The 57,138-nt window shown below is 57.9% G+C and carries 52 protein-coding genes (2 of these 52 running past the window's edge); 27 read left to right on the top strand and 25 right to left on the bottom strand.

What is annotated here, in order from left to right; genetic code table 11:
* A protein-coding gene (locus tag SCD_RS09620; RefSeq protein ID WP_009204949.1) for a bifunctional acetate--CoA ligase family protein/GNAT family N-acetyltransferase crosses the window boundary here: on the bottom strand, positions 1-1,585 show its 5' portion. The gene continues 1,094 nt to the left of window position 1, outside the view; the window shows 1,585 of its 2,679 coding nt (coding positions 1-1,585); its start codon is at positions 1,583-1,585; the stop codon falls past the left edge of the window.
* 119 nt (positions 1,586-1,704) lie between these two features.
* Between SCD_RS09620 and SCD_RS09615 the strand changes: the two genes are divergently transcribed.
* Positions 1,705-2,628 carry a histone deacetylase family protein gene (locus SCD_RS09615; protein ID WP_009204948.1) on the top strand — a complete coding sequence of 308 codons (924 nt, stop codon included), beginning with the start codon at positions 1,705-1,707 and terminating at the stop codon, positions 2,626-2,628.
* A gap of 311 nt (positions 2,629-2,939) precedes the next feature.
* Here SCD_RS09615 and SCD_RS09610 read toward each other — a convergent pair whose 3' ends face one another.
* The 6 genes from SCD_RS09610 to SCD_RS09585 all read right to left on the bottom strand — a co-directional run bounded on the left by SCD_RS09610 (position 2,940) and on the right by SCD_RS09585 (position 6,949).
* The gene (locus SCD_RS09610; RefSeq protein ID WP_009204947.1) at positions 2,940-3,692 is read right to left on the bottom strand and encodes a GAF domain-containing protein; all 753 of its coding nucleotides are present in this window, start codon (positions 3,690-3,692) and stop codon (positions 2,940-2,942) included.
* A gap of 136 nt (positions 3,693-3,828) precedes the next feature.
* A complete protein-coding gene (locus SCD_RS09605; RefSeq protein WP_009204946.1) occupies positions 3,829-4,221 on the bottom strand; it encodes a YchJ family protein in 393 nt (130 codons plus the stop codon).
* Positions 4,218-5,072 (bottom strand): ribosome small subunit-dependent GTPase A, encoded by an 855-nt coding sequence (gene rsgA / locus SCD_RS09600; RefSeq protein ID WP_009204945.1) that lies wholly within the window; start codon positions 5,070-5,072, stop codon positions 4,218-4,220. Before rsgA ends, SCD_RS09605 begins: the two co-directional genes overlap by 4 nt.
* 7 nt (positions 5,073-5,079) lie before the next feature.
* On the bottom strand, positions 5,080-5,367 hold the full coding sequence (locus SCD_RS09595) for a 4a-hydroxytetrahydrobiopterin dehydratase (RefSeq protein WP_009204944.1): 288 nt from the start codon (positions 5,365-5,367) through the stop codon (positions 5,080-5,082).
* 4 nt (positions 5,368-5,371) lie between these two features.
* Positions 5,372-5,680, bottom strand: a complete 309-nt coding sequence (locus SCD_RS09590; RefSeq protein WP_009204943.1) for a c-type cytochrome — start codon at positions 5,678-5,680, stop codon at positions 5,372-5,374.
* Between the two features lie 21 nt (positions 5,681-5,701).
* A complete protein-coding gene (locus SCD_RS09585) occupies positions 5,702-6,949 on the bottom strand; it encodes a M48 family metallopeptidase (protein WP_009204942.1) in 1,248 nt (415 codons plus the stop codon).
* Positions 6,950-7,006: 57 nt separating this feature from the next.
* Between SCD_RS09585 and orn the strand changes: the two genes are divergently transcribed.
* Together orn and glgP are read left to right on the top strand one after the other, a co-directional pair.
* Positions 7,007-7,555, top strand: a complete 549-nt coding sequence (gene orn / locus SCD_RS09580) for an oligoribonuclease (RefSeq protein WP_009204941.1) — start codon at positions 7,007-7,009, stop codon at positions 7,553-7,555.
* A 179-nt stretch (positions 7,556-7,734) separates the two neighbouring features.
* A complete protein-coding gene (glgP, locus tag SCD_RS09575) occupies positions 7,735-10,293 on the top strand; it encodes an alpha-glucan family phosphorylase (protein WP_009204940.1) in 2,559 nt (852 codons plus the stop codon).
* Here the strand turns inward: glgP and glgA are convergent.
* From glgA to SCD_RS09560, 3 genes are all read right to left on the bottom strand, one after another.
* Complete coding sequence (glgA, locus tag SCD_RS16150) at positions 10,178-11,821, bottom strand: glycogen synthase GlgA (RefSeq protein ID WP_009204939.1); 1,644 nt, start codon at positions 11,819-11,821, stop codon at positions 10,178-10,180. The genes glgP and glgA overlap by 116 nt on opposite strands.
* A 120-nt stretch (positions 11,822-11,941) precedes the next feature.
* Complete coding sequence (locus tag SCD_RS09565) at positions 11,942-13,348, bottom strand: porin (RefSeq protein WP_009204938.1); 1,407 nt, start codon at positions 13,346-13,348, stop codon at positions 11,942-11,944.
* A gap of 58 nt (positions 13,349-13,406) precedes the next feature.
* Entirely contained in the window at positions 13,407-13,862 is a 456-nt protein-coding gene (locus tag SCD_RS09560) for a DsrE family protein (protein WP_009204937.1), read from the bottom strand.
* Positions 13,863-14,049: 187 nt separating this feature from the next.
* Here SCD_RS09560 and SCD_RS09555 point away from each other — a divergent pair, with 187 nt between their 5' ends.
* From SCD_RS09555 to pgl, 3 genes are all read left to right on the top strand, one after another.
* The gene (locus SCD_RS09555; protein WP_009204936.1) at positions 14,050-14,610 is read left to right on the top strand and encodes an RNA polymerase sigma factor; all 561 of its coding nucleotides are present in this window, start codon (positions 14,050-14,052) and stop codon (positions 14,608-14,610) included.
* Positions 14,607-15,341 carry a hypothetical protein gene (locus SCD_RS15740; protein ID WP_009204935.1) on the top strand — a complete coding sequence of 245 codons (735 nt, stop codon included), beginning with the start codon at positions 14,607-14,609 and terminating at the stop codon, positions 15,339-15,341. The genes SCD_RS09555 and SCD_RS15740 overlap by 4 nt, the downstream gene beginning before the upstream one ends.
* Before the next feature lie 214 nt (positions 15,342-15,555).
* Positions 15,556-16,254 (top strand): 6-phosphogluconolactonase, encoded by a 699-nt coding sequence (gene pgl / locus SCD_RS09545; RefSeq protein WP_009204934.1) that lies wholly within the window; start codon positions 15,556-15,558, stop codon positions 16,252-16,254.
* A 47-nt stretch (positions 16,255-16,301) separates the two neighbouring features.
* On the opposite strand, the gene SCD_RS09540 is transcribed toward pgl, so the two are convergent.
* The 3 genes from SCD_RS09540 to glgB are packed head-to-tail and all read right to left on the bottom strand — an operon-like array spanning position 16,302 to position 20,994.
* Positions 16,302-17,147 carry an HDOD domain-containing protein gene (locus tag SCD_RS09540; RefSeq protein ID WP_009204933.1) on the bottom strand — a complete coding sequence of 282 codons (846 nt, stop codon included), beginning with the start codon at positions 17,145-17,147 and terminating at the stop codon, positions 16,302-16,304.
* On the bottom strand, positions 17,148-18,791 hold the full coding sequence (pgi, locus tag SCD_RS09535; RefSeq protein WP_009204932.1) for a glucose-6-phosphate isomerase: 1,644 nt from the start codon (positions 18,789-18,791) through the stop codon (positions 17,148-17,150).
* A 34-nt stretch (positions 18,792-18,825) separates the two neighbouring features.
* Positions 18,826-20,994, bottom strand: a complete 2,169-nt coding sequence (glgB, locus tag SCD_RS09530; RefSeq protein ID WP_009204931.1) for a 1,4-alpha-glucan branching protein GlgB — start codon at positions 20,992-20,994, stop codon at positions 18,826-18,828.
* Positions 20,995-21,156: 162 nt separating this feature from the next.
* Here glgB and glgC point away from each other — a divergent pair, with 162 nt between their 5' ends.
* From glgC to SCD_RS09510, 4 genes are all read left to right on the top strand, one after another.
* On the top strand, positions 21,157-22,434 hold the full coding sequence (gene glgC, locus SCD_RS09525) for a glucose-1-phosphate adenylyltransferase (protein ID WP_009204930.1): 1,278 nt from the start codon (positions 21,157-21,159) through the stop codon (positions 22,432-22,434).
* 105 nt (positions 22,435-22,539) lie between these two features.
* The gene (locus SCD_RS09520) at positions 22,540-24,306 is read left to right on the top strand and encodes a glycoside hydrolase family 57 protein (protein WP_009204929.1); all 1,767 of its coding nucleotides are present in this window, start codon (positions 22,540-22,542) and stop codon (positions 24,304-24,306) included.
* 103 nt (positions 24,307-24,409) lie between these two features.
* The gene (locus SCD_RS09515; RefSeq protein WP_009204928.1) at positions 24,410-26,416 is read left to right on the top strand and encodes an alpha-amylase/4-alpha-glucanotransferase domain-containing protein; all 2,007 of its coding nucleotides are present in this window, start codon (positions 24,410-24,412) and stop codon (positions 26,414-26,416) included.
* A 45-nt stretch (positions 26,417-26,461) separates the two neighbouring features.
* Complete coding sequence (locus tag SCD_RS09510; protein WP_009204927.1) at positions 26,462-26,953, top strand: FKBP-type peptidyl-prolyl cis-trans isomerase; 492 nt, start codon at positions 26,462-26,464, stop codon at positions 26,951-26,953.
* Between the two features lie 32 nt (positions 26,954-26,985).
* Here SCD_RS09510 and SCD_RS16145 read toward each other — a convergent pair whose 3' ends face one another.
* The 5 genes from SCD_RS16145 to SCD_RS09490 all read right to left on the bottom strand — a co-directional run bounded on the left by SCD_RS16145 (position 26,986) and on the right by SCD_RS09490 (position 29,213).
* On the bottom strand, positions 26,986-27,240 hold the full coding sequence (locus SCD_RS16145) for a DUF3135 domain-containing protein (protein ID WP_009204926.1): 255 nt from the start codon (positions 27,238-27,240) through the stop codon (positions 26,986-26,988).
* The gene (locus SCD_RS17120; RefSeq protein ID WP_408645532.1) at positions 27,176-27,313 is read right to left on the bottom strand and encodes a DUF3135 domain-containing protein; all 138 of its coding nucleotides are present in this window, start codon (positions 27,311-27,313) and stop codon (positions 27,176-27,178) included. Before SCD_RS17120 ends, SCD_RS16145 begins: the two co-directional genes overlap by 65 nt.
* A gap of 287 nt (positions 27,314-27,600) precedes the next feature.
* Positions 27,601-28,101, bottom strand: a complete 501-nt coding sequence (locus SCD_RS09500) for a copper chaperone PCu(A)C (protein WP_009204924.1) — start codon at positions 28,099-28,101, stop codon at positions 27,601-27,603.
* A 25-nt stretch (positions 28,102-28,126) separates the two neighbouring features.
* The gene (locus tag SCD_RS09495; protein ID WP_009204923.1) at positions 28,127-28,735 is read right to left on the bottom strand and encodes an SCO family protein; all 609 of its coding nucleotides are present in this window, start codon (positions 28,733-28,735) and stop codon (positions 28,127-28,129) included.
* Positions 28,736-28,739: 4 nt separating this feature from the next.
* Positions 28,740-29,213: a hypothetical protein gene (locus SCD_RS09490; protein WP_023506932.1), complete on the bottom strand. Its 474-nt coding sequence runs from the start codon at positions 29,211-29,213 to the stop codon at positions 28,740-28,742.
* Between the two features lie 198 nt (positions 29,214-29,411).
* On the opposite strand from SCD_RS09490, the gene SCD_RS09485 reads away from it, so the two are divergent.
* From SCD_RS09485 to SCD_RS15735, 9 genes are all read left to right on the top strand, one after another.
* Positions 29,412-29,798, top strand: coding sequence for a hypothetical protein (locus SCD_RS09485; protein ID WP_009204921.1), 387 nt, complete (start codon positions 29,412-29,414; stop codon positions 29,796-29,798).
* Between the two features lie 92 nt (positions 29,799-29,890).
* Positions 29,891-31,009, top strand: a complete 1,119-nt coding sequence (locus SCD_RS09480) for an efflux RND transporter periplasmic adaptor subunit (RefSeq protein WP_009204920.1) — start codon at positions 29,891-29,893, stop codon at positions 31,007-31,009.
* Entirely contained in the window at positions 31,009-34,086 is a 3,078-nt protein-coding gene (locus tag SCD_RS09475; protein ID WP_009204919.1) for an efflux RND transporter permease subunit, read from the top strand. Before SCD_RS09480 ends, SCD_RS09475 begins: the two co-directional genes overlap by 1 nt.
* Complete coding sequence (locus SCD_RS09470; protein WP_009204918.1) at positions 34,083-34,394, top strand: DUF3240 family protein; 312 nt, start codon at positions 34,083-34,085, stop codon at positions 34,392-34,394. Before SCD_RS09475 ends, SCD_RS09470 begins: the two co-directional genes overlap by 4 nt.
* The gene (locus SCD_RS09465) at positions 34,391-35,659 is read left to right on the top strand and encodes a TolC family protein (protein WP_009204917.1); all 1,269 of its coding nucleotides are present in this window, start codon (positions 34,391-34,393) and stop codon (positions 35,657-35,659) included. Before SCD_RS09470 ends, SCD_RS09465 begins: the two co-directional genes overlap by 4 nt.
* A 90-nt stretch (positions 35,660-35,749) precedes the next feature.
* Positions 35,750-36,394 (top strand): cobalamin B12-binding domain-containing protein, encoded by a 645-nt coding sequence (locus SCD_RS09460; RefSeq protein ID WP_009204916.1) that lies wholly within the window; start codon positions 35,750-35,752, stop codon positions 36,392-36,394.
* Positions 36,391-37,401, top strand: coding sequence for a uroporphyrinogen decarboxylase family protein (locus SCD_RS09455; RefSeq protein ID WP_009204915.1), 1,011 nt, complete (start codon positions 36,391-36,393; stop codon positions 37,399-37,401). Before SCD_RS09460 ends, SCD_RS09455 begins: the two co-directional genes overlap by 4 nt.
* A 3-nt stretch (positions 37,402-37,404) precedes the next feature.
* Positions 37,405-39,009, top strand: coding sequence for an ASKHA domain-containing protein (locus SCD_RS09450; protein WP_009204914.1), 1,605 nt, complete (start codon positions 37,405-37,407; stop codon positions 39,007-39,009).
* Positions 39,009-40,448, top strand: coding sequence for an HD-GYP domain-containing protein (locus SCD_RS15735; RefSeq protein ID WP_009204913.1), 1,440 nt, complete (start codon positions 39,009-39,011; stop codon positions 40,446-40,448). The genes SCD_RS09450 and SCD_RS15735 overlap by 1 nt, the downstream gene beginning before the upstream one ends.
* On the opposite strand, the gene murI is transcribed toward SCD_RS15735, so the two are convergent.
* Entirely contained in the window at positions 40,449-41,258 is an 810-nt protein-coding gene (gene murI / locus SCD_RS09440; protein ID WP_009204912.1) for a glutamate racemase, read from the bottom strand. It lies immediately after the preceding gene.
* A 129-nt stretch (positions 41,259-41,387) separates the two neighbouring features.
* Here murI and SCD_RS09435 point away from each other — a divergent pair, with 129 nt between their 5' ends.
* Positions 41,388-42,188 carry a c-type cytochrome gene (locus SCD_RS09435; RefSeq protein ID WP_161626931.1) on the top strand — a complete coding sequence of 267 codons (801 nt, stop codon included), beginning with the start codon at positions 41,388-41,390 and terminating at the stop codon, positions 42,186-42,188.
* Here the strand turns inward: SCD_RS09435 and queG are convergent.
* Positions 42,172-43,260, bottom strand: coding sequence for a tRNA epoxyqueuosine(34) reductase QueG (gene queG / locus SCD_RS09430; RefSeq protein ID WP_009204910.1), 1,089 nt, complete (start codon positions 43,258-43,260; stop codon positions 42,172-42,174). The two genes, SCD_RS09435 and queG, sit on opposite strands and share 17 nt — an antisense overlap.
* On the opposite strand from queG, the gene tsaE reads away from it, so the two are divergent.
* Together tsaE and SCD_RS09420 are read left to right on the top strand one after the other, a co-directional pair.
* Positions 43,228-43,740, top strand: coding sequence for a tRNA (adenosine(37)-N6)-threonylcarbamoyltransferase complex ATPase subunit type 1 TsaE (tsaE, locus tag SCD_RS09425; protein WP_009204909.1), 513 nt, complete (start codon positions 43,228-43,230; stop codon positions 43,738-43,740). The genes queG and tsaE overlap by 33 nt on opposite strands.
* Positions 43,719-45,041 (top strand): N-acetylmuramoyl-L-alanine amidase, encoded by a 1,323-nt coding sequence (locus SCD_RS09420; RefSeq protein ID WP_009204908.1) that lies wholly within the window; start codon positions 43,719-43,721, stop codon positions 45,039-45,041. The genes tsaE and SCD_RS09420 overlap by 22 nt, the downstream gene beginning before the upstream one ends.
* A 40-nt stretch (positions 45,042-45,081) precedes the next feature.
* On the opposite strand, the gene SCD_RS09415 is transcribed toward SCD_RS09420, so the two are convergent.
* Positions 45,082-45,375: a TusE/DsrC/DsvC family sulfur relay protein gene (locus SCD_RS09415; protein ID WP_009204907.1), complete on the bottom strand. Its 294-nt coding sequence runs from the start codon at positions 45,373-45,375 to the stop codon at positions 45,082-45,084.
* Positions 45,376-45,715: 340 nt separating this feature from the next.
* Here SCD_RS09415 and SCD_RS09410 point away from each other — a divergent pair, with 340 nt between their 5' ends.
* Positions 45,716-46,909 (top strand): glycosyltransferase, encoded by a 1,194-nt coding sequence (locus SCD_RS09410; protein WP_009204906.1) that lies wholly within the window; start codon positions 45,716-45,718, stop codon positions 46,907-46,909.
* 1 nt (position 46,910) lies between these two features.
* Here the strand turns inward: SCD_RS09410 and SCD_RS09405 are convergent, their stop codons facing one another.
* Positions 46,911-47,699: a UDP-2,3-diacylglucosamine diphosphatase gene (locus SCD_RS09405; RefSeq protein WP_009204905.1), complete on the bottom strand. Its 789-nt coding sequence runs from the start codon at positions 47,697-47,699 to the stop codon at positions 46,911-46,913.
* A 218-nt stretch (positions 47,700-47,917) separates the two neighbouring features.
* Between SCD_RS09405 and mutL the strand changes: the two genes are divergently transcribed.
* Complete coding sequence (gene mutL / locus SCD_RS09400) at positions 47,918-49,672, top strand: DNA mismatch repair endonuclease MutL (protein ID WP_009204904.1); 1,755 nt, start codon at positions 47,918-47,920, stop codon at positions 49,670-49,672.
* A gap of 126 nt (positions 49,673-49,798) precedes the next feature.
* Positions 49,799-50,701, top strand: coding sequence for a tRNA (adenosine(37)-N6)-dimethylallyltransferase MiaA (gene miaA / locus SCD_RS09395; RefSeq protein WP_009204903.1), 903 nt, complete (start codon positions 49,799-49,801; stop codon positions 50,699-50,701).
* Between the two features lie 69 nt (positions 50,702-50,770).
* Here the strand turns inward: miaA and SCD_RS15730 are convergent, their stop codons facing one another.
* From SCD_RS15730 to xseA, 3 genes are all read right to left on the bottom strand, one after another.
* On the bottom strand, positions 50,771-53,356 hold the full coding sequence (locus SCD_RS15730; RefSeq protein ID WP_009204902.1) for a diguanylate cyclase domain-containing protein: 2,586 nt from the start codon (positions 53,354-53,356) through the stop codon (positions 50,771-50,773).
* A 181-nt stretch (positions 53,357-53,537) separates the two neighbouring features.
* Positions 53,538-54,509 (bottom strand): hypothetical protein, encoded by a 972-nt coding sequence (locus tag SCD_RS09385; RefSeq protein ID WP_009204901.1) that lies wholly within the window; start codon positions 54,507-54,509, stop codon positions 53,538-53,540.
* Positions 54,506-55,855 (bottom strand): exodeoxyribonuclease VII large subunit, encoded by a 1,350-nt coding sequence (xseA, locus tag SCD_RS09380; RefSeq protein ID WP_009204900.1) that lies wholly within the window; start codon positions 55,853-55,855, stop codon positions 54,506-54,508. The genes SCD_RS09385 and xseA overlap by 4 nt, the downstream gene beginning before the upstream one ends.
* A gap of 347 nt (positions 55,856-56,202) precedes the next feature.
* Between xseA and SCD_RS09375 the strand changes: the two genes are divergently transcribed.
* Together SCD_RS09375 and SCD_RS09370 are read left to right on the top strand one after the other, a co-directional pair.
* Positions 56,203-56,835, top strand: a complete 633-nt coding sequence (locus tag SCD_RS09375) for a MotA/TolQ/ExbB proton channel family protein (protein ID WP_009204899.1) — start codon at positions 56,203-56,205, stop codon at positions 56,833-56,835.
* A gap of 10 nt (positions 56,836-56,845) precedes the next feature.
* Positions 56,846-57,138, top strand: the 5' portion of a protein-coding gene (locus tag SCD_RS09370) for an ExbD/TolR family protein (RefSeq protein ID WP_009204898.1). 130 nt of this gene lie beyond the right edge of the window; only the first 293 of its 423 coding nucleotides appear in the window; its start codon is at positions 56,846-56,848; its stop codon lies off the right edge, out of view.

Below are 57,138 nucleotides of genomic sequence, written 5' to 3'. Positions count from 1 at the left end.
CCGGGAAGCCGAGTTGCTGGGCCAGGAGCAGTGCCTCGCCGGGAGAGCGGGCGATGACGGTGCTCGCCACCGGGATGCGGAATGCGGCCAGCAAGGCCTTGGATTCCATTTCAGAGAGCACCTTGCGCCGTTCGGACAGCACGGTTTCAATCAGCATGCGTGCGCCTTCCACGTCCGGTTCGTCGCGGTGCGATAGCGGGCCGGGAGTCTGAGCCAGAAGGCGCTGGTTGCGGTAGAAGGCGGTGATGTAGGAGAAGGCCTCGACTGCAGATTCCGGCGTGCTGAAGGTGGGGATGCGTGCCTGGGCAAATGCGGCCCTTCCGGCCTTGATCTGGATGTCGCCCATCCAGCAGGTCAGCATGGGTTTCTTGAAGCGGCTGGCGATTTCGATCAACGTGTTGGCCACTGCCAGCGGGTTAGTCATCGCCTGGGGGGTGAGGATAACCAGCACGCCATCTACGTCTGAATCTTCCATGCAGATGGTGACTGCGTCGCGATAGCGTTCCGGCGTAGCGTCGCCGATGATGTCCACCGGATTGTTGTGCGACCAGGTGGCGGGCAGCACTTTATTCAGCGCTTCGATAGTCTGATCGGACAAGCTGGCAACAGTGACACCCAGGTCGACCGCATGGTCGATCGCCATCACGCCCGGCCCGCCGCCGTTGGTGACGATGGCCAGCCGGTTACCGCTGGAGCGGTGGGGAGAGGCAAGTGCCTTGGCGGCGGAAAACAGTTCGCCGATCGACATTACGCGCACTACGCCGGCGCGGCGCACGGCGGCGTCGAACACGTCGTCGGAGCCGACCAGTGCGCCGGTGTGCGACATTACCGCCTTCGAGCCGGCGGCATGGCGGCCAACCTTGACCACGAACACCGGCTTGGAGCGGGCGGCGGCGCGCAGGGCGCTCATGAAGCCGCGCGCCTTGTGGATGCCCTCGATGTAGATCAGGATGCTTTCGGTTTGCGGGTCTGATGCCAGATAGTCGAGAATTTCACCGAAATCCACGTCGGCCGAGGTGCCCATCGAAACCACGCTGGAGAATCCGATGTCGTTGGCTGGCGCCCAGTCCAGAATGGCGGTACAGAGCGCGCCCGATTGCGATACCAGCGCGAGCTTGCCGGGCTTGACGTTGCCCTTGAAGAAAGTGGCATTGAGACCGATGCCGGTGCGCATGATCCCCAGGCAGTTGGGGCCGATAATGCGCACGCCGTAAGTTCTGGCGTTGGCCAGCATGGTGCGTTCGATTTCGGCGCCACGGGCGCCGATTTCGCTGAAACCGGCGGACAGCACCACCGCAGCGCGCACGCCGTGCTTGCCGCAGGCTTCGATGACGTCGGGTACGGTAGCCGCATTGGTGCAGATCACCGCCAGTTCAACCGGTTTGCCGATGTCCTCGATCGAAGCGTAGGCTTTTTTCCCCTGTACCTTTTTGTGGTTCGGGTTGATCGGGTAAAGCGACCCCTTGAAGCCGCTTTCCAGCATGTTTTTGAATACGATGGCTCCCACCGAGTCGGCGCGGTCGCTGGCGCCGATGATCGCGACCGATTTGGGGGAGAAAAGGGTACTGAGGTAATGTTGTCCCATGGGCTTGCACTCGCTGTTGTTTAGGTTAAATATATAATTAAGGGAGATGATTGAGCGAATTCGGCGTGTTCAGTTTCTTTCTTCTATTTTAGTTGACGGCACGATTTTAGGTGTGACAATTGCATACTGCTTATATTACTCATCCGGATTGCCTCAAGCACGACATGGGGGCGGATCATCCGGAATGTCCGGCGCGACTTCGCGCCATCGAAGACCAGTTGATTGCTTCCGGGTTGCTGACCTTCCTTCAGCACCATGATGCGCCGCTGGCCACGTTCGAGCAACTGGCGCGGGTGCACAAGCCGCAATACATCGAAGCCGTGCAAGCCGCAGCGCCCCAGCATGGGCTGGTTTACCTCGATCCGGACACGGCGATGAACCCGTTCACGCTGAATGCGGCTCTGCGCGCTGCCGGCGCAGTAGTACTGGCGACTGATCTGGTGCTGGAGCGCAAGGTTGAGAATGCCTTTTGTGCCATCCGTCCGCCTGGCCACCATGCCGAATCGGGCCGCGCCATGGGCTTCTGCCTGTTTAATAATGTCGCCGTCGGCGTCGCCCACGCCATTGAGCACTATGGCCTGAAGCGCGTTGCCATTGCTGATTTTGACGTCCATCACGGCAACGGCACCGAGGAAATCTTCCACGATGATCCCCGCGTCATGCTGTGCTCAACTTTCCAGTCCCCTTTTTATCCCTACTGCGGTGCCGACAGCGGCAACGACCACATCATCAACGTGCCGCTGCCGGCAGGAACGGATGGTGCTGCGTTCCGTCAGGCGGTGAGCGAGCGCTGGCTGCCAGCACTGGAGCGCTTTCAGCCCGAAATGCTGTTCATCTCCGCCGGCTTCGACGCCCACTGGGAGGATGACATGGCGATGTTCAAACTGAAGGAAGCCGATTACGCCTGGGTGACGCAGCAGGTCAAAGATGTTGCAGAAAAGCATGCCCAAGGTCGGATTGTATCTGCGCTGGAGGGGGGGTATGAACTTCATGCCTTGGGCCGTAGCGTGGCGGCGCATATCAAGGTGCTGAGTGGACTGTAATCCCCTCCTGCTCAGGGCGTTGCCGCATGTTGGCCTTGGGCGGATTGCTCAATCAGCAATGGGCTTTCATGTGGGCTGCCGCCAGGTTCAATTGTCCAGATAATCCACCAGTTGTCTACTTGTCTGGCGCAGGATTCAGATAAGGAACGACGGAAACGTACCCTTTTTTATTTGCTCTGCATACGATTCAGATAATCTATCAATGCGAGGATGCGTCCGCGTATGAAAGAGTCCGGGCACATTTTGCTGCCCGGCAGGTAGGGGTATGCAGGAAAGTCAGGAAAGGCGAAGAATTTCAGGATTCACCGGCATCACGGTTTTTTTAGTCGCTTGCTGTGCTTGTGCAGGCTTTGAGTCAGCTCCGAGATGATTTCCGCGGCGGCTTTGATGATCTGGTTTGAGCCGAAACCGGCTTTGGTCATTTCGCGATAGAACGATTTGGCGACAATCTTCGCCATCTGATCCGGATTCTGAGAGGCGGTGAACAGGGCGTTGCCGAAGGTTTTATCTGCTCCGGCAGCAAGGGTGATCTGGGTGAACCGGGAATTCAGGATATTTTGCAGCTGGATGACCTGGATTGATCGGCCAATGAACAAGGCCACGATGTCGAGCAGATTGAGATCATTCAGGTTGAACGGGCGCGGATGCTTCGGGCTGTTGACGTTGACCACGCCGATGATCTTGCCGTTGATCAGGATCGGGGAGGAAATCATGCTCTTGCGCGGGTCGTGAAGCTGGCGAGCCACCTGCGCGAATTCCGATTGCGTGATGTCCTCGATCAGGAGCGACTTGCCGGTGGCGACGACATGCCCGGAAATGCCTTCTCCCTGTTTGACGGGGCTTTGGTAGGCGCTGGCTGGCAACTTTCCAAAGTTGGCGCAGACGCGCAGGCGCAACTCTTCGAATTCATCATCGTTCAACAGCATGATGGAGCAGTTTTCCGCGTTGAGGATCTTGGCCGCCATTGCCGCGAGCTGATAGAGATTCTCGTCCAGGGTGCCCTCGGATTCGAGGAAATTGGACAGGTCGAGCAGCTTGGCTAGCGGAGTCTCTTCATTGCCCATGGCCGTTTTCCGGTTGGTTAAATAGGATCAGACCCGACTAACTCCCTTGTCTGATCAAACGCATTAGCAACTTACAGTTTAGCATTGCAGCATACACACCGAAATGTAATATTCGGATCGAATAATCCGTGCTGCCTCAGCTTTCCTTGATATCCCCATCCAGGTAATACCACTGCCCCTCTTCGCGCACGAAGCGGCTGGTTTCGTGCAGCCGGTGGGCGCGGCCGCCGATCTTGTAGCGGGCAATAAATTCGACTTCGGCGTGGCTGCCGTCGGTTTCCTGGTAACGTTTGACTTGCAGGCCGAGCCATTTGGGCCGGGGTTCGGTGTTGAGGTCCAGCGCGGCTGGGCGGGTGCTGGGGTGCCAGGTGGCGAGCAGATAGGGTTCCTGCGCCAGGGTGTAGGCTGTGTAGCGCGAGCGCATCAGCGCTTCGGCAGTGGGGGCGGGGGTGTCGTCGCCGGTATAGCGTCCGCAGCAATCTTCGTAACTGTAAGGCCGGCCGCACGGGCAAGGCAGAGGCGTGCTCACCTGACCAGTTTGTGGAAAGTACCCAGCCGTCGTCGGTCGATTTCGCCAGCCATCGTGGCTTCCAGTACGGCGCAGCCCGGCTCCACCAGGTGGCGGCAATTGCTGAAGCGGCAATGGCCGAGGTAGGGACGGAATTCGACGAAGGCATGGGCGATGTCCATCTCGTTGACGTGACTCAGGCCGAATTCCTGCAGGCCGGGCGAGTCGATGATATGGCTGTCGTCATCAAGGTGGTAGAGGCGTGCATGGGTGGTGGTGTGCTTGCCGGAATTCAGTGCCTGGGAAATCTCGCGTGTGTGCGCCTGCGCCGCCGGCAGCAGGGCGTTGATGATGCTCGATTTGCCCATGCCGGATTGCCCCACCAGTACGCTGGTTTCGCCCTGTAAATAGGGGCGCAGCGGGCTGATGTCCTGTCTGGCCGAGAGTGTGACGAGGGGGTAGCCGAGGTCGCAGTACAGCTTGAGCTTTTTGAGCGCGGCCTGGGTTGCCTGCTCCAGGTCACACTTGTTGAGCACGATGACGATCTTGAGCGAAGCCGCCTCGGCCGCGATCAGGCAGCGGCTGACCAGATCCTCGTAGAAGGCCGGCTCTGCTGCCACCACGACGATGATCTGGGTGACATTGGCGGCAATGGTTTTTTCCTTGAACTCATCGGAGCGGAACAGCAGTGAAGAGCGCGGGTCGATCGATTTGATCACACCCTGGGAGGTGCCGGTCATCTCGATCTGGAGCCGGTCGCCGCAGGCGATGCCGCCTTTTTTCCCGCGGGTGACGCAGGAAACGATGCCCTCTGCCGTTTCGACATCGAAGTGCCTGCCGAAGGCGGCAACAACCTGGCCGTGCTGCAACATACCCACTCTAGAGGCTTAGCAGGGCGTCTATCTTCGCCGCGCAGATGAAGTCGTTTTCGGACAGACCGTTGACGTCATGGGTGTGATATCGAACCCGGCACTGGTTGTAGCCCACTTCAAGGTCGGGGTGGTGGTCCTCTCGATGGGAAACCCAGGCGGCGGCATTGACGAAGGCCATGGTCTGGTAATAGTCATCGAAGCGGTAGGTTTTGCTGATTTTACCGTCGGCATATTCCCAGCCGTCTGCCAGCGTGCCCAGTTGCTGCGCGATTTGCTCTGAGCTTAACGGATTCATGGGGTTACTTGAAATGGTAGTAGGCGTTGTTGAGGTAGGCTGCAGCGTGGTTTTCTTCATCAGGAAACCAGTTCGCGCCGACATTGGCATTACAGTTGCGGATGCGAGCCTGGAGTTGCTGCGGATTCTTTACCTTGCGTTCGAGACGCGAGTAAATGGCCGAACCGTCGCCACCGGTCATGGAAACGTGGCAGCTGGTGCAGGACTTGTCGTGCAGGGTTTTACCGATCTTGGCATCGCCCTTGGGAAAGGGATCGGCAAGCGCAGGGGCGCTGACGAGCAGCAGGCTAAGGAGCAGTGTAATAAATTTCATGTGGACCTCCGTGGGTGGATGTTACTGAATACTAGCATGAGCCTGAAGCTGTGCAATGCGGATCGCTGCCGGTGGATGCGAATCGTAGAACGCCGAGTGCAACGGGTCGGGGGTTAGGGTCGAGGCGTTGTCGTTGTAGAGTTTGACCAGCGCCCGCACCAGATCGTCGGCACTGGCATTTTTTGCAGCATAGCGGTCGGCCTCGAATTCGTGCTTGCGCGAATAAAAACTCATCAGCGGCTGCAGCAGAAAAGTGAACACCGGCATCGCCAGCAGGAACAGCAGCAGTGCCGTGGCCGTGCCTGGCGTGGTGACGCCGAGGCCGTGGTAAAACCATTCCTTGTCCATCAGCCAGCCGAGAAGCCACAGTCCAGCCAGGCTCATGGCGGCCATCAGGACGATGCGCTTGATGATGTGACGGTGCTTGAAGTGGCCGAGTTCGTGGGCCAGTACGGCGACGATTTCGTCGTGGCCGAGGCGTGTCAGCAGGGTGTCGAAAAACACGATCCTCCGGGATTTGCCGAAGCCGCTGAAATAGGCGTTGCCATGGGTGCTGCGCCTGGAGCCGTCCATTACGTAGAAGCCCTGTGCGTGGAAGCCGCATTTCTGCAGCAAATGTTCGACTTGCTCTTTCAGTGTCGAATCTGCAAGCGGTGTGAACTTGTTGAACAGCGGAGCGATGAAGGTGGGATAAACCGCCAGCACCAGCAGATTGAATCCCATCCACGCGCTCCAAACATAGAACCACCAGTATTCACCCATCTGACCCATCAGCCAGAGTACGCCGAGCAACAGGGGAATGCCGAGCGCCGCGCCGAGCAGCATCTGCTTGGCGAGGTCGGTGAAAAACAGTGCCGGCGTCATCTTGTTGAAACCGAAACGTGCGTCAATACCGAAGGCGCTGTAGAACCCCAGCGGAATTTCAACTAGAGTTAAAATAGCGAATACGCTCAGAATCAGCGCCGTGCCCTGCCACAGCCCCGATCCGAGCAGGCCGTGCCACAGGCCGTACAGCAACTCGATCCCGCCGCCCAGGGTAAAGGCCAGCAGCAGGGCGGATTCCAGCACGAGGTGCAGATTGTCCATGCGGGTTTTGGCTATGCTGTAATCAGCGGCTTTCTGGTGCGATTCCAGGTTGATGCGGTCGGCGAAATCCTGCGGCACGCTGGCACGGTGTGCCTGGATATGACGGATGTGGCGTTGTGCGAGCCAGTAGCGCAAGAGTACGGAGATTGTCAGTGCAGCGAGGAAGATCAGGGTAAATGTCATGGAGTCACGTGTGGTTTCGGGCTAAAATACATCACTTTAGGTTACTAGGTTTCCATTATGGCACAAGACAGCAATCGCCTCATCTGGATCGACATGGAGATGTCCGGGTTGGTTCCCGAACGGGATCGCATCATCGAAATCGCGCTGGTGATCACCGACTCCAATCTGGAGACCATCGCCGAAGCGCCGGTACTGGTCGTGCACCAGTCCGATGAAGTGCTGAATGGCATGGACGCCTGGAATACGGCGACTCATGGCAAATCCGGCCTGATCGACAAGGTCAAAGCATCGAAACTGGATGATGCCGCCGTCGAAGCCCAACTGATCGAGTTCCTGAAGGAGTACGTACCGGGGAAAAAATCGCCGATGTGCGGCAATTCGATCTGCCAGGATCGCCGTTTCATGGCGAACTACATGCCCAAGCTCGAGGATTATTTCCACTATCGCAACCTCGACGTGAGCACCCTGAAGGAACTGGCCAAGCGCTGGAGGCCGCAGGTTTACGGCGGTTTCAAGAAGGAGAACAACCATACCGCGCTGGCCGATGTGTATGAATCCATCGGCGAGATGAGGTATTACCGGGAGAATTTCCTTCGGCTGGAATAGGTTGTAAAAAGCTATTGAACCTCAGAGGACGCGGAGGATGCAGAGGAAAAACAAAAACAAGAGCTTATATCAGGCCTGCCTTTGTGAGCGCGCAATAGCGCGTAGCTTTTGAATTTCTCCGCGCCCTCTGCGTCCTCCGCGGTGAATCGTCTTTTTTAGCAAAGATTTAAGGAATCAGCATGAAGCAGGGCAACACTTTCGTTATCGAAGTCAACCCGAAGATTCCGCGCAAGCTGTTGCGTCTGGAGGAGCTTGCCAACAACCTCTGGTACGGCTGGGACAAGCCGACCCGGACATTGTTTGCGCGCCTGCATCCCGGCTTGTGGGATGCGGTCGGACACAACCCCAAGGTGTTTCTGCGCCGGGTGGATGAAAAGCGCCTGGTGGAAGCGGCGGAGGATCAGGTTTTTCTGGCCACCGTCAATCGCGTGCTGTCGGCTTACGATACTTACCACAACGAACCGCTACGTCGCGGTGGTAATCACGAACAATTCAAGGAAGGCGATCTGATCGCCTATTTTTGCGCCGAATTCGGCTTTCACGAAAGTTTTCCGATCTATTCCGGCGGTCTCGGCATCCTCGCTGGCGATCACTGCAAGTCGGCGAGTGATCTGCGCCTGCCCTTCGTTGCGGTTGGACTGCTTTACCGCCAAGGCTATTTTTCCCAGATTATCGATGGCGAAGGCAATCAGATCGCCACTTATAGCGATTCGGATTTCGAAGACCTGCCGATCCTTCCCGCTCTGGGGGAGGATGGCAAAGAGATGCACGTTTACGTCGACCTGCCGGGACGGATTGTGAAGGCCAACGTATGGCAGGTGCGGGTCGGCCACATCATGCTGTACCTGCTCGATACCGACCTGGAGGAAAATACGCCCGAGGATCGCAATATCACCCACCAGCTTTACGGCGGCGACAGCAACATGCGCATCATGCAGGAAATCGTCCTTGGCGTCGGTGGTGTGCGCGCTCTCAGAGCGCTGGGGCTGAAGCCCACGGTGTGGCACATCAACGAAGGCTATGCCGCCTTCCTGGTGCTGGAACGCGCTCGCTACCTGGTTGCCGAAGGGCTGGATTTCGCCAGCGCGCTGGAAGCGGGTGCCGGCAATACCGTGTTTACCACCCACACGCCGGTGCCGGCGGGGCATGATCATTTCGCCGAGAACACGGTCTGCGACTATTTCCAGCACATGTGCCATGAGCTGAAAATCAGCCGCGAAGTGTTTCTTGCTCTGGGCCGCACGCCGGATGGGCCGGATTTCAATATGACCGCCCTGGCGCTACGCGGCTCGCGCTTTCACAACGGCGTCAGCCGCATTCACGGCGAAGTATCCTCGCGTATCTGCGCCAGCCAGTGGCCGCAGTTGGTGCCCGAAGAAAACCCGATGAGCTACGTCACCAACGGCGTGCACATGCCGACTTTCCTGGCGCAGGAATGGATCGACCTGTTCGACAACCAGTTCGGCTACCAGTGGCGCCATAATCTTACCGAGCAGGGCTACTGGGAGCGTATCGACGAGATTCCCGACCACCTGTTCTGGAGCGTGCGTCAGTCGCTCAAGTCGCAAATGCTCGAACTGGTGCGCTTTCGCATCAGCCAGCAGCATTTTCGCAACAACGGCTCCGAAGCCCACCTCGACAGGCTGCTGAAGCACATTGATCCTCTCAATCCGAACGTTCTCACTATCGGTTTCGCCCGACGCTTTGCCACCTACAAGCGCGCCGCGCTGCTGTTCGAAGATCCGACCTGGCTGAGTCAGATTATTTCCGAGGCAGACCGTCCGGTACTGTTTATTTTTGCCGGCAAGGCCCACCCTGCCGACCGCCCGGGCCAGGATCTGATCCGGCATATTCAGGGGATGTCCCACATGCCGGAATTCGAGGGCAAAGTGCTGCTGGTGGAAGGCTACGATATGGGCCTGGCGCGCAGGCTGGTTGCGGGTGTGGACGTGTGGCTCAACAACCCGGTGTACCCGCTCGAAGCGAGCGGCACTTCCGGTATCAAGGCGGGCATCAATGGCGCGATCAATTTCTCGGTTCTGGACGGCTGGTGGGGCGAGGGCTACGACGGCACCAACGGCTGGGCGATCAAACCGGCACCGACCTACATGGACGATTACCGCCGCAACAAGGAAGACAGCCAGACCTTTTACGAGATTTTGCAGGACCGTATCGTGCCCCAGTACTACGATCGCGGCAAGATGGGCTACTCGGCGGAATGGATCAGGCGTTCCAAGCGTTCGATCGGCACCCTGCTGCCGCGCTTCAATTCAAACCGGATGGTGGGCGAATACGTGTCCCACTTTTACCTTCAGGCCAGCCGCCAAGGCGAGCTGTACGCCCGCGATGGCTACGTAAATGCAAAGAATGTTTCAGCCTGGAAAATGAAGATCCTCGCCGCCTGGGAGGGTGTCGAGATTCGCCGCCTGTATACGCCGAAGAAGCGCATTCAATTTGGGGACAAAGTGCGTTTCGAAGTTGCCCTGAAACTGAACGGCCTGGCGCCGGAGGATGTGAGGGTCGAGTTGATGATGCGTCGCCCTAATCGCAATGAGATGAAGGATTACCTGCACTTCAGCTTCTCGTTCCAGGGACTCGTCGAGGCGACCGGGGAGCATCTGTTTACCCTCGATCTGGCCCCGGACCGGTGTGGTCATCTGGATTACAAAATCCGCGTTTACCCCTGGCAGGAGCTCCTGACTCATCCGTTGGAGATGGGGCTGATGGTTTGGCTTTGAAGCACAGTGCTGAGTGCCGAGTAGAAAGTCCTGAGTGCGTGGTTATCGCTGCGCGATAATTTGTAGACTCAGGACTCAGGACTGCTTTATAAAGCGCCAGGTAATCCTCGGCGCTTTTTTTCCAGCTGAAATCCCGCGTCATGGCGTTGTGCTGGATGGCGTGCCATGCTTGCTTGTCGTGGTAGGTGGTGAGTGCACGTCTGATGCTGGCCAGAAATGCCTCGGCGGTCATCGGTTCGAACACGAAGCCGGTGACGCCATCCTCCACCGTGTCGGCCAGACCGCCGGTGGCATGCACGATTGGTGGCGTGCCATAGCGCTGGCTGTACATCTGGTTGAGGCCGCAGGGTTCGAAGCGAGAGGGCATCAGGAACAGATCTGCGCCGGCTTCGACCAGATGCGACAATCCCTCGTCAAAGCCGATCGTCACCCCCACCCTGTCCGGATGTGCGTGGTCGAGGTTACGGAAGCCGTTTTCCAGCACGGTTTCGCCGGTTCCAAGCAGGACAATCTGCACGTTTTCTCGCAGCAGTTGCGGCGCAATTTCCAGCAGCAGATCCCCGCCTTTCTGCTGGGTGATACGGCTGATCATGCCGAGCAGCGGGATGTCCGGGTCGCGCTTCAACCCCATTTTTTCCTGCAGGGCGAGCTTGTTGGCGGTCTTGCCAGCCATGTTCCCAGCGTCGTATCCCTGCACCAGATGCGGGTCAGCGGCTGGATTCCAGTCGCTGGTGTCGATGCCGTTGACGATTCCGGTCAGTTTGTTGCTGCGGCGAGTGAGCAGACCCTGCATGCCGAAGCCGAGTGCTTCCTGCTGGATTTCCTGCGCGTAGGTGGGGCTGACCGTGGAAATGTGGTCGGCATAGTAGAGGCCGGCCTTGAGAAAGGAGAAATTGCCATAGTATTCCACTCCCTCGATGCTGAAGCATGCCGGCGGTAGACCGACCTCGGTCACGACGTGTGGCGGGAAGATGCCCTGGAAGGCGAGGTTGTGTATGGTCATGACTGTCGCCGCTTTCTTTCCATGCATGAAGCGCAGAAACGCGGGTACCAGTGCACTTTGCCAGTCGTTGCAGTGAACGATGTTGGGACGGAATGAGAGGGGCGTGGCATCGCTGCCAAGAATGGCGCCGATCCGTGAAAGCAGGGCAAAACGCTGAGCATTGTCCGGCCAGTCTACGCCGGCAGGGTTCTGGTAAGGGCCGCCGTCGCGCTGGTAGAGTACCGGGCAATCGATGATCAGCAGCGGCACTCCGTTGCCAGGCAGTGAGGCCGATAGTAAGTGTACTTCGTCAGCTTCGGGCAGATCGTGGAAGGTGTGAAGCAGGCGCTTGTTCTTGGCGCCGGCCAGCACTTTCGGGTAACCCGGCACCAGCACTCGCACTTCCGTGCTGAGCTCGCGCAATGCCGCGGGCAATGCGCCGCTGACATCAGCCAGCCCACCGGTCTTGATCAGGGGGTGGATTTCAGATGTGACGAAAAGAACTTTAAGGGACTTTTTTGATTTTTTTGCGCTTGGGGCCGGCATGAGCATCACCTTGAATTTTGTTCAAATTGTATCATGCCGGCAATTCGCAATGGAGAAGGGGCCGCGATCCGGCCAGAAAGACCGGGCTCGCGGCCCCGTGCAGAGGTGCTACGGGTATTGTCAGAAAATCCAGGTCATCTGTGCGCTGAGCCGGTTGCCGACTGAACCGCCAATAATTCCAGCAGCGGTACCCTGGATTTTTTGCCCGTTGGTCAATTGCGCCTCAGGGTGAACGACCTTGATGTCGCGGATTTCATAATTCAGCACAAAGCGTACCTTGGGACTGTAGAAATACTGGCCGCCCAGGGTCCAGGTGGTGGCTTTGCGTTCGTCGTAGGCCGAATTCGTCATTTTGCTGAGTTCGTCATAGCGCAGGTCCACTTCCCATTTTGGCGCAAACTTCCAGCCCGTCTCCAGATAATAGCCGTCGGCCTTGTTGCTGGAGTCAAGCGCCACATAATCAACCGGTTCATAGGCAGGGGCGCCGATGTCGTTGAATTGCGGTGTGGGGGCGACATAGATCATGCCTTTGGCGCGTATGTATTCGCCGCTGACCCGTACGCCGTTGCGCAGGTATTTGGCGCCGATGCCTTCGCGGATGCGGGTGTAGTCGGTGCCGCCAAAGGCGCGCTTGCCGTCCTGATGCCAGGCGTAAGCCGTGACGTCTTCGCGTTTCGGGCCGGCCCCCTGGAACACGTAGGAGGCCTGTACGCGCGCCGTCACATCGTGGTTGCCGCTGTTGAGGTCGTCGCCGAAACTAATGCCATTGGCCTGGCTGGCCATCACCGCATAGGTATATTCCCATCTGCCCCGGTTGAACCAGTCGTACACTTCGACACCGACGTCGCGATAGCCGCCAAATGCACCATTGAGTTTTGACATCGCCATCGGCGCGCCCACCACTGCAGCATGGGTGCGCGATGCATTTGCGTAGGATTCCACGAAACGTTCATTGAGTAACTGGTCGGTGACGGTGGTGAAGTTGATGTAATCCATGATCTGGACGCCTTGCATGGCTTCCTCGCCGAGCGGGAGGCGGCCCAGGCCGACACGAATGCGCGCGCCGGGGATGTAATTCAAGGTTACCGTGGCGTCAGTAAGTACGGCTTGCCTTTCACGGGTCAGGGCGTTATTGCCGAGTTCGGCGAGGACGAAATAATTGATTTTCTCGTCCGTTCCAGGAATCACGCCGCGCACCCCGGGGCGTGCGCGAAACATTTGCAACTGGTCGCTGTGGGATAGATCAGGTCCCACCAGATTGAACAGGGCAGTTTGTCCATTGTAAGCCCGAAGCCCCGCCGGAACTGCAACATTGGCGCCGTTTACCGGGGATACGACCGTCGCGGGAATACCGCTGACTGTCCCGCCTTCGTTATGCGTATAGGTGGGCTGGATGAAGCCCCAGAAAGTATAGGGCGCAGCGCCCGGCTGCTCGTTGTTCTGCAGCTGGAACCAGTTGGTGGCGAATGAGGCGGGTGCATGCGCGAAAGCGGCGACCATTGCGGTCACCAGTAGGGTTTTTTTCATTGTCCTCTCCTGAAGGGTATTTGAATTTTAATTTGGTCGGTCTACGCGCTTTGCCGTTTTAGGGGCGAATGTAGGCGTAGCCTTCTTTCTGTTTTTTCATCAGTTCGATCACGCCAGCCGGTACATAGCTAAGGGATGAGAGCATGTCGTCCTTGGTGAGGTTCTGTGCCTTCATGGTGTTCTCGCAGGCGACGATCTTGACGCCGCTTCCGACGGCTTCATCGATACGGTTTGCGACCGCGGAATCGAATTTGAGCATGCCGATTCCGGGGCCATAGACCACGATTTCGATGTCGGCGTTTTGCGCACCAAGTTCTTGCTGTACGTTCTTGGCGTTGTTGAGTGCAAGGTTCCATATTTTCGGGTCGCCTGCGCTGACCTGGAATACCACTTTTTGCTTATCCGCGGTAGCTTGCGGGGCGGGAGCATCGACGGCCTGGGCGGCGCTAGAAGCAAAGGACAGTGCCAGCGCGGAAGCGGCGACCATGTGCTGGAATTGACGTAAAATTTTCATTTGGTGTTGTCTCCTGTTTGTAATGTGAGTTGTAGCGGTGTACTGCTACTACAATTGAAGACGGCTGGGACAAGGCATTTATTCCGAATTTTTTTAAAAATTAAATAATTCGCCGGTGATGGAATATTTTAGTTGGCTGCCACGTCGTATACTTTATGATCAATTTTCAGGCCGATCTTCCGATACGATGAAAATCCTTTCCCTGTTCAGTCGCTCTCATACCTTCCACGACCAATTGGAGCAAAGCCGAGTGCGTCTATACCGGGTTGCATACTCCTGGAGTCATGACGCGGCGCTGGCAGACGACCTGGTACAGGAAACCCTGTCCAAGGCGCTGAAAAATTACGGTCAGTTGCGCGATCCGAAAATGCTGAATAGTTGGCTGTTCAGTATTTTGACCAACTGCTGGCGCGATCATTTCCGGCAACACCGGGAGATGGAGGATATTGATGAAATTGAGGATTACCGCTGTGTGCACGAAACCACACCTGAAGATGAGCATGCGCAGACCCAGATTGTGGGGCGAGTGCGCGGGGCGGTAGCACGGCTCGCGATGGGCCAGCGCCAGGTTCTGACGCTGGTGGATCTGGAAGAATTTTCCTATGCCGAGGTTGCCACCATCCTGGAAATTCCGGTTGGCACCGTGATGAGCCGTTTGTGTCGAGCGCGGCGGGCGTTGAAGGAGATGTTGCAGGAGCTTGCCCCAGTGCAGTCTGCGCAGATCAGCCGAATCAGGAGAATAAAATGAAGCAGAATGATCAAGGCGTTTCAGATGAATTCCTCAATGCGTTTGTGGATGATCAACTCGACGGGGCTGAGAAAAGCCAGGCGTTCGATGCGATCGAACATGATGATGCGCTGAAGGAACGGGTGTGTGAGCTGCGCGGGCTGAAGGAGAGGATGCGGCACGCCTACGAGCACCCTCCTGCCCCGGGCAGATCGGCGGTGAAAGGGCGGCGTTTCCGCGCGTCCCATCTTCAGGCGCTGGCTGCTTGCCTGCTGCTGAGCATCGGCGCAGCCTCCGGCTGGTTTGCCCACACCTGGACAGGGATGGGGGGCGACAAAGAAATGACGCGCCTGCTCCAGAGCGCGCAGCGCAACGATGTCGGGGCGGAGTCCCAAAAATTCATAGTTCACGTGAGTTCATCCAATCCAATCCGGCTCAAAACAGCGCTGGACGAAACTGAGAACCTGCTGGACAGCTATCGACGGTCCGGTCGAAAGCTCCAGATTGAAATCGTTGCCAATGGTGGGGGGGTAGATTTGTTGCGCGCGGATGTCTCTCCCTATGCCAAGCGTATCGGCTTGATGCAAGAAAAATATCCTAACCTCGGGTTCATAGCCTGCAGCCAGACCATCAAGAAACTCCAGGGAAAAGGGGTGGACGTACAACTGCTACCGCATACAGGGGTTGCCTCCTCCGCCTTGGACCAGATCACCTTGCGTCTGAAGCAGGACTGGGTTTACATCAAGGTATGAACATATTCTGAGTTTCGCCTCGGCCGCATATCGGTTTGCCGCAATCTTTTTTTGCTGCAGATCGTAGACCCACCCGAATCGTATTGGGCGATGCATTCACTTTCCTGATCTATACTTGAGAAGTGTAATGGGAAAAGAGGGCAGATATGAGTATCTGCATGGTGGGCCGCGGTTGTCTGGAATGTACTGCGGCAGTTTGTTTTATGGTGAAGATATGACCCCCACACAGCTTTGCCGCTGGTATCTTTTTTCTTCTGTGCAGTCGTTGCAGACGGAAGCTGTCAGCATGATTTCTCTTGCCGCCGAGCAGGCGATCGCAGGTTCCGGCGTCTTCCGTCTGGTGCTGGCCGGCGGTAATACCCCCCGCGCCCTGTATGAGCGGCTGCGAACTTTAAAGACCAACTGGGAAGCCTGGCATATCTATTTCGGCGACGAGCGTTGCCTGCCCGCTGCCGACTCCGAGCGCAACAGCAGCATGGCGCGGGACGCCTGGCTGGACCATGTTCCGGTGCCGCAAAAACAAGTTTATGCAATTCCGGCCGAAATGGGTGCAAAAGCTGCTGCTGCAGCCTATGCTGTCACCTTGAAGCAGGTTGGGGAGTTCGATCTGGTGCTGCTCGGGCTGGGCGAGGATGGCCATACCGCCAGCCTGTTCCCTGGCAACGATTTGGGCCAGGGAGTGGGTTCTCCTGTGGCTCTGCCGGTATTTGATGCGCCCAAGGCTCCGGCTGAGCGGGTAAGCTTGAGTGCCTGGCGCTTGAGTCAGGCAAAGCAGGTGTTGTTCCTGGTTACCGGGGAAAGCAAGCGTGAAGCCGTGATGAACTGGCGCGCCGGCGCCCATATCCCCGCTCACGCCATCACGCCACGGCTAGGGGTGGATGTGCTGGCTGAAAGCATCTTGCTTGAAGGGTAGCTCGAAGTTCGCTTCATCTCTCCCCTCTTCATCGAAATAATTGGTTTTTAGCTGGCGTGAGCGTTCCGCTCGTGGAAAATCCGGCGTACGTCCTCTTCGAATTCTTCGACCTCTTCAGGCGCTATTTCCAGTGCCTGAAGAACATGATCGATATTGTTTTCCCATTCTCTGTCATCGTTTCCTGTTCTTACGTTGAACAAGTGCATCGCCATTTGCAGGATGGCAACAAGGGCGCGCGATTCCTCACCTGATTGCTGGATGTGATGGTGATGGCGAATGGCTTGGCACACCGGATCGGGCAGCCCCCAGTTTTCCGCCAGCAAACAGCCCACCATGCCGTGGTCGGTTTGGTTGTTCTGATCTTCCGCGAGCAGATCGGGCCAGAATTTGTTTTCCAGGTCATCGAGCGAGGTGCAATAGTTCGGGTAATCGCGCATCAGTATCGCGATGCCACAGTCATGGAATTGACCGATCATGTAAGCGAGTTCGGAAGATATCTGATCTTCATCAAAGCATTCGGTAGCAATGATGGCGCACATCGTGCTGACCTCACGCGAGCGTTCGGTAATCCGACTGTCGGCAAGCGCATGGGTTTCTCCGCCCCCGGTACGGCGCAGTGATTCGGTACGGGCGATATTCAGCGTTTGCTGCATGCCAAGCAGGGCAATGGCATGCTTGATCGAACTGATGCGTTCTTCCAGGCCAAAATAGACGGAATTGACTGACTTGAGAAGAAGCGCAGACAGGCCGACATCTTGTGCCACAAGAGTGGAGAGGCTGCTGATGTTCAGGTTGGGCTTGCGTGCCAGACCCTCGATTTTTGCCAGTATTTTGGGCTGTGCGGGCAGGTGCCAGTGTTTTTCACCCGAATGGGGAGAGAGCGCCTGTGCCATTTACAGTTTTCGCTGTTTAAAATAATTGATCAGTCCATTGGTGGAAGTGTCATGGGTGTTGACAACCGTTTTTCCTGCGAGCTCGGGAAGGATTTTTTGCGCCAGTTGCTTGCCCAGTTCCACCCCCCACTGGTCGAAGGAATTCAGGTTCCAGATCATGCCCTGCACGAACACCTTGTGCTCGTAGAGTGCGATCAACGCGCCCAGGGTCCTGGGGTCGAGTTTCTGGAACAGAATCGAGTTGGTCGGGCTATTGCCGGGAAACACCTTGTGCGGTAATAACTGTTTAAGCGCCGCGCCCTTCATGCCTGCCGCTTCCAGTTCGACACGGGCTTCTTCTGCCGTTTTTCCTTTCATCAGCGCTTCGGTCTGGGCGAAGAAGTTGGAGAGCAGGATGGCGTGATGTTCGCCGATGGGGTTGTGGCTTTCCACCGGGGCGAGAAAATCCGCCGACACCAGCCGGGTGCCCTGGTGAATCAGCTGGTAGAAGGCGTGCTGGCCGTTGGTGCCAGGTTCGCCCCAGATTACCGGGCCGGTATTGTAATCGACGGTTTTGCCGCTGCGGTCGACGCGCTTGCCGTTGCTTTCCATGTCGAGCTGTTGCAGGTAGGCGGGAAAGCGCGCGAGGGACTGGTCGTAGGGCAGCACGGCGTGGCTGTGGGCATTCCAGAAATTGGCGTGCCACATCCCGATCAGGGCCATGATCACCGGCATGTTGTTTTCCAGCGGAGCTTTGCGGAAATGCTCGTCCATTTCGAATGCGCCGGTCAGCAAGGCCTCGAAATGGTCCATGCCGATGAAAACGGCAATCGGCAGTCCGATTGCCGACCACAGCGAGTAGCGGCCGCCCACCCAGTCCCAGAATTCGAACATGTGCGTGGTGTCGATGCCGAACTGGGCGACGGCTGCGGTGTTTGTAGAGACAGCGACGAAATGTCGGGCCACTGCGGTTTCGTCATGCGCCGAACGGAGCAGCCATTCGCGTGCTGAAGCCGCGTTGGTCATGGTTTCCTGGGTGGTGAAGGTCTTCGAAGCGACAATGAACAGCGTGGTTGCCGGGTCGAGCCGCTTCAGCGTTTCCGCCAGCTGGGTGCCGTCGATATTCGAGACGAAGTGGGCATGCAAGTCCGGCTTGCCATAAGGCGCAAGCGCCAGGCAGGCCATTGCCGGGCCGAGATCGGAGCCGCCGATGCCGATGTTGACGATATCGGTGATCGGCTTGCCGGTGTGGCCTTTCCAGTGGCCAGAGCGCACGCTTTCCGTAAATTCACGCATCTTGTTGAGCACGCGCCTTATTTCAGGCATGACGTCGTGCCCGTCGAACATGACCGGACGGCTGGAGCGGTTGCGCAACGCCGTGTGCAGTACCGCGCGATTTTCAGTGAAGTTGATCTTGTCGCCGGCGAACATCTTTTCGCGCCAGCCTTCGACATCCACTTTACGCGCCAGCGCCGCCAGCAGCGTCATGGTCTCCGAGTCGATACGGTTTTTCGAATAATCCAGCAGGATGCCGCAGGCCTCCAGGGAAAATTTGTCGAAGCGTTTGGGGTCGGCTGCGAACAGCTCGCGTAGCGAGGTTGGAACCAGTGTTTTCTGATGCGCTTTCAGCGCTTGCCAGTGTGTCGAGCGGGTGAGGGCGGACATAACTTTCCTTGATACCGCAGAGGGCGCGGTTATTTTATTCGGCCAAAGCCAATATTATTCCCGCCAGCGGCGGTACGGTTATCACGATGGAATAAGGATGGCCCATCCAGGGTGTATTCTCGGCAACGGCGCCTTCGCCATTGCCCTGGTTGGAACCGCCGTAAAACAGGGAGTCGCTGTTGAGGATTTCGCGGTACAAGCCGGGCCGGGGCACTCCGATGCGATAGCCGAGACGCGGCACTGGTGTGAAGTTCAGCATCACTGCCACGAACGAGCCATTGCGGTCGCGCCGCAGGTAAGAAAGCACCGACTGGTCGGCGTCGTGGCAATCGATCCAGGCAAAGCCGTTCGATGTGAAATCAAGTTCGTGCAGGGCGGGCCGGTCACGGTAGAGACGATTGAGGTCGCGCGACAGGCTTTTCATTCCCTGGTGCTGCTCGCGCTCCAGTAGTTCCCAGTCAAGTTCTCCGCCGATGCGCCATTCCCGGCCCTGGGCCAGTTCGTTGCCCATGAAGTTGAGTTTTTTTCCGGGGTAAGTCATCTGGTAAGTGAACAGCAGGCGCAGGTTGGCAAATTTCTGCCAGCCATCGCCCGGCATTTTGGCGAGTAACGAGCGTTTTCCATGTACCACTTCGTCATGGGAGAACGGCAGTACGAAATTTTCCGTATAGGCGTAGAGTTGGCCGAAGGTGAGTTCGTTGTGGTGGTAACGGCGGTGCACCGGGTCGTTCTGCATGTAGGTCAGGGTGTCGTTCATCCAGCCCATGTTCCACTTCATCGAGAAACCCAGGCCACCGAGGTAAACCGGGCGCGATACCATAGGCCAGGAGGTGGATTCCTCGGCGAAGGTGAGTGCGCCGGGGAATTCGTCGTGCACCATGATGTTGAGCTGGCGCAGGAAGTCGATAGCTTCGAGGTTTTCCCGTCCGCCGTACTTGTTCGGCAGCCATTCGCCGGCCTTGCGCGAATAGTCGAGGTAGAGCATGGAAGCGACGGCATCCACGCGCAGGCCATCGAAGTGGAACTCATCCAGCCAGTAATGGGCGCTGGACAGCAAAAAACCTTTTACCTCGTGGCGGCCGAAATTGAAGATGTGGGTGCCCCAGTCGATATGCAGGCCCAGGCGCGGATCTTCGTGCTCGTACAGGGCGGTGCCGTCATAGTTGGCAAGCGCCCAGGCATCCTGCGGGAAGTGCGCCGGCACCCAGTCGAGGATGACGCCGATGTCCGCCTGGTGGCAGGCGTCGATGAATGCGCGCAGTTCGTCCGGCGTGCCGTGGCGGGAAGTCGGGGCGAAATAGCCGGTGGTTTGATAGCCCCAGGACTCGTCCAGGGGATGCTCGGAAATCGGTAGCAGTTCGATGTGGGTGTAACCCATTTCCTTGACGTAAGGGACCAGACTTTCGGCCAGTTCGCGCCAGGTATAGAAGCGCCCGTCAGGATGACGCCGCCATGAGCCGGCATGGATTTCGTAGATGTTGAACGGCGCGTGCAGCCAGTCGAGGTTCTTGCGTTTTTCCAGCCATGCGCCGTCCTGCCAGGCATGGCCTGCAGATGCCGTAATGCGGGCGGCGGTGTTTGGGCGCAGTTCGAATTCTCTGGCGTAGGGATCGGCCTTGACCAGCACCTGGCCGCTGTGGCGATTACGGATTTCGAATTTGTACAGGCTGCCGGGAGAAAGTCCGGGGATGAAAATTTCCCACACGCCCGAGCTTCCCAGGCTGCGCATGGTGTGAACGCGACCGTCCCAGCAGTTGAAGTCGCCGACCACGCTGACTCTTTCCGCATTGGGTGCCCACACCGCGAAGCGCACGCCCGCGATGCCGAGATTTTCCATCGGCTGTGCACCCAGCATGTGGTAGCCCTGGTAGAGCCGGCCTTCGCCGAAAAGAAAGAGGTCGTGCTCGCTGATGGTGCTGGGGAAGGAATAGGTGTCGTGGCTGTTTTTCAGTACCCCGTTTTGCAGGTGGCGCAGGTGGCACGGCGTGTGAGGCGCTTCCTTGCCGTTCCACTCGAACAGGCCATGCGAGTCGGTTTTTTGCATATCCTCCCAAGCATCTCCGATCTGTAGCCAGAGTTTTTCGGAGTAGGGTGCAAATACCCGGACTGTCCACCTTCCGTTGGCTTGATGAGTGCCGAGGAAGGCGAAAGGATCGTGCAGCCGAGCTTGAAGCAAAGACTTCACCTGCGGATTTACTTTCATGGGTGTGGTGTTTCTCTAAATTAGAAGTATATTTGGATTATAACGACTGTTACTCGGGTTGCGGGAGATTTCAGTCTGCTATAATCCCTCCTTGAGCTCCCCGCGTAGCTGTGCTCGGATGGGCTTCAACAGGTTTCCGATAATTGTAAGTGGAGGTCAGTCTTGGAGAAAGAATACCCACGTTTTGTCAGCTTGCTGACAAAAAACACCGTCGCGCTGATCCTCGCCGGCGGCCGCGGTTCCCGTCTGAAGAACCTGACCGAGTGGCGCGCCAAGCCCGCCGTCCCATTTGCCGGCAAGTTCCGGATCATCGATTTCCCCCTTTCCAACTGCGTCAATTCCGGCATCCGCCGCATCGGCGTCATCACCCAGTACAAAGCGCATAGCCTGTTGCAGCATCTGCACCGTGGCTGGAGTTTCCTGCGCGGCGAATTCAACGAATTTGTCGAACTGATGCCGGCACAGCAGCGCATCGACGAAACCATGTGGTACCGTGGCACCGCCGATGCGGTTTTCCAGAACATGGACATTTTGCGCAACTACGATTCGACCTATGTCCTGATCCTGGCGGGCGATCATGTTTACAAGATGGACTACGGCGAAATGCTGGCGTTTCATGCCGCCAGTGCGGCCGATATGACGGTGGCTTGTATCGAGGTGCCGATCGAAGATGCCAGGGAATTCGGCGTGATGTCGGTCGATGAAGGGCATCGCGTGGTTGCCTTCAATGAAAAACCGGAGCATCCGCAGTCGACCCCGGGCAATCCCGATATGGCGCTGGCGAGCATGGGTATTTACGTGTTCAACGCTGAATTTCTCTATGAGCAACTGGCCCGCGACGCTGACGATCCGAATTCTTCGCATGATTTCGCCAAGGACATCATTCCCCATATCATGTCGCGCTACCGCATGTTTGCGCATAGTTTTTCCGATAGTTGTGTTGCCGCACCGGGCGAATCGGCATACTGGCGTGATGTGGGAACAGTGGATGCCTATTGGGAAGCCAATATGGAGCTCACCAAGGTCACCCCCGACCTTAATCTTTACGACAAGACCTGGCCGATCTGGACTTACCAGGCGCAGTTGCCGCCCGCCAAGTTTGTGTTCGACGATGAAACTCGTCGGGGCGTGGCGGTGGATTCCCTGGTGTCCGGCGGCTGCATTATCAGCGGTGCAACGGTTAGTCGCTCGCTGCTGTTTTCCAATGTCTATGTCCACAGTTTTGCCGAGGTCAGCGATTCAGTGCTGCTGCCGGACGTGAACATCGGTCGTGGCGCTCGCCTGCGTCGGGTGGTGGTGGACAAGGGCTGCAAGATACCAGATGGTCTGGTAGTAGGGGAAAATCCCGAGGAAGATGCCAAGCGCTTTCACGTGACAAAAAATGGAATCACGCTGATTACGCCCGAGATGCTTGGGCAGAAGTTGCATCATCTTAGATAATTCGAGTCCTGAGTGCCGAGTCCTGAATCCTGAATCCTGAGCTAGCCATCACGCAGGGATTCCACTGACTCAGCACTTTCAGCTCAGCACTCAGTACTAAATCATATGACCGACAAAAAGCTCCACCTGATCCTGTGCTGGCACATGCACCAGCCTGATTACCGCAACCTGACCACGGGCGAATACATGCTGCCGTGGACCTATTTGCACGCCATGAAGGATTATTCCGACATGGCCTATCATCTGGAAAGCCATCCCCAAGCCAAGTCGGTGTTCAATTTCGTTCCCGTGCTGCTGGATCAGCTGGAGGATTACAGTCGGCAATTCGAGGAAGGCAAGCTGCGCGACCCGCTGCTTGCCTTGTTGGATGAAAAGGACCTGAATAATCTCTCTTCCGTCAGGCGCGGGCTGATTTTTGACAGCTGTTTCCGCAGCAACCATACCAAGATGATTGACCCTTACCCGGCCTACAAACGGCTGAGCGATCTGTACAAGCATCATGAACTGAATGGCGAAGCGAGCCTTGATTTCCTTTCCGGGCAGTATATGGCAGATCTGCTGGTCTGGTACCACCTGGTGTGGTGCGGTGAAAGCGTGCGGCGCGGCAGCGAGCTAGTGGTCAATCTGATGGCGAAGGGCTCGCATTTCACCCTTGCCGACCGTCGTCAACTGTTCGATCTGATCGGAAAAACCATCCGGGGATTGATTCCGCGTTACCGTAGCCTGGCAGATTCCGGGCAGATCGAAATTTCCACTACGCCCCATTATCACCCCATCGTGCCGCTCCTGATTGACTTCAAGGTGGCGCGGGAAAGTATGCCTGGCGTCGTCCTGCCGGAAGCGACGTGCTATCCGGGCGGACTCAAGCGTGCCTCCTTTCATATCACATCCGCGATCGAAAGCCATCGCGACCGATTTGGCGTTGCGCCGCAGGGCATCTGGCCCGCAGAGGGCGGCGTGTCGCAGGCGGCAGCGACAGTGTTTGCCGAGCATGGCTGCCGCTGGATGGCGAGCGGAGAATCGGTGCTGGTTAACAGTCTGCGCGGACTGGATGGGAACCAGCCGTTACCGTCCAGAATGGACTATCTCTATCGGCCTTACCGCCTTGCTACGGGCGATCATGAGATCGTCTCCTTTTTCCGCGATGACCGTCTGTCTGACAAAATCGGCTTCGAGTACGCGAAGTGGTTCGGCAGGGATGCAGTGGATAATTTCATTGATGAACTGGAGGAAATCTGGCGGCATACGCCGGAAGGCGAGAGCCCGGTGGTCAGCGTTATCCTGGACGGGGAAAACGCCTGGGAATACTACCCTTACAACGGATATTACTTTCTATCCGAAATGTACGATGCGCTGGAGTCGCACCCTTTCATCCGCTCCACCACCTTCAAGGATTATCTCGACGGCTGCGTGGAAAGCAACGGTATGCAGGTGCAATTGCCGCTGGGCTTGGTCGAGAATGCCAGCACAACAAGCCCTGCGATGGGCAAATTGCCCTACCTGGTTGCCGGCAGCTGGGTGTATGGCACGTTTTCCACCTGGATCGGAGAGCCCGCAAAAAACCGCGCCTGGGACCTGCTGTGCACCGCCAAGCAAAACTTCGACCTGGTCATGGGCAGCGGCCGCCTGGACAAGCAGGAAGTTGAACTCGCACATAAACAGCTGGCCGATTGCGAAGGTTCCGACTGGTTCTGGTGGTTCGGTGATTACAATCCGCAGCACAGCGTAGAAAGCTTCGACAAGCTGTATCGGGATAATCTGGCGAACCTCTACCGATTGCTGAAGCTGCCCATACCGGAGCAGCTCGGCAAACCGATCAGCCATGGCGGCGGCAGCCCCGAAGCGGGCGGAGCGATGCGCAGAGCAGCTTGAACAGCAACTTTTCACTGCGGAGGACGCAGAGGGAAACAATAAAACATTATCGCATTTCCTCTGCGTCCTCCGAGTCCTCTGCGGTTAAATAAGGGTTTCTTACATGGCACGTCAAATTTCCCTCCTGCTCGGCGTCCACGCCCATCAGCCCGTCGGCAACTTTCCTGAAGTACTGGAAGATGCGCACCTGCGCTGTTACCGCCCGTTCATCCATACTCTGCACCGCTTCCCCGACTTCCATTTTGCCGTGCATTTTTCCGGTTGGTTGTTGGACTGGCTGTTCCAGCATTACCCTGAAGACATGGCGCTGCTGCGCGAAATGGTCAAGCGCGGCCAGGTTGAGCTGTTTGGTGCCGGTGACACTGAGCCAGTGCTGGCGGTGATTCCCCATCGAGACCGCGTCGGGCAGGTGACGCGGCTGTCCGACAAGCTGGAAAAGAAACTGGGCCAGAGGCCGGCGGGCGCCTGGCTGACCGAGCGAGTGTGGGAAGCAACGGTGGTTCCGGCGCTGGCCGATTCGAAGATTCGTTATGTTACCGTGGACGACTACCATTTCTTCTGCGCCGGAAAGACCGCGGCTGAACTGGACGGCTTCTACACGACCGAAGAGGACGGACGCAGGCTGGATCTGTTCCCGATTTCCGAGGAACTGCGCTACCGTTTCCCGTTTTCGCCCGCCAACGAGGCGGTTGCTTATCTGGAGAGCCTGGCAGACGAAGGGCGCACCGCGGCGGTGTATTTCGATGACATCGAGAAATTCGGGATCTGGCCGGAAACCTACGAATGGGTGTACGAGAAGGGTTGGCTGGTGAGCTTCATCGAGGGTGTGCTCGCCTCGCCGAAAATCCGCACCCAGCGTTACAGCGATTACCACGCTGCCGCCAAAACGCGCGGCGTAGTTTATCTGCCCACCACCTCCTATATCGAGATGAACGAGTGGAGCCTGCCGGCGCCTGCCGCCAACCAGTATGCGGACTTGCTGGCGCGCGCCAAGGCCGAAGGGTGGTTCGCTCAGGACAAGGCGTTCCTGCGCGGCGGGATGTGGAAGAATTTCCTTACCCGCTATCCCGAGGCGAACTGGATGCACAAGCGCATGCTGGGGCTGTCCGAACGGCTGGACAAGCTGCCGTCGAACCGCAAGAAGCCGGCTATGCTCGATGCGCTGTACCGTGCCCAAGCCAATGATGCCTACTGGCATGGACTGTTCGGCGGCCTGTACCTGCCGCACTTGCGGCGCGCGGTGTACCACGCCATCGTCGAGTTGGAGGGCAGCCTCGATCAATGCGATCCGCGTTCAGGAAGAACCCGTTTTGATTGCGACCTCGATGGCCAGGATGAGGTTTTTCTGCATAACTCCGCCTTGCAGGCGGTAGTACGGGTGGACGGCAATGCCAGCGTGATCGAGTTCGACAGCTACCCGCTGCGCCACAATTTCGCCGACAGCCTGATGCGCCAGACCGAGCACTACCATCGAAAAATCCATTTGCGCGAGGAGCATGGTCAGCACGAAGGCGCCGGTATTGCCTCGGCGCATGATCGCGTCGTCTTCAAGCACGAGATTCATTCGGAGGATCTGGCTACCGATGTGCGCCCGCGTGGCCTGTTCGTCGACAGCATCCAGCCGGAGGGCGGAGGGTTCTCGCCCTTGCAGGATTACCAGCTGAAGACGGAGCGCGACCTTTCTCTGACCTTTATCGGAGACGGGGTGGAAAAACGTGTGTACTTATCTGAAAACAGGCTGGAAGCGAGCTATCGCTTCGGTAAGGAATCCCGCGGCACGTTCACCACTGAAATCAATCTCGCCATGCCAAGCTGTGATGGTCCGGCCGGGAAGTTCATCTTTGCAGGCCAGGTGCCGGGTGGTTTCGGTCAGCTGATGGAACTGGATTCGGTGAGGGAATTACTGCTTGACGACGACGTTCTGGGTGGCATGGTAAAATTGACCCTGAGCGAGCCGGCCCGGCTGGTTAGCCGGCCCCATTTCAGCGTATCCCAGTCAGAGGCGGGCTTCGAGAAAATCATGCAGGCGGTTACGCTGACGCTTTCATGGCCACTGGATAAAATCCAGCGTGAACTGCACGTGTCGCTGGAAGTGCTGCCAAAATCCTAAGCTGCTACAATAACCAGCTTTTTTACCCGATCAGGAATTACCTTCATGGCTGAGCAGAAAATCGGCAGGAACAAGACAGTACACGTGACTTATGTGATTCTGGACGAGAGTGGCAAGGTCTTCGAGCAGTACGACATGCCGATTGGCTACGTCCACGGGGCTGACAGCGGACTGTTCGAGAAAATCGAAGCAGCGCTGGAAGGCCGAGTTGCCGGCGATAAGATCGAAGTTACACTGAATCCGCAGGAAGGGTTCGGCAGCCATCATTCTGAACTGACCTTCACCGACGACATCGACAACGTGCCGCCGGAATTTCGTCATATGGGTGCCGAGGTGGAGTTCGAGAACGATAAGGGCGAGGCGATGAAGTTTTTCGTCACCAAGATCGAGAATGGCAAGCTGACTATCGACGCCAATCACCCTATGGCTGGCCAGACGGTGACCTTCGTCGTGAACGTGGTGTCGGTCAATGACGCCACACCATCCGAAATCGCCAGCGGCAGGGCGGACGGGGAAGATATGCCTAGTCTGCACTAGCACTTTCCGGTTTGGCGGGAAAATGCGGGGTATCAGGGGAGCCGTTTGCGGGGCTTGAATGTCAATATTTTGGCTGAATGGGGAAGCCGTCCTTCCCCCGAAGAGGCAGGAGTTGATCCCGTCAGTCTCCCGATTGCGGACATCATGCTATTCTCGCCGTTGAGTGTTTCCCACATCATGTTGTATAGCCGGATGCAGGCCGAGAGCGGATTGCTCGCCTTGCTACGCGCCATGTCGATGCGCCATTGCAGGGCGCGCAACCGGGGGATGTCTGTGGTGCGGAGCACGCGCAATGGCCTCCTCAATCACGCGTCTGCGCCTTTCCTCGAAAGCCGTGGGGTCTGATCGGCTGAGTGCCATCCAGTCGTTGAAATTCCATGGCTCCCTATGCGGTGTGTTCACGGCCCACTCCTCACGCTCGGCAATCGAAACGACTACAGATTCCATGCTGGACGCATTGCTTTTCAGTTCAGACTATCAAATCCAGTATAGGTTCTTCTCTGGCGATTCGTGCTGAAAAGACAATATTGCAGGGGAAAGGGTGTTCTAAAGTCTGGCTGACTGAAATAGACGGTAATAAAATCAAGTCATGGGGAGGTGCGGCAGAAGGCCCTCACCCGTCCGAGGTGGGCGGGTGAGTATGTGGCTTAGTGTTTCATGCCCTCGTGGTCATGATTCATTTCCATTTTCATTTCGGTCTGGATTTTGCGTACCGGTGCTTCAACTTTCTTGCTGCTACCGTCCTCGAAGGTCAGCGTGATCGCTACGTTATCACCTTCCTTGAGTTCCTGTTTCAGGCCGATCAGCATCACGTGCAGGCTGCCGGGTTTGAGTACGGCTTCGCCCTTGGTCTTGATCTCGATGTCCTTGACCTGACGCATTTTCATTACGCCACCATCGTTGGTGTGAGTGTGCAATTCCGTCGCCTTGGCCGCCGGGCTGTCTGCCTTGACCACTTTGTGATCCTTGCTGTCGGCGTTCTTGAGTACCATGAACGCGCCAGAGACAGTCATGCCGGGAGGTACCATGCGCACATAGGGGTCGTCGGCGGAAATGCTCTCTGCGGCGGAACCCGCCAATGCCGGGGCGGCAATCAGTGTGGCCAGAACGCAAGCGGCGATGCGGATGGAACGGAACTTGTCAGTCATGCTTTTCTCCTTCAGTTGATAAAATTTATTTCACTTGTATTGCAGCACGGATTGCTTCGACGACCTGCGCTGGCGGGGTGCCGTGATCGAGAGTTTTGAGCAGGCTGCCGTCGGGCGTAATGACGTAAGTGTACGCTGAATGATCAACTACGTAGCCGCCGGCCGATTCGGTATTCTGCTTGGAATAGCTCGCGCCGTAAAGTTTGGCGACTTTGGCGATTTCCTCCGGTGTGCCGCTCAGCCCCACAATGTTGGGGTTAAAATACGCGGTGTAGGTCTTGAGTTTGTCCAGCGTGTCGCGCTCCGGATCCACCGTGACAAACAGCATCTGCACCTTTTTCTGCTCTGCTTCGTTGAGCGAGGCAAGCGCTTGGGAAGTGAAGGCGAGCGAAGTCGGACAGATATCCGGGCAGAAGGTATAACCGAAATACAGCAGTACCACCTTGCCTTTCAGATCATGCAGCGCCAGCGGGCCGTCCGGAGAGCGCAGGGTAAAGTCTCCGCCACGGGGAACTTCCGCCAAGCCGAGTGGGGAGTGGGTGCCGGATTGATTACTGGAGGGCTGCCACACCGTAATGGCCCAGACTAGCGACAAGCCGAGTGCTACGATGATGGCGACAAGAATTTTTTTCATGGTTTTATCGTTTCGTTTCAAATCTGAATGGCACTGCAATTCGCTGACCGTCGGCCTCGACCAGTACGGTCGCCTGCCAGGCCATTTTGTTGCGTACGCACACCGGCAGTGTGGCTTCCCCGGTAAACAGGCCCTCTTTGCCGGACACCAGGCGCGGGCGGTTGAAAGCCATCTTCATGTCCACGCCGGCAAAATCCACTTCCACCGAATCGGCCTTGATGCCGGTGGCCCGCACTTGCAGCCTGAGCGGTCTCAGCACCGGGATCGGTCGGGGCTCCAGGGAGAATTCCAGGCGCCCTCCGCCGGGTAGTGAGGTGGTACATGGTCCTTGATGCAGATCGCAAGCCGCATTCAGCGGCAGGCTGATATCTTGCGGCGGGTTGAGCAGAGGCGACAGTTTGACCGCTGCCGTAATGGCCATGGCTGCAGCCAGCAATACTATAATGCCCCATAACAATTTATCCGAAAAAGATTTCATAGGCTTGTCGCAAGAAGTGTGCCTGAAATAGAGGCAATTAAATCAATGTGCTCTTGGGTAGCATCCGTGCCAAATGGCGCGTGTCGTGGATTACCACACACCTATGATAGGCTCCTAGCCGCATCCTAACTCCCTCGTCGGGCTTTGCCAATAGTAAAAAGATTGTCGCTCGTGGAAATTCTGGTTTAGAATGTGTCTATGAGTAAGACTGTAAAGAATTACTGCCTGTTACTGGTTCTGACATTCCTCCAATGTCTGGTGCCGGTTTTGCACGCCCATGCGGGCGGCGTGCATGTTTCATCTCATGTGCATGTTCATGACCTGGGTTTGGAGTCGTCGGCTTTCCATGTGGAGCATGCAACGGAGCTCAAGGCCGACATGAGCGACTCGCCCGTGGTCGGCGCCGCCTGTGAATTCAAGCGCGACCTCACGAATGATGGCTTTAACGGCGCGCCGCCTGGTGCTCTCTGCTTGAACGCGCCTTATTCGACTTACCTTGTTGCTATTGCATCACCCTCTATACTTCCCTATATGCCCTTCCGGGCCGGGCCGCCTCCCTCCCAGGCGCCGCCCGCATTCGTTTAAGCATTCCTTAAGTTAGCTGGTGCATCATCTTTGCTGCCGTTTTCTCGCTGGAGAAATGGCGGGTCTATTTCGTATTTTTTAAGGAGACAGATATGCGGAAAGCGCAATATTTGCGCGCTTCCCTGGGAGCGCTGTTGCTATGCGGTTTTATTGTTGCAACACCGCTGCAAGCTGGCGATGAAATCAAGTTGTCCCCGGCTCAGGCCAAGGCTATGGGCGTAGCTACGGCACCGCTCGCCAGTACTGTCACGACGGGCGGAAAAGGATTGCCTGCGAGGGTGGTGATACCGAACCATCAGTTGCACATTGTCAGTGCACCGCTTGCCGGGATGGTTGAAACTATATTAGTGTCGCCCAATCAGGTGGTAAAAAAAGGTCAGGTTCTGGCTCGTTTGCAGAGCCCAGGCTTGGTGGAAATTCAGCGCGGCTTCCTGCAGGCGGCGACACAGGAGCAACTGGCACGCGAATCACTGAGCCGCGATGAGAAATTGTTCAAGGAAGGCATAGTCGCCGAAAGCCGATATCTTGCCGCAAAGGGCCGTCACGTCGAAGCGGTGGCGGCATTGTCCGAGCGCCGCCAGGCTCTTGCGCTTGCAGGCCTGAGCTCCGCCGCATTGCAGCGGCTGGAAAAGAGCCATGCCATGTTCAGCACCATCGAGATCACCGCGCCGGTCAATGGTGTCGCGCTTGAATTGATGGCGGTACCGGGCCAGCGTATTGAGGCGGCCATGCCATTGGCCAAACTGGCACAGATCGTGCCGCTGTGGTTGGACATTCAGGCGCCGCTGGCACAGGTTGCCGGCCTGAAGGCAGGTGGAGCGGTTAGCGTGCCGGCTTATCAGGCAAGTGGAAAAGTGGCGCAAATCGGTCGTGGCGTGGAGGAAGGCAGTCAGACCGTGACGGTGCGTGCCGAGATCCGCCAGGGCGCGGAGAATCTGCGTCCTGGCCAGTTCGTCGAGGCCGTGCTGGCCGTGGACAGTGATGACAAGCACTGGCATGTACCCAATAGCGCGTTGGTGCGGCAGCGCGAGCAAGCCTATGTATTCGTGCAGACTACGACGGGCTTTCTCGCCAAGTCAGTGAAGCTGGGTGGTGAGACGGCGGGGAACAGTGTGGTGATTGCGGAATTCAAGGGTGACGAGCGCATCGCAGTGAGCGGCACGGTTTCGCTCAAGGCGATGTGGCAAGGGCTGGCGGCGGGAGGCGAATAATGCTGACGCGGATAATCGAATTTGCCCTCACCCAGCGGCTGGCGGTGATCGTGACCACCTTGATACTCATCGCTGCGGGTGCGTTCGCCTTCAAGAAATTGCCGATCGATGCTTTTCCCGATGTTTCATCGACCCAGGTCAAGGTCATCATCAAGGCGCCGGGGATGACGCCGGAGGAGGTCGAGTCGCGCATCGTGGCGCCGATCGAGGTGGAACTCCTGGGCATCCCTTACAAGAAAATCCTGCGTTCGGTATCGAAGTATGCGCTGACCGACATCACCATCGATTTCGAGGATGGTACCGACATCTACTGGGCGCGCAATCAGGTGGCGGAACGCTTGGGCGGGGTAATGAAAGACCTGCCCGCCGGCGTCAGTGGCGGACTTGCGCCGATCACCACGCCGCTGGGCGAAATGCTGATGTTTACCATCGAAGGCGGTGATCTCACCCCGCTGGAACGGCGCGCCTTGCTCGACTGGGTGATCCGCCCGGCGTTGCGTACCTTGCCGGGCGTGGCGGATGTCAATGCGCTGGGTGGCCTGGTGCGCACCTTTGAAGTGGTGCCGGACAACGCGGCCATGCAGGCGCGCGGCATTGCCATGGCACAGTTGCAGCAGGCTCTGGAGGTCAATAATCGTAATGACGGTGCTGGCCGACTCAAGGATGGCGAGGAAGTTCTGCTGGTGCGTAGCGAGGGGGCGATCAAGAGCCTCGACGACCTGCGCGCCATCGTCGTCAGTAACCGCGACGGCCAGGCGGTCCGCGTGGGCGACGTGGCAAAGGTGCGCATTGGCAACCTGAGTCGTTATGGCGCTGTCACCAAGGATGGCAAGGGTGAGGCAGTGGAAGGGCTGGTGCTGGGCTTGCGCGGTGCTAATGCGCAGACCGTGGTGAACGGCGTCAAAGCGAGACTGAAGGAAATCGCGCCTTCGTTCCCGCCCGGCGTAAAGACCGAGATTTTCTATGATCGTGGCAGTCTGGTGGAGCGCGCTGTCGGCACAGTTTCCAGGGCGTTGATGGAAGCGATCGTTCTGGTGGTGATTCTGCTCCTGCTGTTTTTAGGAAATCTGCGTGCCGCCATCGTGGTGGCGGTCACGCTGCCGCTGGCAGCGCTGTTCACTTTTATTCTGATGAGTTTATTCGGAATGTCGGCCAACCTGATGAGCCTGGGCGGACTTGCCATCGCCATCGGTATGCTGGTGGACGCCGCTGTGGTCGTGGTGGAGAACGTGGTTTCACATCTCGCCCACGACCAGAGTTCGAAGAATATCCCGCATCTGCATGTGATTTATCGGGCGGTCAAGGAAGTGGTGATGCCGGTGGCCTCCGGCGTGGTGATCATCATCGTGGTGTTCCTGCCTCTGCTGACCTTGCAGGGTCTGGAAGGCAAGCTGTTCATCCCGGTGGCGCTGACCATTGTGTTCGCGCTGGCCGGCTCGCTGATCCTGTCGCTCACCGCGATCCCGGTGCTGGCGTCCTACATGTTGAAACAGGGCGCCCATGGTGACCCGTGGCTGGTGCGCAAGCTCACTGCGGTTTACATGCCAGCACTCGGCTGGGCACTCAAGCATGCCAAGCTGGTGGCCATCGGCGCGGTGGCTGCGCTGGCCATGACGGTGGCGGTTTATCCGATGATCGGCAAGACCTTCATGCCGACGATGGATGAGGGCGATATCATCATCGGCGTGGAGAAATTGCCTTCTATTAGCCTGGAGGAATCGATGGCGCTGGATCTGCGCCTGCAGCAAGCGATCATGGCGCGGGTGCCGGAAGTGAAAGGGATAGTGGCGCGCGCGGGTTCGGACGAACTGGGTCTTGATCCGATGGGCTTTAACCAGACCGATACTTTCCTGGTGCTGAAGCCGCGCGATCAGTGGCGCAAGCCGGACAAGGAATGGCTCACCGACCAGTTGCGCGAGGTGCTCAAGGACTTTCCCGGTATCTCCCACAGCTTCACCCAGCCCATCGATATGCGTGTTTCCGAGATGGTCATCGGCGTGCGCGGCGACGTCGCGGTGAAGGTTTTCGGTCCCGATCTCGCCACCCTCAACCAGCAGGCGGAAAAAATCGAGACCGTGCTCAAGGGCATCAAGGGTAGCGAGGACGTTTACCGGGTGATGAACGATGGGGTGCAGTACATGCAAATCGAGATCGACCGCCTTGCCGCAGGACGTATGGGGCTGACGGTAGATGAGATCGGCAACGCCCTGCGCTCCCAGCTTGAAGGTCAGGTGCTGGGCATGGTGATGGAAGGCGTGCGGCGCACGCCGGTATTGCTTCGCGGCAGCGATGCCGTGCGCGATATCCCGGCGGTGTTCGCTGACCTGCGCCTGACCCTGCCTTCCGGCCAGAGCGTGCCGCTGGCGAGTGTGGCTCACCTCAAGCGGGTGGATGGACCGGTCAAGATCGATCGGGAAAACTCGCAGCGCTACGCCGTGGTGCAAAGCAACGTGCGCGGCCGCGACCTGGTCAGTTTTGTCGAGGAGGCGAAGCTGGCGGTGGAGAAACTGGCGCCATCGCCAGCCGGCTACAGTCTCACCTGGGGCGGCCAGTTCGAGAACCAGCAACGCGCCGCAGCACGGCTCGCCATCGTGGTCCCTGTGGCTCTGGCCATGATCCATCTGCTGTTGTTCGCCACCTTCGGTTCGATGCGCCAGGCGTGGCTGGTCTTCGCCAACATTCCCTTCGCCCTGATCGGGGGCGTGTGGGCGCTGTGGCTCTCGGGCGAATACCTGTCGGTCCCGGCGTCGGTCGGATTCATCGCACTGCTGGGTATTGCGGTGCTGAACGGGGTGGTGATGGTGAGTTATTTCAACCAGCTGCGGGATCAGGGCATGACGCTGATTGAAGTGGTGGTGGAGGGCTCCCGGCGTCGCCTGCGGCCGGTGATGATGACCGCCAGTATCACTGCTTTCGGTCTGGTTCCACTGCTGTTCGCCAGCGGCCCCGGCTCGGAGATTCAGAAGCCGTTGGCGATCGTGGTGATCGGCGGCCTGCTGAGCTCGACACTGTTGACATTGATCATCCTGCCGCTGCTTTACCAGCGGTTCGGCGTGGTCGGAGAGGATAAAAAATGAAACAACCGGATTGTTGTCTGACCATCGTTTTTTCCAAGGCGCTGGAGGAGGACATGATAGACCACTTGCTTGAGCACCCTGAGCTGGCATGCGGTTTTACCACTTACGAGGTTGAGGGCCACGGCCAGGTTGCCGTCTACCACAGCGTCAACGAGCAGGTAAGAGGCCGTGCGCGGCGGGTGAAGATGGAGGTGGCGATGGAGCATGAGGATGCACAGACGCTGATCGCCCATTTCAAGGAAACCCTGCCGAGCCGGGATATCGTTTACTGGATAGCTCCAATCAATGAATTCGGGAGGTTCGCATGAACAGAATGCTTTTATTTATCATGCTCTCGGTCCCACTGCCCACAATGGCAGCTGAAACATTGGTCAATTATCCCGATCTGCCATCGCCGGCAGCCGTTGAGGCAGCGATCAGGAGCAGCCCTGATGTGCTGTCCGCCCAGGCCGGCATCAAGGTCGGCGAGGCGGTGCGCCAGCGCCTGCAGGCTGGCGAGCACGAGGTCATCATGCGCGTGATGGGGCAGCGGCGCAGCATCAATCCCTCCGAGCGTTACCGGGAATGGGATATCGGGCTGGAGAGGGCTATCCGCCTGCCCGGCAAGGCCGCGCTCGACGGCAAGATGGGCAATGTCGAGGTGGAGCGTTCGCACACCCTGTATGGCGATGCGCTGCATGAAACGGGGCGTGTTCTACTCAAGGCCTGGTTTTCCTGGAACCGGGAGCGGTCTCAGTCGCAGCAATGGGCGAATCAAGTGGAACTGTTGAAGAAGCAGGCTGGAATCGTCGCCAAGCGGGTGCGCGCGGGCGATGCGCCGCGGCTGGAAATCGACCTTGCCGAAGCCGCTGTGGCGCAGGCAGAAAGCACGCTATACCAGGCCAGGCTGCGTGAGCAGGTGGCTGCCAATGAGCTCGGCCAGCGCTTTCCGGCGATTTCCCTGCCGGCATCGGTGCCTGCGTCGGCTCCTGTGCCTTTGCAGCAGGGGCTGGAATACTGGCAGGAAGAAATTCTCAGGCACAACCACGAACTTGGTGTGGCGCGTAGCGAGGCGTCGCTGGGAAGGCTGCACTCGGAACGCTCGTCCGCCGACAAACTTCCTGACCCCACCGTTGGCTTGCGTTTTGGCGGTGAACGGGACAGCGCCGAGCACATCGTCGGCCTGCATGTGTCGTTTCCCTTCCCCGGTGGCGCGCGTTCGGCTCGGGCAGACGAAGGCAGGGCAATGGCGGAGATGGCGGCACAGCGCGAGGCGGCTATTTTGCGCAAGGTCACTGCCGAGTCGGTCAACAGCTTTGCGGCAGCCCAGGCTGCCTACGGCGGCTGGCAAAGCGCCCAGAGCGTAGCCGAGAAGATGCGCGGCAATGCCGAATTGATGGCGCGCGCCTATTCGCTAGGCGAGATGGGTTTGCCGGAAGTGCTGACAGCGCGCAGACAGGCGCTGGAAGCTAATCTGGCGGCCGCGCTGGCGCGCCTGGATGCGGCCGAAACCCGTTATCGCCTGTTGCTCGATGCGCACCAGCTATGGCCGCTGGATGCCGACGAAGAGGACGAGGGTCACGCGCACTATTAAAGGCGATGCGGCAGGAATTCGATTTTTCCTTTTGCCGAGCTTGCAGAGCACTACAATGAAAGTATCTGCTTTGTCCTGAATACGGTCGCCATGATCAACCCGGAAATGAACAAGCTGGTGGAGGTCCTGCTGGAAGGGGGCCACGCCGCTGCACTGACCGAGGCCAGGCGGCTGCGCATTGCAGGCATGGCGTCCGAGCGGATCGTGACGGAAGGGCTGGAAGCGGCGATGCAGCGGCTCGATGACAAGTGCACCGTGGAAAGCTTCAACCTGCTCGAAATCATGCTGGTCGGGCGCGCGGTATCCGCCGTGGTGAACGAGCTTTATCCGGAGGGTGTGCCGCCGGAGCAGGGCCGCGATACCTTCGTCATCGCCACGCTGGAGGGCGATGTCCATGACTTGGGCAAGAACATCACCAAGATGGTGCTGATCGGCAAGGGTTACCGGGTGGTCGATCTGGGCAAGGACTGCCCGGTGGAAACCCTGGTGAATGCGGCCGGGCGCGAGCGCGCCCATGCCGTTCTGGTAAGCGGCCTGATCACGCCGGTCATTCCGCAGGTGCGCAAAGTCAGGTCCGCGCTGGTCGAGCACGGCCTGGGTGGCATCAGGGTGGTGGCGGGCGGCGCCGCGCTGAAGCAGTCCTCGGCCGAAGCGCTGAACGTGGATTACGTGGCGGAAACAGCATTCGACGGGGCGCGCTACCTGGATAGCCTGGTGCGGGGGGCTTTATTATGAACAGCCTGGAACGGATCAAGGCTGCGATCGCTTTTGCTCCGGTCGACCGCACGCCCGTCGTGCCGCAACTGTTCGGCCACGCCGCTACGCTGGCCGGCGTGGCGCTGGGAGATTACCTGCGTGACGGCTGCCTGCTGGCGCGCTGCCAGATTGAGGCCCTGGAACACTATGGGCACGACATCGTGTTCGCCTTCATGGATTTATGCGTGGAGACCGAGGCGGTCGGCTCCATTCTGCGATACCACGACAACCAGTATCCGGATGTGGCTTCCTATGTGCTCGCGCCCTCCAGCAGCGTGTCGGCGCTGGCCGTGCCCGACCCCGCCGCTGCCGGGCGTATGCCGGAGCTGTTGCGGACGGCGGGAATTCTGCGCCACGAGCTGGACGATACGGTGCTGGTGGCCGGCTGCGTTGCCGGTCCGATGACCCTGGCGACCCAGTTGCTCGGCATCGAAACCGCGCTCTACCTGGCGGCGGACGATCCGGTACGGTTCGAAAAAATCCTCGATTTTTCCGCCGCAGTCGCGATCCGCTACGGCACTGCCCAGATCGAGGCGGGCGTCCATCTGCCCATCGTGTTCGATCCCTCCGCTTCACCGGCGGTGGTGCCGCCGCAGTTTTTCCGCGAACTGCTGCTGCCCAGGCTGCAGCGGGTCTTCGCCTCGTTCCGGCAGGCCGGGGCTCTGGCCAACTGGCTCAACATCGCCGGGCCGACCGAAACCACCCTGCCCTATTATCCCGAAGCCGGGGCGGATATCGCCAACTTCGACTACTACGTCGAGCCGCAGCGGGCGCAGCAGCTGCTCCCCCACACCTGTCTCGACGGCAACCTGAAGTCGCTGCTGTTCGTCGAGGCGTCGCCGGACGAAGTGACCGCCGCCGCTTCCCGGCTGGTCGCTGCATTTGCTGAGCGGGGAGGCTTCCTGCTTTCATCCGGCTGCGAAATTCCGCCCGAAGCAAAGCCGGAAAACATCGCCGCCATGGTGGCGGCGTGCCGAGGAGGATGAGGCATGCCGGAGCTGATCCTCAGCATCGACGGCGAGACCCACCGCATTCCTTTTGAACTCGGTCCGTCAGTCCGCGAGATCCTGGATGCGACCGATTTTCGCGTGCGCTCCGGCTGCCGCGGCATTGGCGCGTGCGGTCTGTGCCGGGTGCACGTGGCTGGAGGAGAAGCCAGCGAGCTGACGCAGAACGAGCGTCTGCACCTGACTTCGGCGCAGATTTCCCAAGGGGTGCGGCTGGCCTGCCAAGTCAGTCCTCGCCACGACATGCAAGTCGAAATCCTTAACCCCGCTCCACCGTCGAACTGGAAATCGTCCCCGGATACGGCTTTGCTGCACACACTCCGCGAAAAGGCGGAGGAGGGGAGGTGGCTGCCGCCAGGGGTCAAGCATCCGTGTGGCATGGCGGTGGATTTGGGTACGACGCATGTGTGCTTGTCGCTGTTCGATCTGGCCAAGGGACGATGGCTATCTGACCGCTGGGGGCGCAACCCGCAGCAGGATTTTGGCGCCGACGTGGTTACCCGTCTTGCGGCGGCGGCTGAGTCGCCCGATGCGGCACGGGAAATGAGCCGGCTTGCGGTGGCGGCGATCGGGGAGGCGCTGCTCGACATCGCCACGCGCGAGGGCTTCGATCCGCGCCGCGTTGTTAATGTCACGGTGGTTGGCAACACGGCGATGCTGGCCTTGCTTTCAGGCCGCAATTTCGGGCTACTGCTTCAGCCGGATTACTGGACGCAGCCGGTGGATTGCACGCCCCTGGAAACTTCGAGCTGGGTGGAGGAATGGCAGGTCAGCTCGAAGGCTGAGGTCGACGTGGTTGCCCCGCTGGCTGGGTTCGTCGGTTCTGACCTGCTGGCTGGGTTGGTGTCCACGCGCTTTACAGAGGGGGTAGCGCCGGCATTGTTCATCGATTTCGGCACCAATTCCGAGATTGCGCTGTGGAGCGGCGATGAGCTGTGGGTGACCTCTTCCGCAGGCGGCCCGGCATTCGAAAGCAGTGGCATCAGCTGCGGCGCGCCGGCGGAGGCCGGTGCGGTGTTCCGGGTGAGGCTGGATGCGGATGGGGGCGTGGACTGCCAGATCATCGGTGACGACCGCGCCAAGGGTCTATGCGGGTCGGGCCTGGTGGATCTGGTCGCGTGCCTGCTCGATTCCGGCAGGTTGACCAGCGCCGGCAAGTTTTTCGGCGGTGAAGCCGGATACGCTTTCAGTGCTGGCGGAACCGAGTTGACCCTGACCAAGGGCGATGTGGACCTGTTGCAGCGCGCCAAAGCCGCCATCGGGGTCGGCATCAGGGCGCTGTGTGTCCATGCCGGGGTGGGCCTGAAGGATCTGCAGCGGGTCTGCGTGGGCGGGGCATTCGGGCGCTATCTGGATGTCGGCAGCGCCCAGGCGATCGGGTTGTTGCCGCCGGTGCCGCCGGAAACGGTGGAGCTTGCCGGCAACACTGCCCTCGCCGGCTGCTGTGACATAATGCTGTCGTCGCTGGCGGCGGAGCGGTTGAAAAAGTTGCGCAGCCGTGCCCGGCTTGTCAATCTGGCGCACTATGCTGATTTCGAACAGGCATTTTTCGAAAATCTGTATCTTCAGCCGCTACGGGAGGTCTGATGAGCGAACCGTTCTCCGGACAAAACCCGCATTTCAATGCCGTGATCAAGACGGCTCAGTACTTGGCAGGACTCACCAGCGATCGGGATGTCTGGACCGAGCTGGGGAAGGTGGTGACTCGCTTTTTTGGCGCGGACATCGTCGCCTTTGCCGGCCGGCACCCGAACGGGCGGATTATCGTCCATTCCTGCAGTCCGGCAGATACAAGCCTTTGTCCACGCCTGGTCGAGGCGGCAGGAAATACTATTATCCAGGTGCTGGAAAGCGGCTTTCTTGCAACCGAAACGCTGAACTTGCCGCCGGCCTGTTCGGTCGCTTTCCTGCCCTTGACCGAGGGTCGCAGCACCGCGACCGTGATGCTGGTGGGTCACCGCACCGTCGCGCCCTTGTCCAGGGAGCTGCTCAATGTCTATCTTGCTGTGGCGGGCCTGTTCGACACCACGCTCGCGCGCATCGCCTCGGAGCACCGTTTTATCAGCATGGCGGACAACGTGCCGGAAATGCTGTACCAGATGCTGCGCTATCCGGATGGAAAGGCCCGCTTCACCTATGTCAGCAAGGGCTCCAGCGAGGTGCTGGGGCTGCCTCCGGATGAACTGCTGGCCGATGCGGCGGCGTTCATTGACGGACTTCACGTCGAGGACCGGCAAGGCTACGAGGCGGCGCTGGCCCGGTGCGAGGCAGGGGCGATCCGCCTGAACCAGGCTTTTCGCTGGCTTGACCGGGCGGGTGGGGTCAGGCATATCCTGCTCAACGCCATGCCGAGCGCGCAGGAGGACGGCAGCGTGGTGTGGGACGGCGCCGCTCAAGACATCACCGAGCGCGAGCGGCTCGAAGCCGAGCGCAAGCACAGCCTGGAGCAGCTGGAAAACAGTATGGAGGAAACTGTTCAGGCCATCGCCACGACCATCGAGATGCGCGACCCCTACACCGCCGGGCACCAGCGCCGCGTCGCCGGGCTCGCCCAGCACATCGCCGAGGAAATGCACCTGCCGGCTGAAGAGGTGCACGGTATTTACCTTGCCGCCACCATCCACGACATCGGAAAAATCCACATCCCAGCCGAAATCCTGAGCTTTCCCGGCAAGCTTGGGGAGATTGAATATGCACTGATCAAGGTTCATGTCCAAGCTGGCTATGACATTCTGAAAAATATCGAATTCCCCTGGCCGGTGGCGCAGATGGTGTACCAGCACCATGAACATCTGGACGGCAGCGGTTACCCGCGTGGGCTGAAGGGCGACGAGATCATGCTCGGTGCGCGCATCCTGTGCGTGGCCGACGTGGTTGAGTCAATGGCCTCGTACCGCCCCTATCGGCCGGGGCTTGGCACCGAGAAGGCGCTGGCGGAGATCAGGGAGAATCGCGGCAGGCTGTACGACGCCGCGGTGGTGGATGTATGTCTGGGGTTGTTCGGCAAGGGTTACGAGTTCAAGTAGTTACCATTTCACTACATGCACATTGGACAGCGTGCGGCCGAGGAAGCGCTCGCCGATGGTCTGGAAGCGGAGCGGTACATCGGTGACGAAAAAATCGTAGTGTGGAGCCGTGCGCTGCGGATTGGACAGGTTCATTTCGGTGAGCAGTGCAGCGGTTTCCTCAGCCATCGCTTCGGCCGAATCCACCAATCGTACCCCTGGCCCCACTACATCCTGCAGCAGCGGCTTGAGCAGGGGGTAATGGGTGCAGCCCAGCACCAGGGTGTCAATGTCTTGCGCCAGTACCGGTTTCAGGTATTCCTGCGCGGTCAGTCGCGTGACCGGGTGATCCAGCCAGCCTTCCTCGACCAGCGGCACTAATAGCGGGCAAGCCTGGGAGAAAATCCGCACCTCGGGCTCGTACTGGTGGATGGCGCGGGCATAGGCGTTGCTGTTGATGGTGGTGGGGGTGCCGATCACGCCCACCTGTTTTTTTGCCGTGGTGGCGATGGCGCCGAGTGCGCCGGCGTCGATCACGTCCAGCACCGGAACCGGGGAAAGATCTTTGACTACCTGCGAGGCTACCGCTGCCATGGTGTTGCAGGCAACGACCAGCAGCTTGACCTCTTTGGCGAGCAGGAATTCTGCGATCTGAGTGGTGTAGTGGGCGATGGTTTCGACCGATTTTACACCGTAGGGCACGCGCGCGGTGTCGCCGAAATAGACGATGTTCTCGAACGGCAAGCGTTCCATCAGGGCGCGTACCACGGTGAGGCCGCCCACGCCGGAATCGAAAACACCGATGGGATTGCTGGAGTTCGGATTCATCATAAGATTTTCCACATAAGCAGGCCGCCATTCTGAGTGTTCGGCCGGTTATGGTCAAGGTGCGCAAACAGCGGTTTTGTCGTAGAATTACCATTGATTTGGATCAATTTATTTAGCGTGGAGACTGAACAAGTGTATGTAAAACAAAGAAATCGTATTTTGTTGCTGCTGGCAGCCTTGGTGCTAACTCCCGTGATTGGTACCGCCGCCGACAAGCCGGGAGCCAAGAAGTCGGTCAAGTCATCGATCAAGACGCCGGCGTCCGAGACGTCGGAACCTACATTCACTAATAAGCCGGTTGCTACCCATATTTCCGCCGCCATTGCGGCGCTCAAGGCAGATCCTGAAGCCGGGCACCAGATCAACGGTGTTTGTGCAGCCTGCCACGGTGATTCTGGGCAGGGCGGCAAAAAGGGTGAATATCCTCGGCTGGCGGGGCAGAATGTCGAATATCTGATGGATCAACTGCACAAGTTCAAAGATCGCAAGCGGACTAACTTGCCGATGTTCCCCTACACCGAGGAGCGCGAGTTGCCGGATGAGGATCTTGTCCATATCGCGGCTTATTTGGCTTCGATCAAGCTGGATACTTCCTTTCCGGTATTCAAGGAATCGGATGACGCGCTGACCCGGTTGCTGGCGGTGGAGAAGGTGCTGAACATTCCGCGTTCAGAAGGGGATGTGGATGTCGGGGCCAAGATCTACAAGACCGAATGTTCTTCTTGCCACAAGAAGGACGGGATGGGGCACAAAACCGTGCCAATGCTGGCTGGCCAGTACACAACTTACCTGAAACGTCAGGTCGAGAAGTTCATCAAAGGTGAGCGCATCCACGACGTGGATATGAAGGATCCCAGCAAGGATGTCCTGAACCTGCTCAAGCCCGAAGAAATCCGCGATATCCTGGCATTTCTGACTACTCTCGACGACTGATCTGTCTTTCCAGTGCCCAGACTACATGCTCCCGCACCAGAACGGACGGGTGGTCCAGGCGGGATTGCAGGGCGGCGATCACATCATCTGACGGCAGGGCATTGCCCAGTCCGACGGCAATGTTGCGCAGCCAGCGTTCATGGCCGATGCGGCGGATAGGGCTGCCGGCCAGCCGGGCATCGAACTCTTCTTCACTCCAGCGGAAAAGTGCGGTCAGTTTTGCATCGTCCAGGCCATGGCGCACGGCGAAATCCGGCTCGCGCGTGAGTTGGCCGAATTTGTTCCACGGGCAGGCTAGCTGGCAGTCGTCGCAGCCGTAGACGCGATTGCCGATCAGGGGGCGCAGTTCTTCCGGGATGCTGCCTTTGAGCTCGATGGTGAGGTAGGAGATGCAGCGCTGTGCATCCACCTGATAGGGTGCGACGATCGCATCGGTGGGGCAGGAGGTCATGCAGCGGGTGCAGGTGCCGCAGTGGTTTTGCTCGGGTTCGTCGATGGGCAGCGGCAGATCGGTATAGATTTCACCGAGAAAAAACCACGAGCCGGACGAGCGCGACAGCAACAGCGAGTGCTTTCCGCGCCAGCCCAGCCCGCTTTTGCTGGCGAGTTCCACTTCCATTACCGGCGCGCTGTCGGTAAAGGCGCGGAACTGGAACGGGCCGATTTCGCTCTGGATTTTTTCCGCCAGCTTTTGCAGCCGGGCCCGGATCAGCTTGTGATAGTCGCGGCCCAGTGCATAGCGCGAGATGAAGGCTTTGCTGCTGTCATCCATGACCGCTATGCTGTCGCGCGCCTGGGGTGGGAAGTAGGCCATGCGCGCCGTGATCACGCGTAGCGTGCCCGGTACCAGTTCCTGCGGACGGCTGCGCTTGACGCCGTGGTTTGCCATATAATCCATCTCGCCATGGCAACCTTGTGCCAGCCATTCCAGCAGGCGTGCTTCGGCCTGGCCGAGATCGTTACCGGCAATGCCGATAGCCTGAAAGCCGAGTTCCATCCCCCAGGCCTTGATATTTTCGGCAATCTGCCGTAAATCCAGATGAGAGTAATCAGTGAGAGTGTCCACGTGCATAGTTTAGATGAAAACCCCCGGCAGTCGAAAATAACCCGCCATCTTGCCGATGAAGGTGCGACCGATGCATTCGGTGCGGAACTGGCCAAGGTGCTGAAACCGGGCCTGATGATCACCCTCAGTGGCGACCTCGGCGCCGGCAAGACTGCATTGGTGCGCGCCATGCTGCGCGCGCTGGGTTATGCAGGAAAAGTGAAAAGCCCTACCTATGCATTGGTTGAATTTTATGTGATTTCTAGCTTATACTTATATCACTTTGATTTTTATCGCTTCAATGATCCGGACGAATGGCACGAAGCGGGCTTTCGGGAATATTTCAACGAAAACTCGGTATGTCTCGTCGAATGGCCGGAAAAGGCGGGTGGTCTGTTACCCTCGCCGGACATCAAGATTTCCCTGGATATCCGGGAATCCGGTCGGAATGTCACGGTTGAGGCGGGCAGTGAGAAGGGTAGGCTATGCTTGCAGGAATTAGAATAGCGCTTGTATTTCTTCTGGTCGCAGCGGCAAGCGTCCATGCGGAAATCAGCATCACCTCGGCGCGGGTCTGGCCGGCGGACGATTACACGCGGGTCACGCTGGAATCCGCAAGTCCGGTCAAATATCAGTTTCTCGCGGTCAAGAACCCCGATCGTCTGGTGATCGATCTTGAGGGCGTGGACGTCAATTCCGCGCTGGAAGGGCTTGCAGCCAAGGTTGCGGCAAATGATCCTTACATCAAGCTGGTGCGCGTCGCCCGTAACAAGCCGGGTGTGGTGCGTGTGGTGCTGGACCTGAAGGGTGAGGTCAAGCCGCAGATATTCACCTTGCTGCCCTACGGAGATTATGGTCACCGTTTGGTACTGGATATTTACCCATTACAGCCGGCGGACCCTCTGATGGCGTTGCTGGAAAAAAAGGAAGTGACTGTACCGGGGGGCGCCAAAGAGCAAGTCGAGAAGTCGCCTGAACTGACCATTGCCACCGCATCGGAAAGTCCATCCAGCGAAAAGTCCGCTGATATGGCAAAGTTGGCAGAGAAACCGGGTCGGACGGAAATGCGTGCATGGAAACCGGAGGTATCACGCCTCATCACCATTGCGATCGACGCTGGCCATGGTGGAGAGGATCCCGGTGCACTTGGCAGAAATGGTTCAAGGGAAAAGGACGTGACTCTGGCCATTGCCCGACGTCTGAAAGCCCAGGTTGACGCGGAGCCTAACATGCGCGGCGTGCTGATCCGCGATGGTGACTTTTTCATTCCCCTGCATGGCCGGGTGGTCAAGGCACGCAACGTCAGGGCCGACCTGTTCGTCTCGATCCATGCCGATGCTTTCGTCAAGCCCGATGCGCGAGGCTCTTCGGTGTTCGCGCTGTCGGAGCGTGGCGCCACGTCCGCTGCAGCGCGCTGGCTGGCAAAGAAAGAGAACGATGCCGACCTGATTGGCGGCGTCAACATTGACGTCAAGGACGTTTACCTCAAACAGACCTTGCTCGATTTGTCGCAGACGGCCACCATCAACGACAGCCTCAAACTAGGTAAGGCCGTGCTCGGCGAGCTCGGTGGGATAAACCTGTTGCACAAGAGTTCGGTGGAGCAAGCCAGCTTCGCCGTGCTGAAATCGCCGGACATCCCTTCGATCTTGGTGGAAACCGCCTTTATCTCCAACCCCGAAGAAGAGAGAAGGCTTTCGGACGATGCCTATCAGGACAAAATGGCAGCGGCAATGCTTAGCGGAATCAAGAGTTACTTCGCGAAAAATCCGCCGCTGGCACGTTCAAAGATGGCCAGCGCCAAATAAGCGTGTTGGAAGCACCGGCGAGTGCCGGTGCGAGTCCTGGTTAAACGCAGCCAGTAGGCTTGGGCAGACCACCGTACTTGGTGATCGGCTTCATTGGACCGGTCATCCAGAGTTTGAATACGGTATTTTGTTCTTCGCCCAGGTATTTGGCGAACTTCCGTATCGGCGGCACGCTGCCGAATTCTTCGAAATATTCACGGGCTTTTAAGACCTGAGCCCATTTGGCGTCATCGAGCACATAACCGTCTGCTTCCGCCATTGCTCGTCCAATCTCTTCTGTCCAAATGTTCATGTCGTCGAGATAACCATCTCCGTCGCGCTCTGGAAGTTCCATATTAAGCATCCCTTTCTGAAATCTGAAATTATTGATAACTACACAGTGCATGATTATTTGCTGTAACTGTGTTTAGACAATGTCTTGACATTAGACAATAACCAAGCTAAACAGTCAAGAATTATTTGCATAGCCGAGTGTGGTGAATTCTGATGCGCCACAGTAGTAAGGCGCCCAGATATGCATGGAACAGGCATGGCAACATGGGTGCTGTCATTATTCTGTAATCTGACTTTCTTAGAATAACTGTTCCCTATTTTTCCGGCCTGTTCGAAATGATTGATGGGCATGATGGAGAGGACGGCTCAGTGCTGTTCCAACTTGAGAAGAGGAATGAACAGTGAAAATCCTGATGATCTCGGATGTCTATTTTCCTCGCGTCAATGGAGTTTCCACCTCTATCGCCACATTCCGGCGTGAACTGGTGGCGCAGGGACACGAGGTACACCTGATCGCACCGGACTATGGCCGGATCACCGAGGATGAGCACAATATCCACCGCATTCCTTCCCGCAACCTGATTCTCGACCCGGAAGACCGGATGATGAAGGCCGGGCATGTGATGGCGATGAAGGAGTGGCTGCATCAGTCCGATTTCGATATCGTGCACATTCAGACACCATTCGTGGCGCACTATCTGGGGGTGCGTCTGGCCAGAGAACTGGGCGTGCCTCGGATCGAAAGTTACCATACCTTCTTCGAGGAATACCTCTACTTCTACGTCCCCTTCCTGCCGAAACAGTTTATGCGCTTCATGGCGCGCCGCCTGTCGAGCCACCAGTGCAATAATCTCGACGGGATGGTGGTACCTTCGTCTGCGATGCTCAAAGCCTTGCGCAACTATGGCATCGAAACGCATGCCGAGGTGATTCCAACCGGGCTGGATCCGGAGAGTTTCGAACCCGGCGATGGCGCAGCCTTCCGCCGGCGCCATGGCATCACGGCGCAGCGTCCGGTGATGTTGTATGTAGGAAGGGTGGCGTTCGAGAAAAACATCGGCTTCCTGATCAAAGTACTGGTTCGTGTTCGGCTGGATATTCCGGACGTGCTGCTGGTCGTGGCTGGCGAAGGGCCGGCGCTTTCCAGTTTGAAGCAGGATGTGGACAAGTTGTCATTGTCGAGCAACGTACTGTTCGTTGGCTATCTTGACCGGCGCCGCGAACTGCCGGGCTGCTACCGTTCGGCGGATGTTTTTGTATTTTCATCGCACACCGAAACACAAGGGTTGGTGCTGCTGGAGGCCATGGCCCAGGGAGTGCCGCTGGTGTCTCTTGCCAGGATGGGCGCCAAGGATGTGCTCAAGCCCGGGCAAGGAGTATTGATTGCAGACGATGATATCGAGGATTTTTCAGCCAAGGCAGTCAGGCTGCTGCGTGACAAGGAGTACGCAGCCGGTCTGGGGAAAATTGGCAGGGAGTATGCGGCAACCTGGTCCGCAGCGGTACTGGCACAGAGATTGGCCGGGTTCTACCGGGCCGTGATCGAGCGCCATGCTGAGATACCTGCCGCCAGCCTTGATCCGCAGCGCAGCTGATTCAGTCTGAGATATCCTCGGCCATGGTCGGCAGCTCTTTGCCACTGGCCAGGCTGCCATCCCAGTGGATCAGTTCCATGCGGCCGTCCAGGTGCTCGACAATGGCGGTACAGCTATCGACCCAGTCGCCGCAATTGAAGTAAGCCAGGCCGCTGATTTCCTTCATTGCTGGCCAGTGGATATGGCCGCAGATCACCCCATGCAGGCCGCGTTCACGAGCATGGTGGATGACGGCATCTTCGAAATTAAAAATAAAGCTGATGGCGGTCTTGACCTTGCGCTTGGCATAGCCGGCCAGTGACCAGTAGCCTGGACGGCGAAGCGTCCTGCGCAGCCAGGAAAGCCAGATGTTGAGCCACAGCAGGAAATTGTACGAGATGTCGCCGAGCACCGCGACCCAGCGGTGGTGTCGCGTTACCTGGTCGAACTCGTCGCCGTGCAGGAGCAGGTAATTCTCGCCGTTGGCCGTGGTGTGAACATATTCGTATTCGACGCGGATGTCACCGAACGAGGTGCCGACATATTCGCGCAGGGCTTCGTCGTGATTGCCCGGGATAAAAAACACTTTGGTGCCGTGCCGGGAACGCCGCAGCAGCTTCTGCACGATGGTGTTCTGTGCCGGAGACCAGTAGATTCCACCCCGGCTCATGGCCCAGAAATCCACGATATCGCCCAGCAGGAACAGGTATTCGGAAGGATGTTCCTTGAGGAAATCCAGCAGCCGTTCAGCCTGGCAGGCGCGGGTACCCAAGTGCACGTCCGAGATAAAAACGCTACGGACCTGAGCCATTATTGAGTTTGTGTCAAAGATAATTGTGCATATGCCATGAGGCGATATTACGTATCGATTGTGACAATGGCGTTACACGGGGCGGCTGCCTGCAGGCGCTAGGTCTGAATTGATGCCGGTACAATCATTTTATGGCAGCTACGGCTAAGGGATGGTTTCGAATAGTCCGGGCAGAACGGATATAATCATGAATCTTAGTGTTCTGTTCGGATTGTTTTATGTCTGTCATCCGGGTTTTGCCCGACCTGCTCATTAACCAGATCGCCGCCGGCGAGGTGGTGGAACGTCCTGCTTCGGCCTTGAAGGAGCTGCTGGAAAACAGTGTCGACGCAGCGGCAAACGAGATCGCCGTTACCCTGATGCAGGGAGGGATCAAGCAGCTTCGTGTTGCCGATGACGGTATCGGCATCGTCGCGGAGGAGCTGGCGTTGGCGCTGGCGCGCCATGCCACCAGCAAAATAGCTACACTCGACGATCTGGAGTCGGTGAATAGCCTCGGTTTTCGGGGTGAAGCGCTGGCCAGTATCGCCGCGGTGTCGCGCCTGTCGCTGATCAGCCGCAGACGGGGGGAGCGTCACGCCTGGAAAGTAGAGGCTGCCGGCAGTGACGTCACCGGGCTGCAGCCAGCCGCGCTGGAGTCGGGTACGGCGGTGGAAGTGCAAGACCTGTACTTCAACACCCCGGCGCGGCGCAAGTTCCTCAAGAGCGAGGCGACCGAATATGGTCATTGCGAGGAAATGTTCCGGCGCCTTGCGTTGAGCCGTACCGATATCAGCTTTACCCTGCAGCATAACGGACGCAAAATCTGGCAGCTTCCTGCGGGACCAATGGAACGCCGCGCCGCCACTTTGCTTGGCGATGAGTTCGCTGCTGCCTCGGTCATTCTGGACGAGCGTGCCGGCAGCTTGCGCCTGTGGGGTATGGCGAGCCTGCCCGGATTTTCGCGCGGCGGACGCGATGCCCAGTATTTTTACGTCAACGGTCGTTTTGTGCGCGACAAGCTGATCGCTCATGCCATCCGCGAGGCTTACAAGGATATTCTGCATAACGACCGCCATCCGGCGTTCGCACTGTTTCTCGAAATCGATCCGGAAGGGGTGGACGTGAATGTTCACCCCACCAAGATCGAAGTGCGTTTTCGCGATGCACGTGCTATCCATCAGTTCATTTATCATGCCCTGAACAAGGCGCTCTCCGCGCCGATCCGTGCGCGCCACGAATCCACTGCGGCACCGATGGCCGAGCCGACGCACCAGGCTTCATTCGCTAATTATCCCAGGCAGCAGGCCATGCCGCTGGGGGTGGCGGAACGCACCGATCTTTATGCCACCATGTTCGGTCGGATCGGCCGACCGGAAGTTGCACTGCCGACCGAAGCGGCGCCGGAAATTCCCCCGCTCGGCTTCGCCCTGGGGCAGCTGCACGGTGTTTACATTCTGGCCCAGAATGCCAAGGGGCTGGTGATCGTCGACATGCACGCCGCTCATGAGCGGGTCACTTACGAGAAGCTGAAAGCGGCTCTCGACAACCGCGTCGTCGCCATGCAGCCCTTACTGATCCCGGTTTCGTTCCATGCCGGGGCGCTGGATGTCGTAGTGGCCGAGGAACATGCCGCCGCATTCAGCGCGCTGGGTTTCGATATCGCCATGCTGTCGCCGACCACGCTGGCGGTGCGGGCGCTGCCGGCGCTGCTGCAAGATGCCGATCCGGTATTGCTGGCACGTGATCTGCTCAAGGAATTGCGCGAGTTCGGCGCCGACCGGGTGCTCGCCGAGCGGCGCAACGAACTGCTCGCTACGCTAGCCTGCCATGCCTCGGTGCGCGCCAACAGAAAACTGGCCGTGCCGGAAATGAATGCCCTGCTCCGTGAAATGGAGGCCACCGAGCGAGCCGACCAGTGCAATCATGGCCGTCCCACCTGGCGTGAGATTTCCATGGAAGAACTGGACAGGCTGTTCATGCGGGGGAAATGAAAATGAGAGTGCTGAGTCCTGAGTGGCGAGTCCTGAGTAATGGGTAAAGATGCGATGGCGCAACACTCAACACTAAGGACTCAGGACTCAGCACTAGATTCTCGTTTGCCCCCGGCAATTTTACTCATGGGTCCCACTGCCAGTGGGAAGACCGGCGTAGCGGTCGATCTGGTGCAGCGCCTGCCATGCGAGATCATCAGCGTGGATTCGGCGATGGTCTATCGCGGCATGGATATCGGCACGGCCAAGCCCGATGCGGAGACGTTGGCAGCAGCGCCGCACCACCTGATCGACATCATCGATCCGACACTAAGTTATTCCGCCGCGCAGTTCCGGCAGGACGCGCTCCGGCTGATGGCGGAGATTACTGCCCGCGGCCGTATTCCCCTGCTGGTAGGCGGCACCATGCTGTACTTCAAGGCGTTGCGGCAGGGGTTGAATGACCTGCCTCAAGCCGATCCAGCCACCCGCGCAAGCATCGATGCCATGGCCGCTGAAAGCGGCTGGCCCGCAGTGCATGTGGAACTCGCCCGACTCGACCCGGTCACCGCTGCGCGCCTCAACCCAGCCGATGCGCAGCGCATCCAGCGTGCCCTGGAAGTGTGTATTCTCAGTGGACAGACGATGTCTTCGCTGCTCGAAAAGGAGGCCGTTGCCGATCTGCCATATCACGTCCACGCTCTGGCTTTGTTGCCGGGCGATCGCGCCGTACTGCACCAGCGCATTGCCCAGCGGTTCGACGCAATGCTGGCGCAGGGCCTGATCGAAGAGGTGGAACAATTGAGGCGGAGTTATGAGTTTGATCTTTCCCTGCCGTCGATGCGCTGTGTCGGCTACCGCCAGGTCTGGCAGTACCTGGATGGGGAGTTCGATTCGCCCGAGTTACGCGAGAAAGGCATCGCCGCCACGCGCCAGTTGGCGAAGCGGCAGCTGACTTGGCTGCGTGGCATGGAGGGGATAGCAGAGTTTGATTGCCTGGAGAGAAACTTGACTGATGCGGTTTTCGACTGGCTCCGCGGGAAGCTGTAAACAAAGAGTAGTCGGCGGCAGGCGACGCCGAAAATGGCTAGTGAGTCTTGTTCAGAACGGTTTCGACTTCTATGTGGATTCGCTAGCTGTCGAATCATAAAACCGAATCAAATTGCGCCCCGCCTCTTTCGCCTGATACATCGCCACATCAGCCCACTTCAGGATGTCGTCTTGACTCCCGGCGTGGTCGATGAACATGACCACGCCGATACTTGCGGTGCAGTGATGCTCGATCGTGGTATCTGCCTTTCCATCGTGGCTGATGTTCAGCAGATAGGGTTCCGATAACGTAATACGGATTTTTTCTGCAACGATCTCAACTTGTGAAGCCGATTCGACTTTATCAGCAGTCAGATCGCTTAGCACTACGACAAATTCATCGCCGCCGAAGCGTGCCACTGTGTCCATCTCGCGCATACAATGATTCAGACGATTCGCCGCCTCAATTAACAGCAAATCGCCAGCCCTATGCCCATGCGTGTCATTTAGCTGTTTGAAGTTGTCCAGATCAAGGAACATCAGTGCGCCATAGCAACCACTACGCGTACTGGCAGCCATGGCCTGGCTCAGGCGGTCGTTGAGAAGTCGTCGGTTAGGCAGTTGGGTCAGTGGGTCGTAGAAGGCCATACGCTTGATCACGTCTTCTGCAACCTTTCGCGAGGAGATGTCGGTGTGCGCGCCAACGTAGTGGGTAATAGTTCCGTCGTCTGATTTTACTGCGGTGATGGTCAGCCATTTGGGATAGATTTCGCCGTTTTTTCGCCGGTCCCAGATTTCACCCTGCCAGCTCCCAGTACGCTTGATGCTTTCCCACATTTCGGCATAAAAGTCCACATTGTGCCGGCCGGATTTAAGCAGGCGTGGTGTCTGGCCCACAGCATCTTCAGCCGTGTAGCCCGTGATTTCGGTGAAGGCACGGTTGACCCTCAGAATCACGCTGTTGGCATCAGTGATGATCATGCCTTCCTGCGATTCAAAAGCGGTGGCGGCGATGCGAAGTTCCGTCTCGCCTTGCTTGCGCTCGGTGATGTCTTGAATCGTGCCATGCATTTTTACTGGGTTACCTTGGGCATCGAATTCCAATTTGCCCAGCCCGTGAACCCAGCGTTCGGTATGGTCGTTGTGACGGAGAATGCGGTATTCCTTATCTAATTCCTTATCCTGCCCAATGCCTTCATTACTAAAGTAGTCTTCTATCATCGAGCGGTCATCTGGAAGGGTCAAAGCAACCCATCCCTGTAAAGAGCGTTCATATGCTTCGTCGATACCCAACAACTGATCAAGCACGTCCGAGCTTTTCCATCGTCCAGTGGGAATGTCCAGAACATAACTGCCCAAGCCTGCGATGCTCTGCGATTCTTTGAGGGATTCTTCACTTTTGCGCAGCATTTTTTCGGCCTGCTTGCGTTCGGCAACCTCTGTGGATAATACGTCACGCGATAAGGTGATCCTGGAAAGCTTTGCAGTCATTTCGTTGTAGTGGTGGGCCAGCGCCAGTGCCAGAAGCGTTGCTTCAATGATGGCGCCATACTCAAGTCCGTGATAAGTCAACGAGTTAAAGGGCAGCCAGCCCCATACGGCAAGGGTGGTGGAGGCCGCGCCAACCATGCCGAAAAGTGTCGCTACGAGAAAGTAGCGGCCAGCCATCCGGCCATGGCGAATGGTGAGGATGCCGAGCAGAACCATGCCCAGGGTGAACAATGATATGAAGCTGAAAGCCACCAGTGCTGCGCCTAGCTGGCTACCCGCCATGATGCACAATGCAATCAGGCTCAATCCCGATACGGCACTCAGGCGTACCAGCCGCAACACACGCGGCGCATGTTCCGCCAGGGCAAGGAAACGGCTGGCGAAAAGTAGTCCACAACAGCCATACAGCACCATCAGGAACAGGATCATATAGCGTTGCAGCAGTGGATAATCCGGCCACAGCCAAGCACTGCCATGACCGGTATAGGCAAAATTGAGCAGAATGAGACTGACCAGGTACAGAGAATAATAGAGGTAGCTACGTTTTCTCAATCCGATGAAGAGCATGCCGTTATAGGCCAACAGGGCAATCAGGAAGCCATAAATGAAGCCATAGCTGTAATGCACCAACCGCTCGCTTGATAGTGCTTGCTTCTCTGTCATCAATTTGATCGGGAGCACCAGTGGATCGATCGATTCGACTCGCAAGTACAGGTCACTGCGCCCCGGAGCAAAACTTGTCGTGAAGGTGAAGCCTATTCCCGGAGTGAGTTCAAGTGGCTTGGGATAGTCATCCCCAGTTTTCCAACTGGCGGTTACCCGGTTGTCATGTACGACAAATAGCTTGAGTTGGTCAGTCCAGGTTGTCCCCGTGACTAAACGGAAGGGCAATGATTCGGTAGTCGGGTTAAAAAGTTCCAGATGGACCCAGCGTGGGCGGGAGCCGATACCGTAGGTCAGCACCGCCCGGTTGTCCTTGCGAAACAGACCCTCGCGTTGACGGGTTTGCGCGTCACCCAGACCCAGTGGCGGTCCATCCTCTATTAGCAAACTTGCCCAAGTGCCAAGCGAACCCGTCGGCAATTCGGTGAGCACCAACGGTTGCGCTTGTATTAGACCCGTAGCCAGCGTCAACAGTAGTGCTAGCAGGGCTCTCCAGTAGCCATGATGTCTAAGCGCGAGCATGCAGCCCCAATTTTACGTGGCCGTGCCGGCTGTTGATTGGATGAAAGTGTTTGCCAAAGAGTGGCCACGCTTGTGTTAATGGCATATTGAACTTTTAAACGGGCGACCGTTCTTTTTTTTGTTAGTTGCTTATTATCGCTGATTCGAAATAAACGGCTACTACGGAAAACACAGGTTTGCGCTAGCGCCCGTCGGTATTTTGTCCGCCTGAAGAGGCATTCATGCCCTCGATGACTTCCTTGAGGCCCTGGACGCTTTCTTTGGCATTCTTGCCGTTGATGATCAGCACGCCCTCCCGGGGCGGGGCGGCAGTCCTTGCCGGTCTTGCGGCAGAGTGCTGTTTTTTTAGCGCCTCGATTTGAGCCTGCATTTCCTGATTGTGCTTTTTCATCGCTTCGATTTGAGTCTGGATATCCTCATCGGTCGGGGCGGGTGCGTCGGCAACGGGCGCTTCCGCTGGCGGCTCAGGGGCCTTCGCTGCATGTGCCGTGGCGTTGTCTGCCTGATGTGGCGCAGGTTCGGTCGGAGGCTGCTCGGGCTCAGGTTGCGGCGCTTGTTCTGCCGTTTCGGTCGGCTCAGGTGCGGGTTGCCCGTCAGTTTTTACTTCCTGCGAAGCCGCGTTTATAGCTGGCGGTGCTTCGTGGTGTGCTGGCGGCGGCAATATTTTAGTTGCAGCAAAAAAACCTCCGCCGGCAGCCAACGGAATCAGGAGTGCCAGAGCTATCATTAGCCGTTTCCTGGGTTTTTTTGCGGGGATGTCGGTGGGTTCCGGCTCTTCATCCGGATGTTTCCTGTCTGTGCGTTTGGCCGAAGATCTGGGGTCCTCTGGATTTTCTGCGTCCTCGGTTTTGTTCTTTTTACGTGAAGGCAATAGGAGTTTTTTTAGTTGGGCCAGGAAGCCCAACTTGGGAGGTGGCGCTTCAGACTCTTCATCCTGATGCTTATCTTTCTTGTGCCTCGCGGAGGACTCAGACGCCTCTTCCTTCTCCGGCGCGCTTTTCTTGCGCGATGACGACAGGGTGATTTTCAGTCGCGTCCAAAAGCCTGGTTTTACCGGAGCCGGATCGGCTTCCGTGGCGACGATGGTTTCATCTGCAGCGCTATTGTCGCTTTCTTCAGGCGTTTTTTTCTTTTTCCAGAATTTCAGGTTCATCGGCCATCTTCCTTGCGCGTTACCTTGGCTTCGGCGTTGCCGCGCGCGAAGGTGATGGAAAGCGCTTCATCCATAGCGATTTCCTTGCTGTCGTAGACGATTTTCCCGTCGGTCGAGCGCACCATGCTGAACCCGCGCTCAAGCACCGACTGCGGATTGAGATGGACGAGGTTGGCCTGTAGTTGTTGCAGCCCGATTTTGTAATCCTGCATCCGGTGGGCCAGAGAAAGCTGAAGGCGTCGCGCCAGATCGCGCTGGCTTGTTTCGTACGCGGTGATGTCAGGCTTGGCTGCCGCCAGACGGTGAGCCAGTTTTTGCAAATTCCATTCACGTTCTGCGAGAGCATGGCCGGCGTTGTTGATCAGGCGCTGGTTCAAGTGGGTCAGATGTGTCAGTCGAGCGTTCAGCCTTTCGCCGGGATGGACTAGTCGCCGCGACAGGTAGTCCACCTGCTGCATGCGCTGTTCCAGTTTCTGCCGCAGATGACGGTTCAGGCGGCCGTGCATGGCTTCGATCCGGTGCTGCAAGTCGACTCGGTTGGGACTGGCTTGTTCTGCCGCTGAAGTCGGCGTGGGGGCGCGCTGGTCGGCAACGAAATCGCTGATGGTAAAGTCAGTTTCATGGCCGACGCCGCTGATCACCGGGATGGGGCAGGCATGGATCGCCCGCGCGACAATTTCTTCGTTGAAAGCCCACAGGTCTTCGATGCTGCCGCCGCCACGGCAGACGATCAGGATGTCGCATTCAGATCGGTTGGCGGCAGTGCGGATTGCTTCGGCGATTTTTGCTGCGGCGCCTTCGCCCTGCACAGGGGTGGGGTACAGGATGACCGGGATCGAGGGCATGCGCCGCCGCAGTGTAGTGAGTACGTCGCGCAGTGCGGCGGCGGCAGGGGAGGTGACGATGCCGATTTGCCCGGGAAAGGAGGGCAGTGGTTTTTTGTATGCTTCGTCGAACAGACCTTCCTGTTCAAGGCAAGCCTTGAGCTTTCCGAAGGCTTCGTACAGCGCCCCCAACCCGGCTCGCCGGATATTTTCGACGTTAAGCTGATATTCGCCACGCGGTTCGTACAGGGTAACCAGAGCGCGCACTTCGATCTGGTCGCCGTTGCGCGGCTGCCAGTCGATATACTGGCTTTTGTGGCGGAACATCGCGCAGCGCACTTGGGCGTTGCCGTCCTTGAGAGAAAAGTACCAGTGGCCGGACGCAGCAGCGATGAAGTTGGAGACTTCTCCGGAAATCCACATTAGCGGGAAATTTTTCTCCAGCAACTGTTTCGCACGGCGGTTCAGTTCGCTGACGCTGAGGACCGGAGATTCGTCTGTAAGTGCTGGGGCGAAATGCATTTTTCCATTCTACATTAATCCACAAGCTTGGCGTATGCAGGTGTAACTTGTGCTATCACCATGAGCCCATTGTATATTTTATAATTAATTGATTTTAAACAATAAAACAGAAGGTTAAATTTTAACCTGCGTAAAAAAACCTTTTCCTGTGGGCAAGTTAGGGTAAATGCGTACAACTTGCCCACAGTGTTATCCACAGTCTTTGTGGATAGTCAGTAAAGGGTTTTTACGACAATAAGTTAAACCTCTTTCTTGATGCGCTACTTGACCGGGCTTGCTGAAAACACTGTGGCAGGCTAAAGTTACGGGCGTTTTAGAAATGCCAGAATTATAAGGGAGAAGGGCGAGTGTTATCCATTATTCAAGCAGCGGGCTGGCCGATCTGGCCGCTGATTATTGCATCGATTATTTCCTTGACGATTATCGGCTGGCATTTGTGGACATTCAACCTGATTGCCCCCAAAAATTTGCTTGCCCAGGTGCAGGAATGGATCAAGCAGGGTGCGGTGAACGCTGAAAGGCTGGCGCAACTGGAGAAGCACTCCTATCTGGGGCAGATTTTTGCAGCCGGGTTGAAGAATGCCAAGAGTTCGCGCGAAGTGATGCAGGAAGAGATCGAGGAAACTGGCCGGCATGTTGCCCATGAAATCGAACAACCTCGCCTGAAATACGGCATGTCTTTCCTGGTTTCGCTCAATACGCTCGGTACTATCGCCTCGGTCAGTCCTTTGCTCGGTTTACTAGGTACGGTGATCGGGATGGTGGAGATTTTCGGCGCCCTCACCCCCACCGGCGGCAGCCCCGCCCAGCTCGCCCACGGCATTTCGGTGGCGCTGTACAACACCGCCATGGGCCTGATCGTGGCAATTCCCAGCATGATTTTTTACCGCTATTTCCGTGCCCGGGCCGAAGCGCTGGTGCTGGAAATGGAGCAGCAGGCGATTAAACTGCTGCAGATCGTCCACGGCCAGCGGAAGTGAGTGTTTGAACATGAATTTTCAGCGCGGCAGGGCCAAGGATGACCCCGAGATCAACCTGATCCCGATGATCGACGTGCTGCTGGTGATCCTGATATTCATGATGGTCACCACCACTTTTTCCCAGATTGCCGAATTGCAAATCAACCTGCCTACCGCCGAGGCGGAGAAGCCGGCCGACAAGCCTGCTGCCATCAACGTGGCAGTGGACGCCGGCGGACGTTACATGGTCAACGGTTCGGCCGTGGCTGATGCCGATACTGCTGCTCTCAGCCTGGCATTGCGTCGTGCCGCAGGGGATAAGCC

Source organism: Sulfuricella denitrificans skB26, from assembly GCF_000297055.2.
GTDB classification, from domain to species: Bacteria; Pseudomonadota; Gammaproteobacteria; order Burkholderiales; family Sulfuricellaceae; genus Sulfuricella; species Sulfuricella denitrificans.
The sequence above is the reverse complement of the archived record's forward strand: the minus strand, read 5'-3'. Positions and strand labels throughout refer to the sequence as shown.

Bases quoted from the DNA above. Each gene is read 5' to 3' on its own strand.
- SCD_RS15735 (WP_009204913.1), top strand. From the start codon at position 39,009: ATGAGCGAACCGTTCTCCGGACAAAACCCGCATTTCAATGCCGTGATC.
- SCD_RS09595 (WP_009204944.1), bottom strand. From the start codon at position 5,367: ATGAATCCGTTAAGCTCAGAGCAAATCGCGCAGCAACTGGGCACGCTG.
- SCD_RS09420 (WP_009204908.1), top strand. From the start codon at position 43,719: ATGCTTGCAGGAATTAGAATAGCGCTTGTATTTCTTCTGGTCGCAGCG.
- SCD_RS09565 (WP_009204938.1), bottom strand. From the start codon at position 13,348: ATGAAAAAAACCCTACTGGTGACCGCAATGGTCGCCGCTTTCGCGCAT.
- SCD_RS09500 (WP_009204924.1), bottom strand. From the start codon at position 28,101: ATGACTGACAAGTTCCGTTCCATCCGCATCGCCGCTTGCGTTCTGGCC.
- SCD_RS09555 (WP_009204936.1), top strand. From the start codon at position 14,050: ATGAAAATCCTTTCCCTGTTCAGTCGCTCTCATACCTTCCACGACCAA.
- SCD_RS09475 (WP_009204919.1), top strand. From the start codon at position 31,009: ATGCTGACGCGGATAATCGAATTTGCCCTCACCCAGCGGCTGGCGGTG.
- SCD_RS09495 (WP_009204923.1), bottom strand. From the start codon at position 28,735: ATGAAAAAAATTCTTGTCGCCATCATCGTAGCACTCGGCTTGTCGCTA.
- SCD_RS15730 (WP_009204902.1), bottom strand. From the start codon at position 53,356: ATGCTCGCGCTTAGACATCATGGCTACTGGAGAGCCCTGCTAGCACTA.
- SCD_RS09540 (WP_009204933.1), bottom strand. From the start codon at position 17,147: ATGGCACAGGCGCTCTCTCCCCATTCGGGTGAAAAACACTGGCACCTG.
- glgA (WP_009204939.1), bottom strand. From the start codon at position 11,821: ATGCCGGCCCCAAGCGCAAAAAAATCAAAAAAGTCCCTTAAAGTTCTT.
- SCD_RS09405 (WP_009204905.1), bottom strand. From the start codon at position 47,699: ATGGCTCAGGTCCGTAGCGTTTTTATCTCGGACGTGCACTTGGGTACC.
- SCD_RS09385 (WP_009204901.1), bottom strand. From the start codon at position 54,509: ATGAACCTGAAATTCTGGAAAAAGAAAAAAACGCCTGAAGAAAGCGAC.
- mutL (WP_009204904.1), top strand. From the start codon at position 47,918: ATGTCTGTCATCCGGGTTTTGCCCGACCTGCTCATTAACCAGATCGCC.
- SCD_RS09450 (WP_009204914.1), top strand. From the start codon at position 37,405: ATGCCGGAGCTGATCCTCAGCATCGACGGCGAGACCCACCGCATTCCT.
- pgi (WP_009204932.1), bottom strand. From the start codon at position 18,791: ATGTCCGCCCTCACCCGCTCGACACACTGGCAAGCGCTGAAAGCGCAT.
- SCD_RS09485 (WP_009204921.1), top strand. From the start codon at position 29,412: ATGAGTAAGACTGTAAAGAATTACTGCCTGTTACTGGTTCTGACATTC.
- SCD_RS09460 (WP_009204916.1), top strand. From the start codon at position 35,750: ATGATCAACCCGGAAATGAACAAGCTGGTGGAGGTCCTGCTGGAAGGG.
- queG (WP_009204910.1), bottom strand. From the start codon at position 43,260: ATGCACGTGGACACTCTCACTGATTACTCTCATCTGGATTTACGGCAG.
- SCD_RS09415 (WP_009204907.1), bottom strand. From the start codon at position 45,375: ATGGAACTTCCAGAGCGCGACGGAGATGGTTATCTCGACGACATGAAC.
- SCD_RS09470 (WP_009204918.1), top strand. From the start codon at position 34,083: ATGAAACAACCGGATTGTTGTCTGACCATCGTTTTTTCCAAGGCGCTG.
- xseA (WP_009204900.1), bottom strand. From the start codon at position 55,855: ATGCATTTCGCCCCAGCACTTACAGACGAATCTCCGGTCCTCAGCGTC.
- SCD_RS17120 (WP_408645532.1), bottom strand. From the start codon at position 27,313: ATGGCACTCAGCCGATCAGACCCCACGGCTTTCGAGGAAAGGCGCAGA.
- glgP (WP_009204940.1), top strand. From the start codon at position 7,735: ATGAAGCAGGGCAACACTTTCGTTATCGAAGTCAACCCGAAGATTCCG.
- glgB (WP_009204931.1), bottom strand. From the start codon at position 20,994: ATGAAAGTAAATCCGCAGGTGAAGTCTTTGCTTCAAGCTCGGCTGCAC.
- SCD_RS09465 (WP_009204917.1), top strand. From the start codon at position 34,391: ATGAACAGAATGCTTTTATTTATCATGCTCTCGGTCCCACTGCCCACA.
- SCD_RS09610 (WP_009204947.1), bottom strand. From the start codon at position 3,692: ATGGGCAATGAAGAGACTCCGCTAGCCAAGCTGCTCGACCTGTCCAAT.
- SCD_RS09585 (WP_009204942.1), bottom strand. From the start codon at position 6,949: ATGACATTTACCCTGATCTTCCTCGCTGCACTGACAATCTCCGTACTC.
- SCD_RS09560 (WP_009204937.1), bottom strand. From the start codon at position 13,862: ATGAAAATTTTACGTCAATTCCAGCACATGGTCGCCGCTTCCGCGCTG.
- SCD_RS09455 (WP_009204915.1), top strand. From the start codon at position 36,391: ATGAACAGCCTGGAACGGATCAAGGCTGCGATCGCTTTTGCTCCGGTC.
- SCD_RS09590 (WP_009204943.1), bottom strand. From the start codon at position 5,680: ATGAAATTTATTACACTGCTCCTTAGCCTGCTGCTCGTCAGCGCCCCT.
- tsaE (WP_009204909.1), top strand. From the start codon at position 43,228: ATGAGAGTAATCAGTGAGAGTGTCCACGTGCATAGTTTAGATGAAAAC.
- SCD_RS15740 (WP_009204935.1), top strand. From the start codon at position 14,607: ATGAAGCAGAATGATCAAGGCGTTTCAGATGAATTCCTCAATGCGTTT.
- SCD_RS09480 (WP_009204920.1), top strand. From the start codon at position 29,891: ATGCGGAAAGCGCAATATTTGCGCGCTTCCCTGGGAGCGCTGTTGCTA.
- miaA (WP_009204903.1), top strand. From the start codon at position 49,799: ATGGGTCCCACTGCCAGTGGGAAGACCGGCGTAGCGGTCGATCTGGTG.
- SCD_RS09510 (WP_009204927.1), top strand. From the start codon at position 26,462: ATGGCTGAGCAGAAAATCGGCAGGAACAAGACAGTACACGTGACTTAT.
- murI (WP_009204912.1), bottom strand. From the start codon at position 41,258: ATGATGAATCCGAACTCCAGCAATCCCATCGGTGTTTTCGATTCCGGC.
- orn (WP_009204941.1), top strand. From the start codon at position 7,007: ATGGCACAAGACAGCAATCGCCTCATCTGGATCGACATGGAGATGTCC.
- rsgA (WP_009204945.1), bottom strand. From the start codon at position 5,072: ATGTTGCAGCACGGCCAGGTTGTTGCCGCCTTCGGCAGGCACTTCGAT.
- SCD_RS09515 (WP_009204928.1), top strand. From the start codon at position 24,410: ATGGCACGTCAAATTTCCCTCCTGCTCGGCGTCCACGCCCATCAGCCC.
- SCD_RS09490 (WP_023506932.1), bottom strand. From the start codon at position 29,213: ATGAAATCTTTTTCGGATAAATTGTTATGGGGCATTATAGTATTGCTG.
- pgl (WP_009204934.1), top strand. From the start codon at position 15,556: ATGACCCCCACACAGCTTTGCCGCTGGTATCTTTTTTCTTCTGTGCAG.
- SCD_RS09520 (WP_009204929.1), top strand. From the start codon at position 22,540: ATGACCGACAAAAAGCTCCACCTGATCCTGTGCTGGCACATGCACCAG.